General features: G+C 42.8%; 48 protein-coding genes, 4 tRNA genes and 1 pseudogene. 36 read left to right on the forward strand and 17 right to left on the reverse strand.

The window, feature by feature from the left end; translation table 11 throughout:
- Nucleotides 1–45: 45 nt before the first annotated feature.
- Nucleotides 46–486 (reverse strand): GNAT family N-acetyltransferase, encoded by a 441-nt coding sequence (locus tag GKR71_RS19160; protein WP_036951356.1) that lies wholly within the window; start codon nt 484–486, stop codon nt 46–48.
- 304 nt (nt 487–790) lie between these two features.
- On the opposite strand from GKR71_RS19160, the gene GKR71_RS20475 reads away from it, so the two are divergent.
- Complete coding sequence (locus GKR71_RS20475; protein WP_230085121.1) at nt 791–1,153, forward strand: hypothetical protein; 363 nt, start codon at nt 791–793, stop codon at nt 1,151–1,153.
- 74 nt (nt 1,154–1,227) lie between these two features.
- Here the strand turns inward: GKR71_RS20475 and GKR71_RS19170 are convergent, their stop codons facing one another.
- Nucleotides 1,228–3,270 carry a choline transporter gene (locus GKR71_RS19170; protein WP_154634731.1) on the reverse strand — a complete coding sequence of 681 codons (2,043 nt, stop codon included), beginning with the start codon at nt 3,268–3,270 and terminating at the stop codon, nt 1,228–1,230.
- A 209-nt stretch (nt 3,271–3,479) separates the two neighbouring features.
- Between GKR71_RS19170 and betI the strand changes: the two genes are divergently transcribed.
- From betI to betA, 3 genes are read left to right on the forward strand one after another with little or no spacing between them, the layout of a single operon-like run.
- Nucleotides 3,480–4,082, forward strand: a complete 603-nt coding sequence (gene betI / locus GKR71_RS19175; RefSeq protein ID WP_036951954.1) for a transcriptional regulator BetI — start codon at nt 3,480–3,482, stop codon at nt 4,080–4,082.
- Nucleotides 4,083–4,103: 21 nt separating this feature from the next.
- Nucleotides 4,104–5,582, forward strand: coding sequence for a betaine-aldehyde dehydrogenase (gene betB / locus GKR71_RS19180; protein ID WP_154634732.1), 1,479 nt, complete (start codon nt 4,104–4,106; stop codon nt 5,580–5,582).
- 33 nt (nt 5,583–5,615) lie between these two features.
- Nucleotides 5,616–7,283, forward strand: a complete 1,668-nt coding sequence (gene betA / locus GKR71_RS19185; protein ID WP_154600286.1) for a choline dehydrogenase — start codon at nt 5,616–5,618, stop codon at nt 7,281–7,283.
- A 45-nt stretch (nt 7,284–7,328) separates the two neighbouring features.
- Here the strand turns inward: betA and GKR71_RS19190 are convergent, their stop codons facing one another.
- Both GKR71_RS19190 and cutA read right to left on the reverse strand, forming a co-directional pair.
- Entirely contained in the window at nt 7,329–7,676 is a 348-nt protein-coding gene (locus GKR71_RS19190; protein ID WP_036951341.1) for a carboxymuconolactone decarboxylase family protein, read from the reverse strand.
- A 358-nt stretch (nt 7,677–8,034) separates the two neighbouring features.
- Nucleotides 8,035–8,382, reverse strand: a complete 348-nt coding sequence (cutA, locus tag GKR71_RS19195; RefSeq protein WP_036951336.1) for a divalent-cation tolerance protein CutA — start codon at nt 8,380–8,382, stop codon at nt 8,035–8,037.
- Nucleotides 8,383–9,079: 697 nt separating this feature from the next.
- Between cutA and GKR71_RS19200 the strand changes: the two genes are divergently transcribed.
- Complete coding sequence (locus tag GKR71_RS19200; protein WP_036951333.1) at nt 9,080–10,552, forward strand: anion permease; 1,473 nt, start codon at nt 9,080–9,082, stop codon at nt 10,550–10,552.
- A gap of 274 nt (nt 10,553–10,826) precedes the next feature.
- On the forward strand, nt 10,827–11,147 hold the full coding sequence (locus tag GKR71_RS19205; RefSeq protein ID WP_036951331.1) for a lipoprotein: 321 nt from the start codon (nt 10,827–10,829) through the stop codon (nt 11,145–11,147).
- A 90-nt stretch (nt 11,148–11,237) separates the two neighbouring features.
- Here GKR71_RS19205 and GKR71_RS19210 read toward each other — a convergent pair whose 3' ends face one another.
- Nucleotides 11,238–12,329: an NADH:flavin oxidoreductase/NADH oxidase gene (locus tag GKR71_RS19210; protein ID WP_154634733.1), complete on the reverse strand. Its 1,092-nt coding sequence runs from the start codon at nt 12,327–12,329 to the stop codon at nt 11,238–11,240.
- Nucleotides 12,330–12,937: 608 nt separating this feature from the next.
- On the opposite strand from GKR71_RS19210, the gene GKR71_RS19215 reads away from it, so the two are divergent.
- The 4 genes from GKR71_RS19215 (at nt 12,938) to GKR71_RS19230 (ending at nt 17,453) form a co-directional block, all read left to right on the forward strand.
- Complete coding sequence (locus tag GKR71_RS19215) at nt 12,938–14,254, forward strand: CitMHS family transporter (protein ID WP_230085122.1); 1,317 nt, start codon at nt 12,938–12,940, stop codon at nt 14,252–14,254.
- Between the two features lie 316 nt (nt 14,255–14,570).
- Nucleotides 14,571–15,392: a VanW family protein gene (locus tag GKR71_RS19220; protein ID WP_154634734.1), complete on the forward strand. Its 822-nt coding sequence runs from the start codon at nt 14,571–14,573 to the stop codon at nt 15,390–15,392.
- Between the two features lie 220 nt (nt 15,393–15,612).
- Nucleotides 15,613–16,323: an RNA ligase family protein gene (locus tag GKR71_RS19225; protein ID WP_154634735.1), complete on the forward strand. Its 711-nt coding sequence runs from the start codon at nt 15,613–15,615 to the stop codon at nt 16,321–16,323.
- A complete protein-coding gene (locus GKR71_RS19230) occupies nt 16,320–17,453 on the forward strand; it encodes an AAA family ATPase (RefSeq protein WP_036951316.1) in 1,134 nt (377 codons plus the stop codon). Before GKR71_RS19225 ends, GKR71_RS19230 begins: the two co-directional genes overlap by 4 nt.
- Nucleotides 17,454–17,501: 48 nt before the next feature.
- Here the strand turns inward: GKR71_RS19230 and GKR71_RS19235 are convergent, their stop codons facing one another.
- The 8 genes and pseudogenes from GKR71_RS19235 to citC form a co-directional block, all read right to left on the reverse strand.
- A complete protein-coding gene (locus tag GKR71_RS19235; protein ID WP_154634736.1) occupies nt 17,502–18,557 on the reverse strand; it encodes a 4-oxalomesaconate tautomerase in 1,056 nt (351 codons plus the stop codon).
- Nucleotides 18,558–18,640: 83 nt separating this feature from the next.
- Nucleotides 18,641–20,075 (reverse strand): annotated as a pseudogene (locus GKR71_RS19240) (anion permease).
- A gap of 270 nt (nt 20,076–20,345) precedes the next feature.
- Nucleotides 20,346–21,239 carry a triphosphoribosyl-dephospho-CoA synthase CitG gene (citG, locus tag GKR71_RS19245; protein ID WP_154634737.1) on the reverse strand — a complete coding sequence of 298 codons (894 nt, stop codon included), beginning with the start codon at nt 21,237–21,239 and terminating at the stop codon, nt 20,346–20,348.
- Nucleotides 21,220–21,765 carry a citrate lyase holo-[acyl-carrier protein] synthase gene (gene citX, locus GKR71_RS19250; protein WP_036951306.1) on the reverse strand — a complete coding sequence of 182 codons (546 nt, stop codon included), beginning with the start codon at nt 21,763–21,765 and terminating at the stop codon, nt 21,220–21,222. The genes citG and citX overlap by 20 nt, the downstream gene beginning before the upstream one ends.
- Before the next feature lie 3 nt (nt 21,766–21,768).
- Nucleotides 21,769–23,295: a citrate lyase subunit alpha gene (gene citF, locus GKR71_RS19255; protein WP_108479053.1), complete on the reverse strand. Its 1,527-nt coding sequence runs from the start codon at nt 23,293–23,295 to the stop codon at nt 21,769–21,771.
- Nucleotides 23,296–23,306: 11 nt separating this feature from the next.
- Nucleotides 23,307–24,203: a citrate (pro-3S)-lyase subunit beta gene (citE, locus tag GKR71_RS19260; protein ID WP_006657569.1), complete on the reverse strand. Its 897-nt coding sequence runs from the start codon at nt 24,201–24,203 to the stop codon at nt 23,307–23,309.
- A complete protein-coding gene (gene citD, locus GKR71_RS20480) occupies nt 24,203–24,499 on the reverse strand; it encodes a citrate lyase acyl carrier protein (RefSeq protein ID WP_154634738.1) in 297 nt (98 codons plus the stop codon). Before citD ends, citE begins: the two co-directional genes overlap by 1 nt.
- 18 nt (nt 24,500–24,517) lie before the next feature.
- Nucleotides 24,518–25,570 (reverse strand): [citrate (pro-3S)-lyase] ligase, encoded by a 1,053-nt coding sequence (citC, locus tag GKR71_RS19270; RefSeq protein ID WP_195848989.1) that lies wholly within the window; start codon nt 25,568–25,570, stop codon nt 24,518–24,520.
- Between the two features lie 371 nt (nt 25,571–25,941).
- Between citC and dpiB the strand changes: the two genes are divergently transcribed.
- The 7 genes from dpiB (at nt 25,942) to GKR71_RS19305 (ending at nt 33,276) form a co-directional block, all read left to right on the forward strand.
- Nucleotides 25,942–27,579 (forward strand): sensor histidine kinase DpiB, encoded by a 1,638-nt coding sequence (dpiB, locus tag GKR71_RS19275; protein WP_108479051.1) that lies wholly within the window; start codon nt 25,942–25,944, stop codon nt 27,577–27,579.
- Nucleotides 27,572–28,252, forward strand: coding sequence for a two-component response regulator DpiA (gene dpiA, locus GKR71_RS19280; RefSeq protein ID WP_036951294.1), 681 nt, complete (start codon nt 27,572–27,574; stop codon nt 28,250–28,252). The genes dpiB and dpiA overlap by 8 nt, the downstream gene beginning before the upstream one ends.
- A gap of 64 nt (nt 28,253–28,316) precedes the next feature.
- Nucleotides 28,317–29,471, forward strand: coding sequence for an ATP-grasp domain-containing protein (locus GKR71_RS19285; RefSeq protein WP_154634740.1), 1,155 nt, complete (start codon nt 28,317–28,319; stop codon nt 29,469–29,471).
- The gene (locus GKR71_RS19290) at nt 29,468–30,607 is read left to right on the forward strand and encodes a GNAT family N-acetyltransferase (RefSeq protein WP_108479049.1); all 1,140 of its coding nucleotides are present in this window, start codon (nt 29,468–29,470) and stop codon (nt 30,605–30,607) included. Before GKR71_RS19285 ends, GKR71_RS19290 begins: the two co-directional genes overlap by 4 nt.
- Entirely contained in the window at nt 30,604–31,608 is a 1,005-nt protein-coding gene (locus GKR71_RS20245; RefSeq protein WP_195848400.1) for a Rieske 2Fe-2S domain-containing protein, read from the forward strand. The genes GKR71_RS19290 and GKR71_RS20245 overlap by 4 nt, the downstream gene beginning before the upstream one ends.
- 609 nt (nt 31,609–32,217) lie before the next feature.
- Entirely contained in the window at nt 32,218–32,769 is a 552-nt protein-coding gene (locus GKR71_RS19300) for a helix-turn-helix transcriptional regulator (RefSeq protein WP_036951284.1), read from the forward strand.
- 24 nt (nt 32,770–32,793) lie between these two features.
- Nucleotides 32,794–33,276: a glutathione peroxidase gene (locus GKR71_RS19305; RefSeq protein ID WP_154610140.1), complete on the forward strand. Its 483-nt coding sequence runs from the start codon at nt 32,794–32,796 to the stop codon at nt 33,274–33,276.
- Between the two features lie 42 nt (nt 33,277–33,318).
- Here the strand turns inward: GKR71_RS19305 and GKR71_RS19310 are convergent, their stop codons facing one another.
- Nucleotides 33,319–34,380, reverse strand: a complete 1,062-nt coding sequence (locus tag GKR71_RS19310; RefSeq protein ID WP_230085123.1) for a tetratricopeptide repeat protein — start codon at nt 34,378–34,380, stop codon at nt 33,319–33,321.
- A 1,020-nt stretch (nt 34,381–35,400) separates the two neighbouring features.
- Between GKR71_RS19310 and dtpA the strand changes: the two genes are divergently transcribed.
- A complete protein-coding gene (dtpA, locus tag GKR71_RS19315; RefSeq protein ID WP_108479045.1) occupies nt 35,401–36,870 on the forward strand; it encodes a dipeptide/tripeptide permease DtpA in 1,470 nt (489 codons plus the stop codon).
- A gap of 79 nt (nt 36,871–36,949) precedes the next feature.
- Here dtpA and glpX read toward each other — a convergent pair whose 3' ends face one another.
- A complete protein-coding gene (gene glpX, locus GKR71_RS19320; protein ID WP_230085127.1) occupies nt 36,950–37,927 on the reverse strand; it encodes a class II fructose-bisphosphatase in 978 nt (325 codons plus the stop codon).
- Nucleotides 37,928–38,103: 176 nt separating this feature from the next.
- Complete coding sequence (locus GKR71_RS19325; protein ID WP_108479043.1) at nt 38,104–39,027, reverse strand: AEC family transporter; 924 nt, start codon at nt 39,025–39,027, stop codon at nt 38,104–38,106.
- A 508-nt stretch (nt 39,028–39,535) separates the two neighbouring features.
- On the opposite strand from GKR71_RS19325, the gene GKR71_RS19330 reads away from it, so the two are divergent.
- The 16 genes from GKR71_RS19330 to GKR71_RS19405 all read left to right on the forward strand — a co-directional run bounded on the left by GKR71_RS19330 (nt 39,536) and on the right by GKR71_RS19405 (nt 55,000).
- Complete coding sequence (locus GKR71_RS19330; RefSeq protein ID WP_108479042.1) at nt 39,536–42,292, forward strand: DUF2339 domain-containing protein; 2,757 nt, start codon at nt 39,536–39,538, stop codon at nt 42,290–42,292.
- Between the two features lie 23 nt (nt 42,293–42,315).
- On the forward strand, nt 42,316–43,824 hold the full coding sequence (locus tag GKR71_RS19335; protein ID WP_230085124.1) for a DUF3999 family protein: 1,509 nt from the start codon (nt 42,316–42,318) through the stop codon (nt 43,822–43,824).
- A 61-nt stretch (nt 43,825–43,885) separates the two neighbouring features.
- Nucleotides 43,886–44,296, forward strand: coding sequence for a GFA family protein (locus GKR71_RS19340; RefSeq protein WP_154610138.1), 411 nt, complete (start codon nt 43,886–43,888; stop codon nt 44,294–44,296).
- A 223-nt stretch (nt 44,297–44,519) separates the two neighbouring features.
- On the forward strand, nt 44,520–44,927 hold the full coding sequence (gene psiE, locus GKR71_RS19345; RefSeq protein ID WP_195848990.1) for a phosphate-starvation-inducible protein PsiE: 408 nt from the start codon (nt 44,520–44,522) through the stop codon (nt 44,925–44,927).
- 292 nt (nt 44,928–45,219) lie between these two features.
- Nucleotides 45,220–46,773: an AbgT family transporter gene (locus GKR71_RS19350; RefSeq protein WP_036951266.1), complete on the forward strand. Its 1,554-nt coding sequence runs from the start codon at nt 45,220–45,222 to the stop codon at nt 46,771–46,773.
- A gap of 16 nt (nt 46,774–46,789) precedes the next feature.
- Complete coding sequence (gene pepT, locus GKR71_RS19355; protein ID WP_154600274.1) at nt 46,790–48,022, forward strand: peptidase T; 1,233 nt, start codon at nt 46,790–46,792, stop codon at nt 48,020–48,022.
- Between the two features lie 229 nt (nt 48,023–48,251).
- Nucleotides 48,252–48,938, forward strand: coding sequence for a LuxR C-terminal-related transcriptional regulator (locus GKR71_RS19360; RefSeq protein WP_036951262.1), 687 nt, complete (start codon nt 48,252–48,254; stop codon nt 48,936–48,938).
- Nucleotides 48,905–50,737 (forward strand): excinuclease ABC subunit UvrC, encoded by a 1,833-nt coding sequence (gene uvrC, locus GKR71_RS19365; protein ID WP_230085125.1) that lies wholly within the window; start codon nt 48,905–48,907, stop codon nt 50,735–50,737. The genes GKR71_RS19360 and uvrC overlap by 34 nt, the downstream gene beginning before the upstream one ends.
- A gap of 56 nt (nt 50,738–50,793) precedes the next feature.
- Nucleotides 50,794–51,342 carry a CDP-diacylglycerol--glycerol-3-phosphate 3-phosphatidyltransferase gene (gene pgsA / locus GKR71_RS19370; RefSeq protein ID WP_006657588.1) on the forward strand — a complete coding sequence of 183 codons (549 nt, stop codon included), beginning with the start codon at nt 50,794–50,796 and terminating at the stop codon, nt 51,340–51,342.
- A 164-nt stretch (nt 51,343–51,506) separates the two neighbouring features.
- Nucleotides 51,507–51,582 (forward strand) — tRNA-Gly (locus GKR71_RS19375).
- Nucleotides 51,583–51,607: 25 nt separating this feature from the next.
- Nucleotides 51,608–51,681: transfer RNA gene (locus tag GKR71_RS19380), tRNA-Cys, on the forward strand.
- A gap of 7 nt (nt 51,682–51,688) precedes the next feature.
- Nucleotides 51,689–51,775 (forward strand) — tRNA-Leu (locus tag GKR71_RS19385).
- Nucleotides 51,776–51,880: 105 nt separating this feature from the next.
- Nucleotides 51,881–51,967 (forward strand) — tRNA-Leu (locus GKR71_RS19390).
- A 242-nt stretch (nt 51,968–52,209) separates the two neighbouring features.
- Nucleotides 52,210–52,368: a hypothetical protein gene (locus GKR71_RS19395; protein WP_036953708.1), complete on the forward strand. Its 159-nt coding sequence runs from the start codon at nt 52,210–52,212 to the stop codon at nt 52,366–52,368.
- A 98-nt stretch (nt 52,369–52,466) separates the two neighbouring features.
- On the forward strand, nt 52,467–53,666 hold the full coding sequence (fabV, locus tag GKR71_RS19400) for an enoyl-ACP reductase FabV (protein ID WP_036953705.1): 1,200 nt from the start codon (nt 52,467–52,469) through the stop codon (nt 53,664–53,666).
- 131 nt (nt 53,667–53,797) lie between these two features.
- Nucleotides 53,798–55,000: a nicotinamide mononucleotide deamidase-related protein YfaY gene (locus tag GKR71_RS19405; protein ID WP_154634757.1), complete on the forward strand. Its 1,203-nt coding sequence runs from the start codon at nt 53,798–53,800 to the stop codon at nt 54,998–55,000.
- A gap of 68 nt (nt 55,001–55,068) precedes the next feature.
- On the opposite strand, the gene GKR71_RS19410 is transcribed toward GKR71_RS19405, so the two are convergent.
- Complete coding sequence (locus GKR71_RS19410) at nt 55,069–55,488, reverse strand: hypothetical protein (RefSeq protein ID WP_154600273.1); 420 nt, start codon at nt 55,486–55,488, stop codon at nt 55,069–55,071.
- A gap of 300 nt (nt 55,489–55,788) precedes the next feature.
- Between GKR71_RS19410 and map the strand changes: the two genes are divergently transcribed.
- Entirely contained in the window at nt 55,789–56,559 is a 771-nt protein-coding gene (map, locus tag GKR71_RS19415) for a type I methionyl aminopeptidase (protein WP_036953699.1), read from the forward strand.
- Between the two features lie 253 nt (nt 56,560–56,812).
- Entirely contained in the window at nt 56,813–57,619 is an 807-nt protein-coding gene (locus tag GKR71_RS19420; RefSeq protein WP_036953694.1) for a bestrophin-like domain, read from the forward strand.
- Nucleotides 57,620–57,671 lie beyond the last annotated feature (52 nt).

The following is a 57,671-nucleotide window of genomic DNA, read 5'->3' on the forward strand; positions in this document are numbered from 1 at the left end:
CAAAACCAAATCAAAAACAAGGACGAAATTAAGAAAAAATAAAAACTAGCTTTTCATTTTGTCTAGAAAGCTTTTGGCGGAGATATGCCAGGTGTTGGGGCAGGGATTGAAGCCGAGTTTGGGGTAGGTGTTTTGGGAGTCGGGGGTGGAGCGAAAAATTAAATGACACTCAGGGGGAAGCTCCTCGGCGGTGAGGCGCAGCAAATGCTTACCGACACCTTGATGAAGATACTGAGTATCTACCGCAATTTCAGAGATATAGCAGCAAAAACTAAAATCCGTGATCGCGCGAGCGAAACCCACCACCTGCTCATCCACCCAAGCACTAATCAACAAATCCGCATTATTTAACATCGAATCCAGCAATGCGACATCGTCAGTGGGCACAAACGTATCCAGTGGGGATTGCTTCAATAAATTCAAAAAATCATCCACCGAAATCGAATGGTTCACTTTATATGTAATGTGGCTATTCACTGGCTCCATGTCATTCCCTCATAAATAAAAACGCTAATATAGTTTTAGCTCGAAATCATGAAAATTGCCTGTTTTTCTTTGTATTTTTGCGTGATGACATTGCGCTATTTGATGAAGAGTAATGAAAGCAATAGATAAAAATGCAGAAATAATCACTATGGGTATTAATGAGTATTCAAACAATTGATTTTATGATTAATTAATTCCAACTATTTAATAAATAACAATATTTAAAAATCAATAATGGATTTTATACACCAATAGGTTGTAAGTGAATATAATGCCAAATTATGCATTTACAGTAGGTATCCATATGTTCAAAAAGGTTATTATTGTCTTTTTTCTTGTTTTCTGTGCTCCTTTTGGCTTTGCCACCGACTTGTCATTTAAAGAAAAATCACCCGTTGATCGCCTATATCATGAAAACTACCAAGGAGTGGACTCACTGCGGGAAGAGCAGAAGTTCAAATTTGACCCTAAATTAAAAATTGCTCAGCAAGATCGTAGCTACCAATCGCTACTCGAACAACGGGATGAAGATGAAAAGTCCTTGCTCAATCACATCCGCCCTTGTGATATCAACCCAACGGCAGCAGGCTGTCCGGGGCATTTATCGTGGATGAACAACCCGCGCGAGCTTCAATCCATGCTAGAGCAAAAATATCAGAATGAATAATTAGTATTCCCCGTGTTGCAAATAAAAGGCGCTTTTTGAGCGCCTTTTATATTGTTTAAATAATCAGCTCCGTATCAATTTCCTTCGGGAAAGGTCAATGTTGATCCCGGTGCTTCGCGGCTTAAATGAATAAAATTCAAATGCTTCTCATACTGGTCAAGAATATCGCTGATCACCTGCTCTTTGGTGTAGTCCATTAAATCGTTAGCTTGGGTGCCTTCCCACAAGTAAGTTTCAAGGCGGTAATAGTGGGATTTACCGGAACGAGCGCGGTAGGTAAAGCTTGGCACCGTGTAGCGGCGTGGCCAAATTTGATAGATAAAACTTTGCTCTTCTTCTAAATCGACCACTAACTCTAAATGGTTAAGTCGCTCTTCTTCGGCAAGAGGATAGATCGCAAATTCCACCTTCGCGCCACGCAATTCCAATTCTTTAGCTACATCTTGCATCGCAGGAATACAGACTAAATCTAACATCCGTTGGGTATAGGTGGTGCCCGGGAAATTCATCACGCGTCCCAGACGTTGTTTCCACTTAATGGGCTCATTACCATACAGCGGCGCAGGGGCATTGGTATTAATGGCACTGACGCGGCGATAATCTTCAAACCGCAATGACTTATACAGCCCTGCCATAATAAAGAAGATCACAAAACTAAACGGCAACCCCATAATCACGGTGGTGTTTTGCAGGGCGGGCACTCCATCGGTCATTAACATCCCGAGAGTGAGTAAACCAATGGCTACTGACCAAAAAATTCGCAGCCAATTAGGAGAATCGTGATTAATATCGCTCAGTTTTGAGGTGAAATTCCCCAGCACTAATGAGCCAGAATCCGCGGATGTCACGTAAAACAGCAACCCTGTAATGGTGGCAACGGAGGCGGTTAATCCAAACCCCGGATATAACTCGAGTAGGGAATAAAACCCTTTTTCGGGGGCCTCTAATACCGTTTCAGCCAACGCTTTGTTGCCATGAATAATTTCATACAGAGCGCTATTACCAAAGATAGAGAGCCAAAGTAGTGTGAAGACAAAAGGGATGATTAGTGTGCCAATCACAAACTGGCGAATGGTGCGACCACGGGAAATTCGTGCCAAAAACAGCCCAACAAAAGGCGACCATGCTACCCACCATGCCCAGAAAAATAGCGTCCAGCTATTCATCCAGTTAGTCGGTCTATCAAACGCAAAACTGTTCAAGGTCATCCCCATAAAACGGTTCACATAATCCCCGACGTTGAGTACTAGCGCATTGAGCAGAAATTCCGTATCCCCCACAAAGAGGATAAATAGGATCAGTCCTAATGCCAGCAGTACGTTGAGTTCCGAGAGAATACGTATCCCTTTATTGACCCCCGATGTGGCGGAAATGACCGCCATGATTACCGAAAGGAAAATCAGCCCGCCTTGCACCGTTAGCCCTTGGGGAAGGTCAAACAGCACTTTTAGCCCGTAATTGAGCTGAACCACGCCAATACCGAGGGTGGTGGCGATACCGAAAATCGTCCCGAGCACGGCGGCAATATCGACGGTATGACCAATCGGTCCGTTAATTCGATTACCAAAAATCGGATATAGGGCAGAACGGATGGTTAATGGCAAATTATATCGATAACTAAAGTAACCGAGCGCAATGCCCATCAAGGCGTACATTGACCAGCCCGTGAGTCCATAGTGAAACAGTGTCCACACCATCGACTGACGAGCCGCTTCAAGGGTTTCGCCTTCACCTGTTGGCGGTAACATATATTGAGTGACCGGTTCAGCCACCGAGAAAAACATCAAATCAATGCCGATCCCCGCGGCAAACAGCATCGCTGACCAGCTGAGCAAACTAAATTCCGGTTTGGATTGTTCTGGTCCCAGTTTGATGTTCCCAAAGCGCGAGGTGGCGATAAAAATCACAAAAACGATATACAAGGTGGCGGCAAGTAAGTAATACCAGCCGAAGGTTTTTGACACCCAACCCAGTGTTGCAACAATCCATTTATTTGCGGTGTCAGTCATCAGGATGGTGAAAAAAGAAAACGCCAGTATTAAGGCGGCGGAGGTAAAAAAAACAACGTGATTAAGTTGGTCTTTCTGCCCATTTTTTGGACTTTTTGAATTTGTCATTGGCAGTTCCACAGTTTTATCTGGATGAAAATTTAAAATTAGATTATTTACTAACGCATTGAATTATTAGTAAATATTTAAAATTTCACGGGTATCTCCTCGAGTTATTTGTAAATGAATTGTTGTAAACAATAGTTAATATTGATTGAACATTCAATTAAAAAATCGTTTAATGAATGGGTTCAATGGTCTTATTAGGTCTTCATGCCATGCCGAAAATAGGCGTTCAATCGATACGTAAACAGCAGTTAATTCAGGCCACTTTAGCTGTCATCAACGAAGTGGGAATGCAAGAAGCCAGCTTTGTGCTGATCGCCCGTAAAGCGGGAGTCTCTACTGGGATTATTAGCCACTATTTCCGTGATAAGAGTGGTTTATTGGAGGCCACCATGCGCCATATCCAGTATCAACTCGGGTTTGGTATTGCGATGCGACTCAGATTATTGAGTGGTGAAAATCCTAAAGCGCGAATTCAGGCAATTGTGGAAGGGAACTTTGACTCCACCCAAATCAGTGAAGCCGCAATGAAAACGTGGCTAGCATTTTGGGCGAGCAGTATGCATCAGCCAAATCTGAACCGCTTACAGCGGGTGAATGACCGTCGCTTATATTCAAACCTCAGCTATGAGTTTGGACGAGCGCTAAGTAAACCTGCCGCACGCCGTGCTGCTAAAGGTCTGGCTGCTTTGATTGATGGATTATGGTTACGCAGTGCGCTGAGCAATGAGTCTTTTCCTGTGACGGAAGCGCTCAGCATCACTAACGAATATATCGATATGCAATTGGCACGAGCAGGAGACCATTCGACCTAACTATTTTTTAAAGGAGACGTTATGCAACATCCACCGATTCATAAGCTTTACATTCATGGCGGATATGTCGACAGTTCACAACCTGAATGCGGGCAGTTTGAGGCAATAAACCCAGCCAATGGCGACGTGATTGCGCATTTGCAGTCAGCCAGTATCGACGATATTCACTGGGCGGTGGAGAGTGCAAAACAGGGGCAAAAAATTTGGGTGGCAATGACCGCGATGGAACGTTCACGTATTTTGCGCCGTGCTGTAGATATTTTACGTGAACGTAATGATGAACTCGCCTATTTAGAAACCCTCGATACAGGGAAGCCGCTTTCTGAAACGCGTTTTGTGGATATTGTGACGGGCGCGGATGTTCTTGAATACTATGCAGGCTTGATCCCCGCTCTAGAAGGGCAGCAAATTCCGCTACGTGAAACCTCGTTTGTCTATACTCGTCGTGAACCATTGGGGGTTGTTGCGGGGATTGGCGCATGGAACTATCCCATTCAAATTGCGTTATGGAAATCCGCACCGGCACTGGCAGCGGGTAACGCCATGGTATTTAAGCCCAGCGAAGTTACCTCATTAACCGCATTAAAGCTGGCGGAAATCTACACTGAAGCGGGCTTACCTGCGGGGGTGTTTAACGTGGTAACGGGAATGGGCGGTGAAGTGGGTCAATGGCTAACAGAGCATCCTGATATTGCCAAAATCTCATTTACCGGCGGCGTCCCGACGGGGAAAAAAGTAATGTCGAATGCCTCTAGCTCAAGCCTTAAAGAGGTCACCATGGAGCTGGGCGGAAAATCACCGCTGATTATTTTCGATGATGCCGATTTAGACAAAGCCGCGGATATCGCCATGATGGCAAATTTTTACAGCTCTGGGCAAGTGTGCACCAATGGGACGCGGGTGTTTATCCCAGAAAACCTGAAAGCCACCTTTGAAGCCAAAATCGCACAGCGCGTTGCTCGCATTCGTATTGGTTCACCAACCGATGAAAATACCAATTTTGGGCCTTTAGTCAGCTTCAAGCATCTGGACAATGTGCTGCGCTATATCGAGATTGGTAAGGCGCAAGGGGCGACCGTGTTATGTGGTGGTGAGCGTCTGATGACTGAGTCGCTGGCAAACGGCGCGTATGTGGCACCGACGGTGTTTACTGATTGCACAGATGAAATGCAAATCACCCAAGAAGAGATTTTTGGTCCTGTAATGAGCATTCTAAGCTACCTCACAGAAGACGAGGTCATTGAGCGAGCAAATCACTCGATTTATGGTTTAGCCGCAGGAATTGTCACGCAAGATCTCGCCCGTGCTCATCGCGTTATTCACCAATTAGAAGCGGGAATTTGTTGGATCAACACCTGGGGAGAATCCCCTGCGCAAATGCCAGTGGGGGGTTATAAACACTCTGGTGTAGGGCGCGAAAATGGTCTGATGACGCTACAAAATTACACTCAAATCAAATCCATTCAAGTTGAACTCGGAGAGTTTTCATCCATTTTTTAATCACTTAATTTGACTGAAACAGAGGAGATAACAATGGTCTATGACTACATTATTATCGGTGCTGGTTCAGCCGGTAACGTTCTTGCTACCCGCCTGACAGAAGATACTGATGTTACTGTGCTGCTCCTTGAAGCAGGAGGACCGGATCACCGGTTCGATTTTCGCACACAAATGCCAGCGGCATTAGCATACCCACTTCAGGGGCGCCGTTATAACTGGGCGTATGAAACAGAGCCTGAGCCCCATATGAATAACCGCCGTATGGAATGTGGGCGCGGTAAAGGGCTTGGCGGCTCTTCATTGATTAACGGCATGTGCTATATCCGTGGAAATGCCATGGACTTTGATGGCTGGGCGCAAGCACCGGGGCTTGAAGATTGGGCTTATGCCAACTGTTTGCCATATTTTCGTAAAGCAGAAACCCGCGATATTGGTGGAAATGATTACCACGGCGATCAAGGCCCCGTGAGTGTGACGACGCCAAAATCCCACAATAATGTGCTATTCCACGCGATGGTTGAAGCTGGCGTTCAAGCGGGTTATCCGAAAACAGAGGATTTAAACGGTTACCAGCAAGAAGGGTTCGGTCCGATGGATCGTACGGTGACGCCAAAAGGTCGTCGTGCGAGTACCGCCAGAGGGTATCTAGACCAAGCTCGCACCCGTAAAAACTTGACGATAGTTACCCATGCCACTACGGATACCATTGAGTTTGAAGGGAAAAAAGCGGTGTCTGTGAAGTATTATTTAGGAAAGCATCAGCAAGTGCAGGTGGCGAAGGCGCGCAAAGAAGTCTTATTATGTGCTGGGGCTATCGCCTCCCCGCAAATATTGCAGCGCTCCGGTGTCGGCCCTAAAGCGGTATTAGCGCAGTTTGAGATCCCTCCCGTTCATTATCTGGAAGGTGTGGGTGAAAATTTGCAAGACCATTTGGAAATGTACTTGCAATATGAATGTAAGCAACCCGTTTCCCTGTATCCCGCATTGAAATGGTTTAATCAGCCAATGATTGGTGCGCAGTGGCTATTTAAAGGCACGGGCATTGGTGCCAGTAATCAGTTTGAAGCGGGTGGGTTTATTCGTAGCAGTGAAAAATTTGCATGGCCAAATATTCAATTTCACTTTCTGCCGGTGGCGATTAACTACAATGGTAGTAATGCGGTGAATCAACACGGTTTTCAGGCACATGTGGGTTCTATGCGTTCACCTAGCCGAGGTCGAGTGCAGATAAAATCTCGTGACCCGCATCAACACCCTAGCATCTTGTTTAATTACATGTCTTGTGAGCAGGATTGGGAAGAGTTTCGCGCAGCGATTCGTATCACGCGGGAAATTATGGCTCAACCCGCGTTAGACCCGTATCGAGGTGAGGAAATTAGCCCCGGCAAGCATATTGTCACCGATGAGCAACTTGATCAGTTTGTACGAGAACGCGCGGAAACTGCGTTTCATCCTTGTGGAACGTGCAAAATGGGCTCGGATGCTATGGCGGTCGTCGATGGTGAAGGGCGTGTCCATGGGATTGATAACCTACGAGTGATTGATGCATCCATTATGCCGCTGATTATTACAGGCAATTTAAATGCCACAACCATTATGATTGCGGAAAAAATAGCGGACAAAATTCGCGGTCGAGAGCCATTAGCACCCAGCCAGGCTCCCTATTTTAACGCTGGTAGCCAGGTGGTTAGAGCGGGCTAAAACGTGGTTTATGGGTGAGGGGACATCCTCACCCTTTGTACATGCTTATTCGCAATGGTTGGTAAATTCTTTATACGCATTCCATGTCTGAGTTGCATACATAACTGAAGGGCCTCCCCCCATAAAAATGGCAACAGCTAAAGTTTCAGCAAGTTCTTGTTGGGTTACTCCTAAATCGACCAAAGCTTTTGTATGAAAAGCAACGCAGCCATCGCAGCGATTGGCAACCGCAATACCAATCGCAATCAGCTCTTTGGTTTTTTTATCCAGAACTCCCTCTGTCGAGGCAGCTGCAATTAAGTTAGAAAAATGCATCATGACTTCAGGAATAAATTGAGCCAGCTCCGGCATGGTTTGCAGTAGGTTTTGATTGATTTCAGTAAACTTTGACATTGTTTCTCCGTCTTACATTATGCGATTAAATAATATATATTTTAATATAATTTAAGGATAACATTGAGCAAGGAAAATATTCGAAATAAGATATAAAACAGATTTATACTTTTTATTTAATAAAGGATGGTGTATTAAATTGAAAGATTCATATTTAGATGTTTGATCTGAAATTTAACGCTATTAGTGTCAATTTGACAAAAAAATCCTCCAAACGAAGGAGGAAAATAAATATTAAGCGAGACTACTTATATAACACTAATTTTGTATTTACCAAAGCTGACCAGCTAATAAAAATGATCAAAATTTGCTATATGAAAAAGGAATATAAACTAAAAATAATATGGAAGTGTTAATATTAACGAACAGAATTAACTAGCCATTGTAAATAGTTATCCTCAACTTGGTTAGGGTCTAAACGAATTAACTCAGGAATTTCATAGGGATGAATTTCCTTGATTGCATCAAATAGCGCTTGCTGATTACCAATCGTGCTTTTTATCAGTAATAGAATTTCTTTATCTTCTGTCACATTTCCTTTCCACAAATAGACTGATTTCATTTCGGGTAATAATGAAACACAGGCAGCAAGATGGTTATTCAACAGGTGCTGTGCAATTTTTATGGCACTTTCTTGGCTATTAGTCGTGCTTAAAACGATGCAAGGTTGTTGCTGGCTCTTATAATGAGTATCGTCAAATGTCATTTTAATCTCCTTTATTTAAAGGGCTTATTTAAATGAGTAGCCTGATTCATTCTAGTTCAGCTGCCCGTAAGAAAACGTAGTCACATAATGATACAAATAGAGAAGTACGTGATTAATGTGGAGATGATTATTACTGATAACGATTATCTTATTGGGTAATGAATTGGCTGCCCATGAGATAGCAATATATGTACCCTAATAGCTTAAGGCTTGAGCTAAATAATTTCATTAATCAATTAGCCTGGTTGATTTTCATTCGCTCTACTAAACGAAAGTAAATCTATTTACAAGGGGCTTTATTGCTATTCTTGATTAATTATGAGTAATTCGATTCAGCATTAAGTTTTAGATAGGTAAATATCAATAATTATTGAATTTTTGTATATTAATTGAGTTTTGGGAAATATTTTAATATTTAATCGCTTTAATCCGATGGAAGAGTTAGTGACGTTTTTATACATAACTGTTACTCGTTTTTATTTCACCGCCACATTTAACTCATTTTAAGGGTGTGTGACTGTTTGTGAATTTCAATTACATTTTGTTACATAATGGCTTGAAATTCATATGAAACTCAGTAACCAAATGATAACGATCAATATTTTCAGGTGATTATTTGCTAACATCGACTGAGAATAAAAAAATATATATTGCACTTTCTCTGTCATTCCATCTCAAAAACTGTATGGATACCCTTATGAATAAACTGACTCCGTTAAAACCGATACCTACCTTAATCGCGGTCGCGATTACGTTAATTATCTGGTTTGCTATTCCTGTTCCTGAAGGTGTTAATCCGAATGCATGGCATTTATTAGCCCTGTTTGTCGGAACTATCGCTGCGATTATCGGTAAAGCGTTACCGATTGGTGGTGTTTCTATCGTTGCGATTTCCTTGGTGGCCGCGACTGGGGTCACCAATCCTGAATCTACAAAAGGCGCGATTGCAGATGCATTAAGTGGCTTTTCTAATGACCTGATTTGGCTGATTGGTATTTCCATCATGGTCTCCATGAGCTTGAATAAAACGGGGCTGGGAGCGCGTATAGGTTATTACGTTATTTCACTGTTTGGTAAAAAAACCATTGGGATTGCTTATTCGCTGGCCATTGCAGAAACCATTCTTGCGCCTGTGACGCCAAGTAACACTGCGCGAGGCGGGGGAATTATTCACCCGATTATGCGTTCGATTTCAGACAGTTTTGGTTCTAAGGCAGAAGACGGTACTTCCGGGAAAATAGGGCGCTACCTCTCTTTAGTGAACTATAATATCAACCCAATTACCTCCGCGATGTTTATTACAGCAACGGCACCGAACCCGCTGATTGTCAGCTTAATTGTCAGCGAAGCGGGTAAAGGTAATGAGCTAACTTGGGGAATGTGGGCGATTGCGGCATTTGTACCGGCGATTGTTTCTCTGATTTTAATGCCACTGGTTATCTACTTTATGTATAAGCCAGAAATTACCTCTACACCGGATGCTCCTAATTTTGCCAAAGAACGTTTACAGCAATTAGGACCAATTTCATTGCCTGAAATGATCACATTAGGGGTTTTTATCCTGTTATTAATGATGTGGGCAGGGGTTCCTGAAATGTTGTTTGGTCCATCATTCAGCGTGAATGCAACCACGGCAGCCTTTATTGGTCTGAGCGTATTATTGGGCACAGGGGTTATTAACTGGGATGATGTCCTGAAAAATAAAGGGGCATGGGATACCGTTGTCTGGTTCGCCGCACTGGTGATGATGGCTAGCTTCTTAGGTAAATTAGGTCTTATTAAGTGGATGTCTGTCACGGTAGGAAGCTCTATCGATAGCATGGGAATTAGTTGGGTTTGGGGTACCTTAATTTTGGTACTAATCTATGTTTACTCTCACTATTTCTTCGCCAGTACAACTGCGCACATTACCGCAATGTTCGGGGCTTTCTTTGCGGCGGGTCTTGCATTAGGTGCACCGCCAATGCTGTTAGGTTTAACCTTAGCATTCTCCTCATCCTTAATGATGTCATTAACTCACTACGGCACGGGTACGGCACCAATTATCTTCGGTTCGGGCTATGCCACACTGGGCGAATGGTGGAAAGCGGGCTTTGTGATGAGCGTTGTTAACTTAATTATTTGGATCAGTTTAGGAAGTATTTGGTGGAAATTCCTTGGTTACTGGTAATGCCATTGAATATTAATTGAAAATAGGTATTCACTAAAAGCCGGAATTATCTTCCGGCTTTTTTGTCCTCTATTGACTGTGAGTGAAATTATATTTTACTGAGAGAGGAAACATAAAATTTAAACCTTAAATTAGTGAATTTATTGAAATAAATAGGGCAATTAAATATTCAATAGAAACAAGATTTTTTAATTTAAAGCAGCTATGATTAATACTAAGGCATGTTGTAGGGTTTTAATGTAATCCGATATAAACAAAGATAAATAGGTTAAAAATGAAAAAGACAGCATTAGTATTGGGTATGGCGGGTATGATGGCATTGTTGTCAGCGTGTTCAGACGAGAAAAAAGAGATTGCAGAGTATCGTTCTGAGTTCGTAAACAACTGTGTAAAAGCAGCGGGCGAATCTGATACAGAAACAGCACAAGCTATTAGCGCAATCTGTGGCTGTGCTTATGATAAAACTGTTGAAAAATATGGTTTAAAAGAATTTAAGCGTTTAGACAGTGAACTGCAAAAATCACCTGCTGCTGCGCCTGAATTCCAACAAACTATGATTTCATTTGTTCAAGAGTGTGCAACTAACGCGCGTTAATTGAATAACTTTAGTCATTGTTAAATAAAGCCACGGTGATGAAAAATCCCGTGGCTTTGTTGTTTTTAGGATAGGTTTTTAAATCAACGCTTATTTAAATAGCTGTTTAAATTGATGTGGAGCACAGCGTAAATATTGTGGTGCCACATTAATTTGTTCATTGAGCACACTGGCGGCACGCCATGGCCAGCGTGGTTCATATAAAATGCCACGACCAATCGCAATAAAGTCAGCTTGCCCAGTCGCAATAATCGCTTCCGCTTGGTGAGGCTCGGTGATCAGCCCCACAGCAATAACTGGCATATCGGTATGTTCATGAATAGCTTGCGCCAGTGGTACTTGGTAATTTGGGCTGACCGGGATCTGTTGCTTGTCTGATAATCCACCGGAAGAAACGTGGATATAATCGCACCCTAATTCTTCTAGCACTTCAGTGAGTTCGATGGATTGAGCCAGATCCCAGCCCCCTGCAACCCAATCTGTTGCAGAAATACGGATACCGACAGCAATATTTGGATTGACCGCCGCACGTACTTCACGGAACACATCCACTAAAAATCGAGTACGGTTAACAAAACTGCCACCATATTCATCTTGTCGTTGGTTGGAGATAGGAGATAGGAATTCATGCAGTAAATAGCCATGAGCCGCATGGATCTCAATTAAATCAAAACCTGCTTGTTCAGCACGTTTTGCTGAATCAACAAACTGTTGCGTTATTTCGTGGATCTCATTGATGGTGAGAGCCTTTGGTGAATAGCTGTCGCCAAAAGGCAGAGCGGATGGTGCGACGGTTTGCCAACCATGTAGATCGTCTGGCGCTAAGTTTTGCCCGCCTTCCCACGGTAGTGCGCAGGATGCTTTTCTGCCTGCATGGGCAATTTGAATACCTAATTTTGCATTGGCAAAACTCTTGATATTCGTTAATAGGGTTTTGAACGCCTGCATCTGAGCGTCATTCCATAATCCTAAATCTTGGTAAGTAATTCGTCCATCGGGGTTTACAGCACTAGCTTCGACAATCACAAGGGAAGCGCCGGATAAGGCAAGGTTCATATAATGAGCCTGATGCCAAGGGCTGATGAGACCTTCATGTGCGGAGTATTGGCACATAGGTGGCACAATAATACGGTTAGTTAGCTGAACTTGACCTAAGTTAGCAGGTGAAAATAGGTAACTCATTCCTTTTTCCTTATAACGAAACTTAAGATAATTCTGACAGTATACAAAAAAAGTAAGAGCATTCTTGTGATAAAACGGCAAATTTAGGGATTCAAAAAAATTTTTCGTTATAAGCAAGCTGAAAAAGCAATAACGTGAAGATAATTTTGAGGAAAAGAATAAAAAGTATAAATCTCTGCTTGCTATTTTTTATTATAAATAAAAGAACCAGGGATAGAATGTAGATATATTGCAATGTGTCATTTCAAATCATGATAAATACTCGCTTAGTTCCCCATTTCTTTGTTAACCCCATGATAAATCAAGCATGATAAACTTAATTTGGTTTTATGGTTTTTATGGTGCTAATAGATTTTCACACTGGGTTTTTATTTTATTCAATGATTTTCTTTACCTTTAAATGAATATTGTTGCCGCAAAAAAACAATTTTCATCTTGCAACCTAAATAAGGGATTTATATAAGCAACGATAGCCCTACGTAATATTAGTTTTATGTAAAAAGAGTAATGGAGATGAAAATAAAATTACAACTGTAAAAGTGTAGCAGTTTTATTTTCAACAACGTGTATTAGCCTGTGAAAATATAATTCTAAAAAGGAAGGTCAATGTGTTAACAATTATTGGTATTTTAATCATCGTGACAATCGTCACTTTACTGATGATGGGTAAAGCTAGCCCAATTATTGCAATGTCTTGTATTCCTTTTATTGGTGCACTGTTAGCGGGATATTCTATTGGTGAAATCTCGGTCTTTTTCGAAAGCGGCATTAATAAAGTGGCAAAAGTGGCAGCGATGTTTTTGTTTGCCATTTTGTTCTTCAGCATGATGAAGGACTTACATATTTTTGACCCACTGATCCGCATGATGGTCAAAATGACCCGTGGTAATGTGATTATCGTCTGTATCATGACCACGCTAATCGCGGGGGTAGTGCACTTAGATGGCTCTGGCGCCGCAACATTTTTAATTATTATTCCTGCATTATTACCGCTATACCGACAATTAGGTATGAGTCCATACCTAATGTTGCTGCTGATGTGCGCAAGTATGGGGATCATGAATATGGTGCCGTGGGGTGGACCATTAGGTCGTGCGTCAGCGGTAACAGGTATCGATGCCTCTACACTATGGCAAGGTTTAATTCCCGTGCAATTGATTGGTATGGGTGGCGCGGTGGTATTTGCCATTATTATGGGAATGCGTGAAAAGCGTCGCATTGCTGCGGCCGCGTTAAATGGCACTACGCCGTATCAAATGGATTCACTGTTAGGCGAAAGTGAGCAAATCGCAGATGTGGTTGATATTGCCCATAAACCTAAAAAGCCATTAATTAATGGTGGATTAATTGTAGGGGCGATTATCTGTTTAGCATTCGGGCTACTTTCAGCTCCATACGTATTTATGATTGCGCTTTCTTTGGCGTTATTAATTAACTACCCAAATCCCAAAGAGCAGATGAAGGTGCTCTCCCTGCACGCCCCACAGGCGTTAGGTATGGTGGCCATTATTCTTGCAGCGGGCGCGTTTCTCGGCATCTTATCCGATGGTGGAATGTTGAAATCCATCGCAATGGATCTGACATCAATTCTGCCAACGGAATGGGTATCAAAAATTCATATTTTTGTGGGTATCCTCGGCGTACCAATGGATATTTTCACCAGTACTGACGCTTACTATTTTGCATTGCTGCCAATTATTCAGCAAATTGCTGCGACGGCAGGGGTTGATCCTTCAGCGGTGGTGTACGCTATGGCGATAGGGAATAACGCGGGTACGTTTGTGAGCCCGTTCTCACCGGCAGCATGGCTGGCGATGGGGCTGGCGGGAATTGATATGGGGCGTCATTTGCGGTATTCGTTCGGGTGGATTTGGGTGTTCAGTTTCTTTACGCTAGCCGTCGGGGGGGTTTTAGGTCTCTATTGATCTGCTCGTCGTCTTTTGCGCTGTAGCGGTGTTGGCTTCGCTTACTAACCCTAGTCACATACTTATGTATGCTCCTAGGGATTAGCTGCACTTGCCGCCTTGCTACAGCACAAAATCCATAGAGCCAATGTTTGGGGAAGCTAAGGAAAATGCTAAAAGCTAGAATCTGAAATTTGAAGTCTGAAGTCTGAAAAGATAAAAAACAGTGAGATAAAATAGTTGCTAAGTGGAACATCGATTATCAGACAGTGACTATATTGATGATGATGGAATTATGTGAAGATGCCTTTATTATCTGAAACCTATAAGGCTCGACATGCGCAGACCACTTTCTTCCTATCATCCTATCTTGTATTGGCTGCGCGTGAATCAAAAGCGGCTACTTAGGCGCTGGCACTGGGCATTTTCAGGGCGCAAATATACCCGCAATTTAGCGGAGCGACCGCTGGAATACCGTTACCATAAACACACATCGCGCCTTATCCGCAAATTGGGGCAATCAGACCTTCGACTACAACATAACAAAGTGATAAACCTCGGAATTGCGATTGAAACGATGAACGGCATTACCATCTCGCCGGGGGAATACTTCTCATTTTGTCGCCTTGTGGGAAAACCCACGGCTAAACGCGGATTTGTGGAAGGAATGGAACTTTCTTACGGAGAAGCCCGCAGCGGAATTGGCGGAGGAATTTGCCAACTCAGCAATTTAATCCACTGGATGGCGCTGCATTCACCATTACAAGTGGTGGAACGCGCTAACCACAGTTTTGATCCATTTCCCGATGAAGGACGAGTACTGCCATTTGGGTCGGGTGCCGCTATCTTCTATAACTATATCGACCTTGTGTTGTATAACCCCACTCAAGCGATATTTCAGTTAGTGTTTAAAATTGGTGAGCACCAAATTGAAGGGGAGCTACTGTGTTCAGAACCCCGCGAAAATAAATACCATATTTACCAACAAAATCATAAGTTTGTTCGGGAGCACGGCGTGATTTATCGCCATAATGAAATTTGGCAGCAAATCACCACCAAAGGGCAAGAACCGCTCACACTCAGCGACTGCTGTTTATACCGCAATAAAGTGGTGGTGAAATACCCACTGGATGAATCTCAATTGAGTGATGCGGGTTAATACGAGCATAATTAGGAATATGTTACTGGCTTTTACCTAATTAATTCGTTTAGAATCCCCCTCAACTAAGTTATTTCTTGCTGTTTTTCTGATAAAACACCCAAAATGAGGCCGTCTCGCGGACTAGATATGTAATACCAACACTTGATTTCTCAATTATCGCAGAGGCAAATCTTGCACAAGATTTGTTGTGTTTTATTATTTCTGTAGAGAAAGCATAATGAATATGCAATCAAGGAAGTATGGTAGAACGTATCACTATCCGTTCTCACCTGGCACCACCAGCGACGATCGTATTAATAGCGATTGGTGGGCACACATCCAAAATATTGAACAACTGGTTCATACTGAAAAACTCGATGGTGAAAATAATTGCCTGAATCGTCACGGCGTATTTGCCCGTTCTCACGGCGCTCCGACCCAGTCGGCATGGTCGCAGCAAATCCGTCAGCGTTGGCAATTAATTAAAGACGATCTGGGTGATATCGAATTGTTTGGCGAAAATCTGTATGCCGTGCACTCCATCGAATATCAACATATCGAAGATTATTTTTACGTGTTTGCGGTGCGCCAAGGGGATTATTGGCTAAGTTGGGATGAAGTGAAGTTTTACGCATCACTGTTTGATTTCCCAACCGTACCTGAGCTTCATTTGGCTATCGATAAAACCCTCACTGCTCAGCAGTACAGCAGCGGATTAATCGCCGCGGCAGGGGAAGATAGCCAATTTATTGCACGGGATACCCATACCGGAAAACTGTGCAGTATGGAAGGTATAGTGACACGCAATCGCCAAGGTTTTGCCGTGGATGATTTTATCCAGCACGTTTTTAAGTATGTGCGCAAAAACCATGTAAAAACCGATATCCACTGGAAACGAAATTGGCAGCGCGCAAGATTAGCGTTTGAAATGCAAGGAGATGACCAATGAGTTGGCAACTAACAAAACAACGAGAATGGTCACAACTTGCTGAACAGTTTGAATTTGTGCGTGATATGCATGGCGTCCCTCAAGATGCGATACACCATGCGGAAGGGGATGTGGCTATCCATACTCAAATGGTATTAGCTGCGCTGGAAGGCTTACCGGAATATCAGCAATTACCTGAAGCGCAACAGCAGATTGTCTGGACAGCTGCGCTCTTGCACGATGTGGAAAAGCGCAGCACCACTCGAGAAGAAGAGGGGCGTATTCGCTCACCAGGACACGCAAAAAAAGGCGAGTTATCCGCTCGCCATATCCTGTTTCGTGAAGTGGAAACGCCATTTGCTGTCCGCGAGCAGATTGCCACATTAGTACGCTTTCACGGTTTGCCATTATGGTTGATGGATAAGCCTGACCCAGAGCGAGCGTTATACGCCGCCTCATTACGGGTCGAAATGTCTTTGCTGTGTATGTTAGCGAAAGCGGATGCGATTGGTCGTGAATGTGAAGACAAAGCGGACTTATTAGCTCGCATCGAGCTATTTGAACTGTTTTGCCGTGAGCATGATTGCTGGGATCAGCCGAAAGCTTTCGCGTCATTGGCGGGGCGTTTTCACTATTTCCACACTCAGCGTGGGACGCCGGATTATCAACCATTTGATGAAGACGGTAGCGAAGTGATTATGCTGTGTGGCTTGCCGGGAATGGGGAAAGACCATTTTATTCAACAACATTACCCACAAACGCCGATGGTATGCTTGGATGAAATTCGCCGAATTCATAAAATCAGCCCAGCGGATAAAAATGCCCAAGGTTGGGTCGCGCAGCAAGCGAAAGAACAGGCGAAAGTTTATTTGCGTAGTAAACAAGATTTTATCTGGAATGCGACATCGCTAAGTGCCTCACTGCGCGAAAGCATGATTAGCCTATTTGCTCGCTACCAAGCCAAAGTGCATTTGATTTATCTGGAAGTGCCGTACAAGCAGTGGCAGCAGCAAAATCGTCAGCGCAAATATGCGGTTCCGGAAAATGTGATGGAAAGAATGGCGGGGAAACTGGAAATACCGACCCCTGATGAAGCTCATCAAGTTTCCTATTTTATCAATGGTGAATTTTTGAGTGAGCCGGTGAAGTAAGTTTTATCATCCTGCCTCTGTCAAAGAGGCAGGACAATCAGTTCGCCATCATGGCACAAAAACCTTTCCTTCAAATAATTTTCTAGCAGTACGAATAATAGAAGCTTGAATGCCTTCCGGTTTATCCGTCGGGTTACTTAGTGCTACCTCAAATTTGCCACTGAGATGTTCAATGGCAATCTTCTGCATATCCACATCACCTTGCAGATAACGCTCGATAACGGTACCTGAAATCACACAGCCGGTGGCAATAGCAATTGCGCCCGTTACCGCTAATGCGCCATGGCATTTATGGGGCATAAAGTAGCGCACATTAATGGTGCCGCCGTGAATCGCAGGGGAGACCAAAATCGGTTTGGGGATCACTTTTTTGCTCACATCCCCTAACCCCATCATGGCGCCAGCTTGCAGACGAAGATGCTCCAGTTTTTGCATAAACTCGCTATCGCCTTCAAGTTGATCCGCCGTTTCATATCCCGTTTTATTAAGTTGTGGGGCATCGATAAGTACCACGGGCGTTGCCATATCGAGGCAAGAAACTTCAACACCATCAATGATATCGACCACATTTCCGGTAGGGAATAGTTTCCCTGTTTTGGTGCCACTGGCATTAAGAAAGGTTAAACCAACAGGGGCAGCCTGACCGGGAACACCGGCAATAGTTGCCTTACCGTTATATTCCACTTGCCCATTGGGGGTTTGAATGGTGGCGTTGATAAAGGTATTGGTGTTGACGTTACGCACCCTGACGGTGGTCACATCTCCAGTGATAGGTACTAACCCTTTTTCTAACGAGAATGACCCGACCGCACACAGAATATTGCCACAGTTAGGGGCGGTATCGACAATACGCTCAGTAATGGCGACTTGCGCAAAAAGGTAGTCAACATCTGCATCTGGGTGCGTTGATGGGCTAATGATGGCGACTTTACTGGTTTGCGGGCTACCGCCACCAATACCATCGATTTGTAAAGGATGACCGGATCCCATAATGGCTAAAATGAGTTCATCACGTTGTTGAATGTCGGTCGGGAGAGAGTCAGCGAGGAGAAAGACACCTTTTGATGTGCCTCCGCGCATTAATGTACAAGGAATTTGTTTCATCACGCGTCCTTTTTGAACGCCTTACCGTAAGAAAAATGGAGTGCGTTATATTGCACTCCATCTTTTTTATGGGGTAAGGGCGATTAGATTAAGCCCATGTTGATAAGAATTTCCCACCAACCTAAACCAATAGTCATGTGAACTAATAGGCTGAGGAACGCGATAATCCCACCAATGATCCACCAAGAACGAATATCGTTATAGCCTGCACCGAAGACGATTGGAGCTGCCGCGCCTCCGTAATGGGTTAAGCTGCCGCCGTAAGCGTTAGAGAACAGCAGACCCAGCGCTAACAGCATCGGCGGTGCGCCTGCAACCATACCAACGGTGGCGAAAACAGGGACCATCGCCGCCACATAGGCACCACCAGAGGCGAACAGGTAACGAATCGCGACGCTGATAAACATGATGACAAAGAACGCTAACATCGCTTGGTCACCGAAGGAGAGGTGTTCGCTCATCACATCAGCTAACCATTTGAAGAAGCCTGCTTTGGTGAGCACGCCGGACATCCCGATAATACCACCGTACCAAATCAGGGTGTTCCAGCCGCCTTTGTTCTTCAACACATCATCCCAAGTCACGACACCGAGGATCAGCGTTAATGCCATCACGGCAATGGCGACACTTGAGGCGCTCACACCGATTTTATCTGCAAATATCCAGCCGGATAACGCCAGCACAAAGATAATGCTTAGCAGTTTTTCACGCACGGTCATTGGACCTAAATCCGCTAAGCCTTTCGCTGCGATTTCTTTGTTATTCACCTTTTTCAATTCAGGTGGATACAGTTTGTAGATAATTAACGGAGTGAGGATCAACATGATTAAGCCCGGCACGGCAGCGGCTAATGCCCAGCCCCCCCCAACTTAAATGGATACCCATAATGTCGGTCATCATCGCTAATGCCAGTGCGTTTGGTGCCATAGCCGTTAAGAACATATAGCTGGTGGTTTTGGTCACCATATATACGTTTACCAGTAAATAGTGACCTGCTTTACGGGGGCTTTTTTCAGGATCAGACCCTAATGCAACCGCCACACTGTTGATGATAGGGAAGACAATCCCACCGGCACGCGCGGTGTTAGACGGCGTTGCTGGGGCGATAATCAAGTCAAGAATAGCAGTGACATATCCCAGTCCAAGAGTGGTGCCACCTAATTTTCCAATAAGAATATAGGAGAGGCGCTTACCTAAGCCTGTTATGACGAACGCGGCACTCAAGGTGAACGCGGCGAAAACTAACCACGTTGTACCAGATGAGTAACCACTCAATACTTCGCCAACTTTGACGTCTTTAGTGCCGGTTACACCGATGATCACCGCACTGGCAGCAATCGTGGCTAACAAGATCACAGGCTCGGAATAAGGTTTTAATACCAGTCCCACAATGGCGGCAAGGTACAAACCAAATAACAGCCATGCAATACTCGGTAGCCCTGCGGGCGTCGGTATTAAGGCAATGATTATTGGAATGGCTATTAAAACTAATAGCTTCCATATTTTATCTTTTTGCATAGGCTAATCCTTCAAGAATATAAAACTTTAAATTTCTTAAATCACATAAAACGAATATCTAAAATGTGTGGAAACCTATTTCTGGATATAGCGGTATCTTGAATAGTGTTATTTTTTAAATAAAACTATTGGTTAACGCTTATTGACAGAAATGTTATTAATGATTGAAAAGCAAAATCAGTTTTTATTTAAAAATTATTTTCTCTGGTTTTAATTAATCAATTTTGTGATGTTTGTTCCTTTGTTAATGAATATTTAAGTTGTTTTTATTTATGAAGCTAAATAAGTATTCGTAGGCAATCGCGCAAAAAACCACGTTAGAATTAATAAATCTGCGCTGCCTCCGGGACTTAGATTTTTTTCAATACACTGCAAGTCAAATTGTTGGACTTTGCTTAAATCCTGTTCGTCTTGAATTCCTTGATGTAACAAGCTGGTTGCTTGCTGTTTTATCCACAGAAGCCCTGCCATTCCACCGCGATTGGCGATGTTGGTATCGTCATTGAGACTCATCAGTAAAATCAGTGTATCGAGTAGGGCGATATCAGCCTGTTTACCATCTGCCAGTTGTTTCAGATAATGGGGCAGTGCGTGGGCTATCACCAGTTGATAACCTTGCTCTGCTTCCCCTCTAGCGCCAGTGAATCCATACTCTTGGAATAAACGTTGCCCTGCTGTTGGGTGCTCTGCGGGCTGTTGCAGCTCAGCGGTTAATCCTTGGCACATGTCAGAAACAACTTGGCTGATTGCGTTAGGCGTAACTCGTTTCTGTAACCCGAATAAACGTCCCACTGCAGTGAGCACTAAACCTAATGAAAAAATTGAGCCTTTGTGGGTGTTCACGCCTTGAGTGGCACAAAACATCGCTTTTTCACAATTGATACCGATACCGCGAATTTGGCGAAGTAGCTGATTAATCGGTAATTGATAGTGTTCATAACCTGCACGCAAAAACTGCGGAAAGAATTTTGCAATTGCATTGGCACTTAAATGAAAATCGGTCAGTGCCATATCTTTATGGGCGCCAGTGTTGCATTTATCTACTAAACCCGGTTTAGGGGTTAAATTGACTTCAGCAAGCATTGCTTGCCAAGCCAGTTGACTGTAGTGATTCACTACGTCATCATTTAACGTACGTTCTCGGTTAATTTTTTGCTGGAGCATGGGCTAACTCCTCGATACGACGCAAAATCTCTTCAAGGGAATGGCTGCGTTGGCGCGCACATACCTTGGCTTCATTGTCACAAATCAAGCAGCGCCTAGTCGGTAAATTGAATTGGCTGCGAGAATATAAAATGCCATTTGCATCAAAAACATCAAAGTCCCAAAGTCGGCCGACGGGGGATAATTCTTCCGCTTCCATTAAGGCTTTTTTGACCTCAAGGGCATCGGCATTGACGGCGACTAAACATTCCGGTCCGGTAACGAAAGGGAATGATTGTTGTGATAAAAGTACCCACTGCCTGCATGAAGCAACTTGCTTAAGCGCATTTAAGCCTTGATTAAAAATGTCTCTGACCAGTTGATTGTCTTTAACCGGTCCCGGAAAAACGACAGTAAATGAAATCAAGGTTACCTGATGGAGACCAATCCACTCTTGCTGACGAGCCTGACGGGCATCACGGCTCGCCAGCAAGTCAGGTAAGGAAATGTCAAATTGCTCTTGGGTATCAGGCAGTGGGTAAAACATGTTCTACTCCTTCACTTGATGGACAACATCAATCACAGAACCGTCACGATAACGCACCACGGCCACCACTTTATCGGTAAATTCGATAGGGTTTGGTGTGCCCGTTAATAATTGGGCGCGTTCACGTAACCATTGAATAGAAACGGTTTTGATGCCTTGGCTTTCTAGCTGTTGCTTCAGCTCAGGGCGTGCTGGGTTAACGGCAATACCATGGTCAGTCACCAAAATATCGACGCTAGAACCCGGCGTCACGCAAGTCAGCACATCGTCTACCAAGGTTGGGATACGACCGCGTACTAACGGCGCGACGATGATAGACAGTTTCGCCGCCACCGCCGTGTCGCTGTGTCCACCAGATGCACCGCGAATAACTCCATCTGAGCCTGTTAACACATTGACATTAAAGCGAGTATCAATCTCTAGAGCACTGAGTACTACCACATCGAGCATGTCCACTGAGGCGCCTTTAGAATCAAAGCATGCATATTGGTTGGCACTGATTTCAATGTGATTTGGGTTACGCGCGAGAGACTCGGCAGCAGCGCGGTCAAAGCTTTGCACGTCGAGTAACTTCTTAATTAAGCCTTTTTCATGGAGATCAACGATGGTGGAGGTGATCCCACCTAACGCGAAGCCTGCATGGATATGATGACGGCGCATTTTATCTTCGAGGAAGCGAGTAACCGCCAGTGAAGCCCCGCCAGTACCGGTTTGCAGTGAAAATCCTTCTTTGAAGAAGCCTGATTTTTCAATCACATCAGCGGCGGTACGCGCTATCAATAACTCACGCGGGTTGGAGGTCATGCGAGTGGCATCGGCACCGATTTTGTCGGCATCCCCCACACGTTTGACTTTGACAATGTAGTCCACTTCATCTTGCTTAATGCTGGATGGATTATGTGGATAAGGCAGAAACTCTTCGGTCAGCATGACCACTTTTTTGGCATTTTCCGCGTCGATTTTGGCATAACCCAGTGAGCCACAGCTTGCGTTGCCCGTATATCCGTTAGCATTTCCATATTCGTCACAAGACGGAACGCCGATAAATGCCACGTCGATTTTTAATTCACCGCTATGAACAAGGTTGGCACGTCCACCATGGGAGTGAACTTGCACGGGCTCCGCTAATTCGCCACGAGAAATGGCTTCAGCTAATGGGCCACGTAACCCGGAGGTGTAAATCTTGGTGACGACGCCATGGCGTATATGTTCAACCAGTGGCGAGTGGCACGCGCTGAGTGAACTTGATGCCAAGGTTAGGTTGCGAAAGCCCATTTCGGCAATCACTTGCATCACCATGTTGATGGTTAAATCACCGCCACGGAAAGCGTGGTGGAAAGAGATGGTCATGCCATCTTTTAATCCTGAGCGGCGGATAGCCACTTGCAGGTCATCACACAGTTTGCGGTTGCGTGGTTTTTGAACTTGCTGCTGAACTTTGCCGATATCTTTGAATTCACGCAGTAATTCATCGTCTTTAGGTGCTAAGTAGGCTGATACGCGAGCCTGACGCAATGTATTGGTTGTCATAATGTTCTGCCTCACTCTTCCCGAATGCCTGATAATGCCGCGCGCGATAACACTAAGCGGGCTCTTTCAATTACAGGGCTGTCTACCATTTTACCGTTGAGGGATACGACGCCTTTGCCTTCTCGTTCTGCGGCATCAGCGGCATCTACCACACGCTGTGCATGGTCGACTTCTTTTTGGGTTGGGGCATACAAGTTATGCAGTAACTCAATTTGTCTTGGGTTAATTAATGATTTGCCATCAAAACCAAGCTGTTTAATGAGAGCGGCCTCTTTGAGGAAGCCTTCTTCATTGTTGGCGTCAGAATAAACGGTATCAAAGGCTTGAATACCGGCCGAACGCGCAGCTTGTAAAATGGCGCACCGAGCATAGAGGAGTTCAATGCCGTCTGGAGACCGCTCGGTGCGCAAATTGCGGACATAGTCCTCGGCACCTAATGCGATGCCTATTAATCTTGGAGAAGCGTGAGCAATATTCACTACTTGAGTGATCCCCATCGGGGATTCGATAGCCGCGAGTAACCCGGTGCTACCTTCTTCACGCCCACAGCTTTTTTCAATACGTAAAATTTCGTTTTCAATATCAATAATATCTTGTGCGGTATCGGTTTTCGGTAAGCGCACAATATCGGCACCACCGCGAACAACGGCTTCGAGGTCAGCAACCCCATAAGCGGAGTCGAGGGCGTTAACGCGCACAATGGTTTCAATATCTTGATATAACGGGTGTTGCAGTGTGTGATACACCAAACGACGCGCTGTGTCTTTTTCTCGGATGGTGACGGAGTCTTCGAGGTCAAACATCAGGGCATCGGCTTTATAAATAAAGGAGTTACTGAGCATCGCGGCATTGGAACCTGGGACGAACAGCATACTTCTGCGAGTGCGGCTTTTTCTTTCCGGTGTCATTATTTATCCTCCCATGGCAGAGCATCGAGATCACAGGCGCGAGCCAGTAAGGCTTCGAGGCGAGCGCGTAGAACGCACTCCAATGCACCTTTGTCATCCACCACAATTTCAGCGCCTTGAATATCGTATTTTTCAATCATTTCAAGCACGATGGCATTGATGGCATCACCAAATTGTTTTTCAACACTGCTGGTGATCTGCAATGAGGCCTCAAGAGTGTCTTCAAGAGGCTCTATTCGTACCATGACATCACTGGATTCGAGTGTGCCGGCAACCGCTGCGTGTAGTATTTTCATATTTCACCTATAACTAATTCAAGCTTGTAGTGCGGGGGTAGGCGACGGTGTCTGCGCTGCGAGCATCTCTTGTAAATAGTGATACGTGGCAGGGGGCACAATCGGCTTGATCGCCGCAAGATCTTTTTTAGCGAGCAGTTTTCGAACTTGCGAGGCGGAAACCGCCGTGCCGTCGACCACTGTCCGCGGGAATTCGACCAGTTCAATGGGTGGGAATGGCATTTCGTCGGTTTCCAGCCAGTAGCGCATGTCTTGGTTATATTGGTTAGTGACTTGGCAAAATGGTTCTGAGCCGACGAAACGATGGGTAATTCCCAGCGCCGGAGCAATATATTGGCGAAAAATCTTAATATCGATTTCTGTATAACAGTTGTTGGCTACAGTAATGTCTTTAATAAAATAACAAGGGAATGTAGCCCGTGAAATAATGTATTCTGAACCTTTATGAATGGTGAGGTTATTAATTCCTTTTGTGCCTTCTTCAATTAATTTCAGGCGAACTTTATACGGAAAACGGGAAGTATCTTCTTTGACGACAAATAAATGTAGCCAATCACAGTTCTTTGAGGCTTGTTCAATTAAGTAACGATGCCCCAATGTGAATGGGTTGGCATTCATCACGATAGCGCCAATTTTTTTTCCTGCTTTATATTGGGCTTTTAAACTTTTAATATAGCGATTTAAATAACAACAGCTATTTTCCATTAAAACCATTACATTGGGCACAGTAGCAATGGTATGAAACCCGCATTGATGAAATAGCTCTTCATTTTGGTATTTGGTATAGATAAATAGGTGAGTAGTATTATTCTCGTAAGCGAGATTCACCAATTCAGTCGCTAATTTTAAGGCTAAACCTTCACCACGAACTTCATCGCTAATAGCAACGCATTTAATGACATTCTTAGCGAGACCACCACAGGCAATTAACCTTTCGTTACGTGTGATCGTAATAAAGACGTCAACGCTGGCATCAATGTCTAAATCATTCTCTTTTAAAAACTGAGTGATATCATTGAGTTTTCTGTTCTCATGACGTTTTACTTGGTTAAACGTTATGCTGTCGAACATAATGGTATCCTGCATCTCATTTAGAGATGTATTAAAAATGTTGCTAATGTTAAAGTTAATTAAATAAATATTTTTGGGTTGCCGTTAATTACCTAAGTTCTCAATTTTTATTTAATTATCCTTTTCAATATTCATATTAAATACCCTGCATATAATATATTTGACCTATTTCATGTTTCTAAAATGAGTTTGTATTTGTTTAATGGTTTTAATGTTTTTAATTACGAGTTATGAACTTTACTCAGTGGTTTTAATGTGTTTAATTAATATTATGTGCATTACTAAGCGGACTACGTTATCTTTTATCTTCATTATTGGTATTTTTGCGTGTAACAATAATTTTACTTTTTAGCGAGTTATAGAGAGACGAGATGAAAACAGAGTTTTCACAGATCCCATTTAAAAAAGGGAATATTTTTTCATTCTCAGGAAGAGTCTTTCTTCTATTGTTACTAGCTTCAGTGTTATTGACGCTTGGATTAGGCAAATATTTTACGGATACCACAGAAAACCGCATGATGGCGAACATTCGCGTACTCGCCATGAGCCAAGCCAAAATGATCGCTTCATTGGATGGCATCGTCAGTACTGTAAAAGATAAAGATATTCCTAAGCTAAAAGTTATTGCCGATAAGCTCAATCAAGATTCCAGTTATGACTATGTCGTTATTGGTGATGAACATTCCGTTCGTTTATATCATCCAAATAGCGAAAAGATTGGCTACCCAATGCAATGGAATAAACCGGGGGCGCTAGAAAATGGTGAAAGCTATTTTATTAAAGGCGAAGGCTCCATGGGGAATGCAGTACGTGCAAAAACACCTATCTTTGATGAAAACGGTAAAGTCATTGGCGTTGTTTCCATTGGTTATCTCACCACCAAAATAGATACCTCATTAGCTGAAGTGTTTGTGCAAACGTCAGCAACATTTTTAGGGGTGTTGGTAATTTTGCTATTTCTATCTTGGGCATTCGCCCGATTAATTCAGCGGCAAATGCTTGGCATGGAACCTGAAGAAATAACCCAATTAGTGTTGGTGCAAAAGGGGATTTTTGATGCGGTGTTTGAAGGCATTATTGCCGTCGACCGTTATGGGAAAATTATCAATATCAACCATAATGCTAGAAAAATGTTGGCGCTGAGTGAGTCAGCTAAACAGTTAATCGGTAAACCGGTTTCTGAGTATGTTTCTCCCGCAGGCTTTTTCACGAAAGAAATCGCGAAAAACCATCATGATATAGTTTGCGAGTTCAATGGGTTGAATGTGATAGCCAGCCGAGTTGCCATTATGGATGGTGAGTTGCTGGCGGGAGCGGTGATCAGCTTCCGTAGCCAAAATGATATTGAATCCTTAAATGCGCAGCTTTCTCAAGTTCGCCAATATGTGGATAATTTGCGTACATTGCGCCACGAACATTTAAATTGGATTTCTACTTTAAGTGGTTTGCTGCAAATGAAAGAGTACGACCAAGCCTTGGCGTTAATTAAGGGGGAATCGGAATCTCGGCAACAATTAATAGATTCACTGCGAGAGCAATTTGCAGATAAACAAGTGGCTGGGTTGTTATTTGGTAAATATCACCGTGCGCGAGAATTAGGATTACAGCTTATTTTTGTGCCGGGTTGCCAACTCCGTGAATTACCTAACTCATTAAATAGCACGGAACTCTGTGCTGTATTAGGAAATTTATTAGATAATGCCTTTGAGGCAAGTTTAAAGAACGAAGCGGGTAATAAGCAGGTAGAACTGTATATCTCAGATGAAAATAATGAGATTGTGATTGAAGTTGCTGATCAAGGATGTGGTTTTCCCCTTGAGCTGCAAGATAAATGGTTTGAACGCGGAACAACAACAAAAACGGATGCTGTCGATGGACATGGCATAGGGCTATTTTTGGTGGCCTCCTATGTCAATCGATGTAATGGGGCGGTGATCATTGAAGATAATCAACCGTATGGTACTGTATTCTCTATTTTTATACCGAAAGTGAAGACGCAAAATGGCTAAGATAAAAATCCTCATTGTCGAAGATGAACTGCTCCTTGCGGAGATGCACGCGGAGTACATTAAAGCTTATCCTGCTTGTGATAAAGTCTGGCTTGCGGGCAATCTTGCGGAAGCAAGAAAAATGATTGAGTACATGAAGCCTGACTTGATTCTGTTGGATAACTATTTACCTGACGGGAAAGGAATTGATTTAGTTCATGAACTACTTCAGGAGCGCAATAGTGCGGATATTGTATTCACCACCGCCGCTAGTGATATGGAGACAGTCTCTGAGGCGATTCGTCTAGGAGTATTTGATTATTTGGTTAAGCCGATAGCTTATGAGCGTTTAGGGCAAACGTTAGATCGCTATATTCAGCGTAAATCGGTTTTGCAGGGCGCCAATAAAACCAATCAAAGCCAGATTGATGACATGTTTAATACCTATGCCCGTGGTGAGAGCAAAGAAGAGCTACCGACCGGGATTGATGCTATTACGCTTGATAAAGTGCTCGCGTTATTTGCAGTACCCGATGCGGAATATACGGCAGAGTCGATTGCAGAAACCATAAAATTAAGCCGCACTACCGCCCGCCGTTATTTAGAGTATTGTTTAGCCCAACGTAAGATTGAAGCGGAAATTGAATACGGCAAAGTAGGGCGCCCCCAGCGGATATATCGGGGTAGTCATTAGTTGCCGTAGGTAGACGATTGAAGTCTGCGTGAAGGTGTTTGCGTCAATTTCCCAAAAGGTTGTTATGAACGTACTGATCCTTGGCGCTCGTGCGCCGGCCTGTCTAGAATGGGCGCGAGCGTTTAATGAGGCAGGATGGACTGTCAGCGTCGGTGATTCGCTCAGCCAGCCGCTGAGCTGTTTTAGTTGCTCCGTGCAACATTATATCCGCTTACCTGAACCTCGACAGAACCCGATAGTTTGGGTTGAAGCCCTTGCGGCGGCGATCGAAAATCAACATATCGACCTACTGCTACCCACTTGCGAAGAAGTGTTTTATTTGGCCTACGGTCTTGAACGCTTGCAGCCGTTGTGTCGGGTGTTAACCAGTGACTTTCCACTGTTGCATCGTTTGCATCATAAAGGGGATTTTGCAGCCATGACGAACGGCTGGTCTTTAGCCGCTCCTGAAACCCATTTACTGACAGACAGCCAAGCATTACTCGCCTTCGCGGGCGATGCTGCAAGCTGGGTATTCAAACCTGCGTATTCGCGCTTTGCCTCACAAACCTTGATCCGTCCATCAGCCCAACAGCTAAATAAAATACAGCCCACTCAGACTGAGCCTTGGGTAGCGCAGCGATTTATCAAAGGACGGGAGTTTTGCAGTTTTAGTGTCTTGGTTGATGGTGATCTACGCGCCCACAGCTGTTATCACCCACGCTATCGAGTGGGCCGTGGCTCAGGGATCTATTTCCAACCGAGTGCACCAGAACAGGTACGACAATTTATTGAGTATTTTGGACGAGAGACCGGCTATAACGGACAGGTAGGGTTCGATTTTATTCAAGACAAAAATGGTTGTTTCCATGTGCTGGAGTGCAACCCAAGAGCGACCAGTGGTGTGCACTTGTTCGACAACCAGCGACGGTTACTAGTGAATAGCTTGAGTCACCCATCCGAGCAGATCCTTGAACCGACATTAGAGCCTCGAATGATCGCATTGGCGATGCTGTTATTTGCCGCACCACGACGAGCCCTTAGCCCGACGCTCTGGCGTGATTATGCCGCCGCTCGCGATGTTATCGTGCAAAAAGGTGACTGGTGGCCGTTGATAACACAAGTCGGAAGCCTCACGGAAATTGTTGCTCGGGCGGTATCTCGACGCTGTGGATTATTAACGGCATCTACGGCAGATATTGAATGGAATGGTCAGCCACTAGATGAGCGTACGCCATGAGATTATTGTTCGAAGATCAAATCGTTAGTGAGAACGCTAGCTCGAATGATAGCTTGGCTCGGTGCTATGTGCGTGCTTGTGCCAGCGAGTGCTTGATAGGTAATGTCAGCACGAAAATGGTGTTGCTCGATACGAGGACGCAGCAATTTCCGGTCAGTATCACGGACGGCAATGAACCCGACGACAACTGCTATGTGGTGTCCCCCCAAACAGCCTACAGTGGTTATGCCCGCGAGGAAATCAAACGCCTTGGTCACCCCTATCTGACTTGGCCGTTGAAGCTGCTGACTCAAGCTGTCGAACGCTTACTAAATGCGGGTAAGGTCAACAAATTGGTGCAGGTAAACAACTGGTTACTATCGACCAATCTTTATCCAGATGATTGGGATGTTACTGAATTACCGGCAATCACGGCACTGCTGAGGCAAAACTTTCCTGAGCATGGAATTGGTTTTCGTTCGCTTAATGATTTCAGTAATCGTGCATTGCGCCAAAGCCTACAAAATCACGGATACTTGTGTATACCTAGCCGACAAGTTTACTTATTTGATGGTCGGGCAGGGGAGCAAGCGCCGTTTCTCAAACACCACAATACTCGGCTGGATGCCACTTTATTGCGGCGCAGCCCATATACCGTCGTACCTGGTAACGAATTGAATGATGACGATTTCAAAAGAATAGAGCATCTTTATAACCTGCTTTATTTGGATAAATATTGCACACTGAATCCCCATTATAGTGCGCAATGGATGCAGCAGGGACAGCGTGAGGGTTGGCTAGAAATCCGCGCTTTACGTAACGCAGAAGGGCGTATTGACGGCGCATTGGGTTGGTTTTCATCTTCCACTGTGATCAGCACGCCAATAGTGGGTTATGACACCGCGTTACCCCAACGGCTTGGGCTGTATCGACAATTGACTCGTTTGTGCTTGCAAGAAGCGGCTGAGCGTCGTCAGGTGCTGAACTTTAGCTCTGGCGCGGCTGAGTTCAAGCGCTTGCGGGGTGGTGAGCCGCAGATCGAATACAGCCTAGTCTACGTCGCCCATTTATCTTGGGGACGACGCCTTGTATGGAAGGTGCTGAGTGCTCTGTTACATGGTATCGGTGTGCCGATGATGAGGAAGCTAAAACTGTGAAACCGTTTGAACATCAATGGTGGCCTGTGGCTATCAGCGACAAATTGCGAAACCAACCGGTGGCTTGCCAGCTACATGACACTCCGGTGGTGCTGTTTCGCGACAATGACGGGCATGCTGCTGCGCTACCCGATCGTTGTCCGCATCGTTTTGCACCATTGAGCGCGGGAAAAGTTTGTGATGGGCTGATTGAATGTCCTTATCATGGCTGGCAGTTTTCTGCCGATGGGCGTTGTACGCGAGTGCCTGGTACTGAACTTGCGGCGGGAAGTAAGCCGCTGCTTGAGAGTTTTCCTTGTTGCGAAGCTCACGGGCTAGTTTGGATTAGCCTGAGCATGGAGCGTCCGCAGATCCCGCCAGTTGCTCCTTCCGATAACTCGCAGAGAGTCGATACATTTTGGATCACCGATGAAGTGCAGTGTTCGCTGCAAGACGCCGCAGAGAATTTTCTCGATGGTTTTCACACCCATTTTGTTCACTCTGGCTGGATCCGTCACGACCGGCAACGGCAACAAATCAGCGTCCGAGTTCGCCCTCTGGCTGATGGCGTCGAAGCCGTGTATAGCGAAGAGGGCAAACAGTCAGGATTTATTTCTCGATTGTTTGAACGTGACCGCGGTGTCAGTATGGGGCGTTTTCGTCTGCCGTGTCTGGCAGAAATTGAGTACCGTGACCGTAGTGACGAGCTCAATCTGCTGGTTAGCGCTTGGTTAGTACCTTGTGGAAATGAGCAGTTACGCCTATTTGCACGAATAGCGACTCGGCAGGGCAAGCTTCCGGCAGTCATTAAACGTTATGTATTGAGCAAGTTATTCCGCGTGATCCTCCGTCAAGACCGCCAAATATTGGAAAAAGTCAGCGCCAATAAATTGCGTTTTCAAGGAACCTTACCGACACCGCTCGATGGTGAGCAAGATCTACTAGGGCCAAGTATTCGCCAATTACTTGAAGATGGTGAGCCGCTGATGTTTGAGGAGCGGAAGTTTTGTTTTCGGCTTTAAGTCACAGCGAGGAATATTGTATATGCTTTCCAGACATATTTGGAGCCTATAAAAAGGCTCTTTTCATAGGTTCAGTGCCATCAACCCCATCTCATCATTTTTCTCAAGTATAAGCCTTCAATTGTATTACTCAGCACTACTCATTGGTTTCAAAAGAAATAATTGCAGAAGTTTTTAATGAGAATAAGTCTCATTATGATATTTTCGTACCAGTACAGTGTGATAGTAAATACGCGGTATGGGAATGTTCATACGTCAACACTATTCATGGCGTTGACGTGTGTCAACGATTTGTATATTATTAGCGCACCAGGAGGCTGATGAGCAAAAAGCACCCTAACAAAGAAGTACGTGAGGCTCTCCGTTATGCAGAGGAAAAGGGCTGGATCGTTGAAGACGCGACGGGGCATCCTTTCTGTACTGTTAAATGTGGAAATGCTGATCATGGACGAACTCACGCGATGAGCGTAAACAGCACACCCAAAAATCCGGAAGTGCACGCAAAGCAAATCCGTAGAATGGTTGACCGCTGTACCCCGAGGAAACCTAAGGGTTGATCCGGTTGTTTAAGGCAAGGCGGGTAACCGCCTTTTTGATGAGGAGAGCGGAATGGAACTCTACAATTTCACCCTAACGTTATCAGGTGTTCAAATGGAGACAGAGGGACTTGCGGGTGCTCTGTATACCAACGGTTGTGATGATGCGCTAATTTGCTACTACGGTAGTTCAGTGTATTTAGAATTTGACAGAGAAGCGAAAAGTTTAGATTTAGCAATCAAATCAGCGATTAATGACATTGAAACGGCAGGTATTGGGGCTGTCGTTGAGTCGGTGGACTCGGCTCTAGTTGGTTTGAGTGATATTGCCCAACTTTCCGGTTTAACTCGCCAAGCCATTGCTTTACTAAAAGACGGCTCACGAGGTAAAGGTGATTTCCCTTGTCCTATCCAACGTATTAGTGGTCAATCACCACTTTGGGATTGGTCAGACGTTGCTAAATGGTTGAATGATAGCGGCCGCCTCGACAGTAAAGGCGTTCAGGCTCGAGAACAGTTGGTGTGTAATGCACATATATTGAGTAAGTGGAACCTTGCGTTAAGAATGCGGTCATTTGGAAACATTAAAGAAGTAGAATCAATCGCATATTCACTTATTTCATAATATTTGATCTTTGAGGACGTTACGATGACCCACTTTTATCAACTAACAGCAACGAGCCTTGGTGGGCAGCGCATTTCTATGGCGGACTACGCGGGTAAGGTGGTTTTAGTTGTAAATACAGCTAGCCATTGTGGTTTTACACCGCAATACGAAGGTCTTGAAGCACTCTACAAAAAATATTCAGATCAGGGTTTGGTGGTGCTTGGCTTTCCTTGCAACCAATTCGGGAAACAGGAACCTGGCGGCGCAGAGGAAATCGAGCAAACCTGTTACATTAATTACGGTGTGAGCTTTCCGATGTTCGAGAAAATAGACGTCAATGGAAGTGCAGCGCACCCAGTATTTCGTTATCTAAAAAGTGAGTTGCCGGGGCTGTTGGGTGGCCGGATTATGTGGAATTTCACCAAATTCCTGATTGGACGCGATGGTAAACCGCTAAAGCGTTTCGCTCCGTTTACGACCCCTGAAAAAATGGAAGCGGCGATAGTTGCCGCACTTGGAATTTGAGCGTTCGGACATTCTAGCTATTTCATGCAGATAATCTTAGGGCTATTTCCCTGTCCCCGAATTCTGTAACTCATTTTCCATAATCATCACTTTCTTTTGGGCGCGCTCGTCGCCTTGTTTCGCGGCGAGCCGATACCAATATAAGGCTTTCGTATCATCTTGCGATACGCTCATTCCATATTGATAGCACGCTCCGCTGGCATACTGTGCATCGCGGCTGCGTTGGTTGGCGGCCTTGATAAACCACTGGCAGGCTTTAGCTTGGTCAGCGGTGATGCCATCACCTCGAGCATAAATTAACGCTAAATTAAATTGGGCGGACACTTCCCCTTGCTGAGCGGCTTGGGTTAACCACTTAATGGCGGAAGCGGTATCGCGTTTGGTGCCTTGCCCTGCTAAGTAGAGCATACCTAAGCTATTTTGTGCGGGAGAGAAACCTAATTCCGCAGAGCGCGTAAAATACTGAAACGCAGCGGGGTAATTGACTTTGTCATACATCCCCGTTGCTGCTTGATAACCTAATAAATAGAGCGCTTGTGGCTGATTTTTCTCAGCCAGTGCGAGGTAGATTTGATTGGCTTTTTGGGGATCTTTATCTCCGATTACGCCTTTTTCATACCAATAAGCTAAAGTTAGCTGCGCTGCGGGTAACTGTTGTGCTGCGGCTTTTTCTAGCCAGCTTAATGCTTGTTGTGGATTTTTCTCTAACAGGTTTGGAATACCTTCTAGAGTATATTCCGCCATATTCATTTGACCAATAGGGTCGCCTGCGTTGGCTGCCGCTTCCATCCAAAGCAACATCTCTTTGGGATTTTTACCGATGCCAGCCCCTTGCTGGTACATCAGGGCGAGGTTGATTTGTGCCTTGGTAAAATTTTGACTGGCAGAAAGTTTATACCAATAGGCGGCTTTATCTAACTGACCATGAGATTGATAAAACATCGCTAAATTAAACTGAGCTTCAGCTTGCCCGCTATCGGCTAATTGCGTGAGTGTTTTTTCATCCACAATTGAAGAAGGTGCAACAGGGGCGACAGTTTTAGCATGGCTCATGTTAATAAAAAGCGAGCAAAAGATAATGAAGGGGAAGATAAACTGTTTCACTGAGCTTCCTTGGGATGAATTTTAGCCATTTATTCCTAGTGGATAGGTTAACGGGTTGCTGTTAGCGGTGCAATTGCCATTCTTGCTATTCTGAAAATTATTTTTACGCATTAAACGAAGATAAATCATGATGTTATAAAAAAGATTAAAAATAATTAAAAAAAAGATGAACCTTTTAAGTCTATCAAGGGTCTTAATTACATATATATCACTGTTTGCTTGTGTAAACATTCATATATTTACCCTCAACATTCATTTCTTTACATGAAGTAATGCAATAATGCATCTATATCGTGTAGTTTGAATTAGTAGTACGATCCTTAATAGAATGCATTATGCCCAGTTTTAGTCGCTGGGCTTTTTTTTTGCATAAAATATGACTCTTCTTGCAAATACCGCTTTATTTTTATTTCACTCCGCTATTTCGTTCGATAAATAAACACGTAATAGTGACATCAATAAATAATCACCTATCTAAATTCATTTTCTATTCAGTTTTTATTATCACGAAGGCGAAATATCCGCAGGGTGCCGCGCGGTATGTTTGTAGTGTGTATAGGGTGTTACTCTGCGAGTAAAATGATTAAAGATAGAACAATATGCTTAACATATAGTGAACAAGTGATTATTTAATGGGCGATAATAATTTCATGATTTTTTAAAAAATTGAAGTTAATCACGATAACGATCCATAGATGTAGTAATTAACACTAGCTAATTCTTTAGTTTTGGTGCATAAATAGCATATATTGCTTAATTGATTATTCTGTTTGGATTGGCATATATTCGCTGTAATGCTGAATAAATAATCAAATATGCTTTAACTCATTGAATTTTATGTTCGCGATTCATAAACAATATTTACACACAGTTTTGTTTGTTTTGAGGTCAGGGATTGATACTCCTCCTACCAAAAGTGAATCTTCTAAAGCTTGAATTCTTGAGACCATAACAATGCGAGGGTGCAGACAGCGTCCCGTGGTTTTTTTGCATACGTACAGGTTGTATTAGAGGTAACTTGTGTCCACAACAAATAACAAAGAGGAAGTCAGTCTTAACGCGTTTAAGCAACCTCGTTCATTCTATCTCATCTTTTCTATCGAACTCTGGGAACGTTTTGGTTACTACGGTCTTCAGGGGATCCTCCCAATTTATCTCAGCCAAGTGCTTGGCATGTCGGAAGCGGAATCTATCACGCTGTTCGCGGCATTCTCTGCACTGGTTTATGGCTTCGTTGCTATCGGTGGTTGGTTAGGGGATAAAGTTTTAGGGACTAAGCGCGCGATTGTCCTTGGGACGGTAGTGTTGATTGTCGGTTATGCCTTCGTTGCCTACTCTGGGCATGATGTGTCGATGGTTTACCTCGGTCTAGCTACCATCGCGGTAGGTAACGGTCTGTTTAAAGCGAACCCATCATCATTATTATCTACCTGTTATGACAAAAATGACCCACGTTTGGACGGTGCATTCACCATGTACTATATGTCCGTTAACATTGGTTCATTCTTCTCAATGCTGGCAACGCCATGGTTAGCCAAACATTACGGTTGGGATGTCGCATTCTCCCTCAGCGTAGTGGGTCTGATCATCACCTTAATTAACTTCTACATGTGCAAAAAATGGGTCGCAGACCACGGTTCAAAACCGGACTTTGCACCTGTTGTTATCTCCAAATTACTGATGACTATCGTCGGTGTGGTTGCACTGATTGCGATTTCAAACTGGTTACTGCACAACTTAGGTATTGCACGTGCGGCACTGGCGGTGATTTCTCTGGGTATTTTAGTTATCTTTATCAAAGAGATGATGGCACTTAAAGGTATTGCTCGTCGCCGTATGGTGGTCGCATTGATCCTGATGCTCGAAGCAATTGTTTTCTTCGTACTGTATAGCCAAATGCCAACCTCACTGAACTTCTTCGCACTGCATAACGTAGAGCACGAAGTTTTCGGTTTTGCGATTGAGCCTGCTCAGTATCAAGCCTTAAACCCATTATGGATTATGATTGGTAGCCCAATTTTGGCGGCAATCTATAACAAAATGGGCGATAACTTACCGATGCCACATAAATTCGCTATCGGGATGTTACTGTGTTCAGCGGCGTTCTTAGTACTGCCATTAGGGGCAAAATTTGCGAACGAAGCGGGTATTGTTTCTGTTCAATGGTTGGTTATCTGCTACGGTTTCCAAAGTATCGGTGAGCTGATGATTTCAGGTTTGGGTCTGGCGATGGTGGCACAGTTAGTTCCACAACGTCTGATGGGCTTTATCATGGGCGCATGGTTCTTAACTAACTCTGCAGCGGCATTTATCGCGGGTTATGTTGCTTCTATGGCAGCAGCGCCTCAAGGTGAGATCACCAGCAAAGTTGAATCACTGGCTGTCTACAGTGATGTCTTTATGAAGATTGGTCTGGTAACGGGTGCAATTGCTATTGTGATGGTATTTACCGCGCCGTTATTAAACCGTATGACGCAAGAACAGCATTAATTTGTTCTATCAGTGATAAAATTGAAAAGGGCGATAAAAATATCGCCCTTTTTTAATGCATGATTATTCAAAGCATCCGCTATTTAAAATAGCGATTACTAATTAACTTCATGGAGCGGTTATTGCCGTTGACTAAAATGGTGCTCGCGCTGCGGCTATGCAGATCATTCGAGATACCATTCATCAGTACTGTTGGGGTGATAGCAGTTGCCGAGAAAATTACATCGGACGTATTCACCATCATATCCAACGTTAAAATTTCCCCAATTTCGATGCCCATCTGTTGGCAACGAATGGCTTCTTGCGCCGCTAACAGTTTATTTTGTTCGGTGTCTTCTTTGGTTTTGTTACGTGGAACAAGGCGTGCTTGCATGTCGCCACCTAATGCGCGGGCAATGGCTGCACTAATAATGCCTTCTGGTGCACCGCCGATACCATACATCATATCAATAGGGTGCTCAGGTAAGATTGTCAGTAGTGATGCCAGAACATCGCCATCAGGGATAGTGATGACATTAGCGCCAAAATTACGGATGGTTTTAATAATGTGCTGGTGGCGAGGTTTATCGAGAATGGCAATGTTGAGCATGGAAATGGGTTTATCCAATGCGGCAGAGAGAAATTCGAGGTTCTTCTCTAATGGATTTTTTAGGTGAACGGCATCTTTTGCTGCTGCGCCGACGACCATTTTCTCCATATACATATCGGGGGCTTGCAGTAATGTTCCTGTTGGGGCTGCCGCCAAAACGGCAATCGCATTGTGCTCATTACATGCCACCATACGGGTGCCATCAATGGGGTCGACTGCGATATCTAAATGATGTTCGCTAGATTGCTTGCCGACTTGTTCACCAATATACAGCATTGGGGCTTCGTCAATTTCCCCTTCGCCAATTACGATTTTTCCATGAAAATCAATCTCATTAAGTCGATTTCGCATGGCTTCAACTGCAGCGTTATCCGCTGCATTCTTATCTTGTTTCCCTACCCATTCAAACGCGGCAATGGCGGCAACTTCCGTCACTGATGCGATAGCAGACGCGAGTTCATCGCTAATTTTCATTTTGGTGTGATTCCTAGGACTAAAAAATTATCGCGCCTATGATACGTTTTTTGCGATCAACTTGGTAATTTTTTGGCGAATAAAACGGCGTTTTATTGAGTTTGGAGAGGGGGAGTTAAGCTGATGGAAAGGGCGGAGCGAACCCCGCCATGTGATATATCAAAGATGCATTACAGCATTTCGACGATGGTGATCCCGCCAATAATTGAAATCAATGCCGCAATGGTACTGAGTAATACGGTTCCCGCAGAGGTTTCAGTATAGGCTTTATTACTGATAGCTAACGCTGGTACAGCTGTTGCCGTCGGTAACACACCGATAATAAATGCCGCTTTTAATAAATCACTTTGTAATCCTAATGCGAGGCCGGTTCCAAGAATAAGCGCCGCCTGTACAAAGTTTTTCACAAAAACGTTAAAGATAATTTCTTTATTGATTGTGAGTTTAATACCTGAAAGCAATAAACCGAGGAAGAAGAGAGCCACACCACCTGCCGTTTTCCCGAGTTCATTGACTGAGTTTTGTAGAATTTCAGGTAATTTTACGCCACAAATTGCCAGAATTGCCCCTAAAACAGGCAGGAAAACTAATGGTTGAATAACGGCTTTACCGACAGATTTCAGAATACCGTTACCATTCGCTGATCCACTGATCATCAATAAGGTAAATGGAATTATGATGACGGTATAAATTAAGTTACCGAGAACCATGGCAATTAAGCCGGATGAACCGACAGTTGCCAGTAAAACAGGTGGTCCACAGTACGCCATATCCGGGAATGAAACAGACAATGCTTGCATCGCAGCATCGGTTTTATTGTGGCGGAAAAATACTTTACCGACTACAAAACCAATGACATAGGATGCAATTAACCCGACTGCGAGCGCTATCAAGTAATCAACATTCAGTAAAACTGAAGGTGGGGCTTGAACGGCAGCAAGGAATAATGCGAATGGTAAGGCGATTTTGACAACAAAGTCAGCAAACGCTTGCGAATATTCCCGTTTCACGAAGCCATATTTACCCGATAACCACCCTACGGCAAGACCGAGTATGATGGGGCTTAGGGCTTCAAGTATTATATGTAATAACATAGGTATTCCTTTGCGTTATTTAGGACAATACATATTTTTTAAATATATCGATAAAAGACAGTCGTTATTTGTTAAATAACTTATTGGTGATTTTGTCTATAAATTAATAACATAATCACACGAAAAAACACCTATTATCTGCATATTTTCTCTAATAAATAGAAAGTATCAAAAATGGATTATTGAAATTAATAAGTTATTAATAAAGTAATAGGGGATTCAGTAGCGAGAAAAAAATCATTTGAAAATGTGCTCTTAGAGACTAAAAAATATTAAAAATGTACTATCATTTTATGATAGTTAAATAATAAGATGATATAATAGATTAATCCGTGAATACTCTTAAAAAGAGTTATTTTGTAACAGTTTGTTACCCACTGTTGGCAATTTAGTTATTCGTCTCTAAACTAGGATGATTATTGAATAATGTCGATTGATACTGTGTATTCTAAGATCCTGTTAACTAATCTTGGGTTACTGGCATTGGATTAAAGAAGGAAACCTATTTGTGGATACATGGATACTCCTCGGGCTCATTTTAATTGCGTTTGTGATAATTGCCCCTGTACTGGCTATCATTGCGATTAATCGTACTGGTCGAATGCAATATCAAATTAACCAGTTAAACCAAAAGGTTGCCTCGCTAGAAGCAGAAATGACTCGTGATAATGGTCATCAGTCTACACATGCTATTAATGAAGAAAATCCAGTATCCCATCAAGTTGATATCCAACATAATGAGAATCAAGTGGATGCACTTAAAATTGCAGCCCAAGATCCTCTACCCCAAGCACCTCAAATTATGCCGCAACCGATGGCAGTTTCCAGCGACAAACAAGCTAATGCAGTTAACCCGATAGCAATTAATCCAAACCGTTTTGATAAACCAAAGCCAAGCCAGCCTGCATCATCTCAGAATAAAGCAGAAGATAAATCCATTTTTGCACATTTCTTCACGTGGTTAGTGACAGGTAATCCACTAGCGAAGATAGGAATTTTATTATTATTTTTAGGTGTTGCTTACTTACTGAATTACAGCGTACAAAATGAGATTATTTCACCTGAACTAAGGCTCGTCTTCAGTGCTGCAGGTTGTTTAGTTTTATTGGGTATAGGTTGGTGGTTACGCACGAAAAAAGCATTATTTGGCCTGATATTACAAGGTGGCGCTATCGGTTGCTTATACATTACCGTTTTTGCCGCTTTCAAGTTATACACCATGATCCCTTATGGGTTCGCATTTGTGGCGATGCTAATCATCTGTTGTGCAAGTATCGGGTTGGCATTATTACAGCGTACGATTAGCTTAGCAATTTTAGCGTCTTTAGGTGGTTATTTAGCGCCAATATTACTGTCCACTGGGGGCGGTAGCCATATCGTTTTATTCTCCTATTACTTAATGTTGTCGATAGGTATTTTAGTTATTAGCTTCTGGCAAGCATGGCGTCCGTTAAATTTAGTTGGCATGTTTATGACCTATGGCGTGGCAATATTATGGGGAATGGACAATTATCATTATGATTATTATCTATCATGCCAGCTATTTATTATTGCTAACTTGATTGTATTCAACGTATTAACTCAGCTATTCGCCTTACGTTTCGAACATAATAAACAGCTCGTTGTCGATAATACGCTATTATTTTTCCCACCATTAATGAGCATTACCTTGCAATTTGCTATTTCGGATGGCATCGGATTATTGCCAGCATTTATTTCTCTACTTATTGGCTTACTGTATCTCATTGCCAGCTTACAGCTTCATAAACGCTTTAATGCCGCTGGCAAGAATATGGCTCTAGGCAATATCATTATTGGGGCTAGCTTCGTCACATTGGCGGTACCACTCGCCTTATCATTTGAATGGACAACGATTGTTTGGTCATTGCAAGGCTTTGCTATGTTGTGGTTTGCCCTCAATCAAGGGCATAAAAAATTAGCGTTGGTCTCGTCATTGCTCATTGCTGTTAGTGCTTTAATAATATTAAGCGATTATCCATATTATTATTGGAACGATAATGTTATTTACATGCTACCAAGCTTGATAGCCGCTTGCTTCTTTGCGGGCGGGTTATTTCATGTGCACCAGAAAGAGGCGAGCTATTTTACCGCGCTTAGTTATGCTTTTTTGATCCTCGGGTTATTAGTCTGGTTAGCCTGGGTGCCTGAATTTACTGGTATGCTGTCATGGAACAGCGAAACGGAAAGCTTAATTATTTTGGCGGTAGTGCTGATCTCCGCGTGGTGCTGGCGTCTTGGCGGTCAAAAAATCAATTGGATACCATTAGTTTTATGCCAGTTCTCATTATGGGCAGTGGCTTATTATTATTTAACATTAGATTTTATTTATGCAGAAAATCCGATGGGGCGTGGTGAGGGTTCGCTGATTTGGCCTGTGATCTTGGGCAGTTCAGTTCTGTATGTGATGCACGCTTATCGTACCCAAAACCTGTATATTCGACGTGGAATGCACGTTGCCAATCTATGGTTAATTATTGGGTTTGGTGCGACGCAAGTTAACTGGTTTGTGGCTAACCTTCCGTGGGGAATGCACGAACTGGGTTACTTCATTTACATTATGTCGATAACCTTAGTGGTATTAATCCTTTACTGGTTACAACATAACAAATTTGTACCAATGCGCCGTAAAGGCTTGCTGTATTGGTATAGTTTATTACCACTTATGGCTGTAATGGTGGTGCTTTCATGTTGGTCAAACTTTGAAGATGGCAAACTCACGTTTTGGAGTTATGTTCCATTAGTTAACCCGTTAGATGAAGCAGGGCTGTTTAGCATTGCAGCACTGTTATTGATGCGTAAAGGTTTTATCGCGAAGCTAAGAAAAATAACGCCTATTGAAATTGGGGTAGTGAAAGGTCTGATGATGGTGATCATTGGATTAGCTATCTTCTGGTATAACGGCATCATTCTTCGTGCGACGGCTGATTTTGCGAATATTCCTTGGAATGAGAATATCTTATTTGATTCGCGTCTCGTTCAAACGGTTCTTTCCATTAGCTGGGCAATAGCCGCGCTATTTTGCATGGTGATTGCAGCTGTGAAGAAAAGTCGAACATGGTGGTTTGGTGGTGCAGCGATTTTCGCTTGTGTGATTGCAAAACTATTTCTTATTGATGTGTATGGGCAGGATGGCATTTCCCGTGCGGTCTCCTTTATTGCCGTGGCGGTGTTGATCTTGGTTGTGGGGTATTTCTCCCCATTACCACCAAAGCATAAAACGGACATTGAGGTACAGGATAAATAGTGATGAACTGCATGAAAATAGCCGTGAAAAAGATAACAACATTATGTGCATGGGGCGCTCTCTTTTCCTTAATATGCTTATTATCATTTGGAAGCTATGCTAGCGATTCTAAAGCCAATGACTCTAAAGCTAATGATTCTAAGCAAGCAAGTCCTTACGATTTTTATCAAGGAAAAGAACTGACCACACCGGATAGGAACAGTCCGTTCTATTGGTTAGAGCTGCCCGCAGCTGCTTATATGGGATCTGCGTATCCAGATACTCTGCAAGATATTCGTGTTTTTAATGGTACAGGAAATGAAATTCCAACAGCGTTATTTTTTGATACTAATAAATCTATTGCAACGACCAATGTTAAATTTAATTTTCAACGTTTAGTCACTCGTGCAGATAATGTGAATCCTAACGACGATGATCAATTTGATAGCCAATATATTCTGGTCGAAGCTGAGCCAGGAAAAACAACCCGTATTGAATTGCCGAATTTACAACGAAAAGATAAAACCAACTATCAAGCCTATTTACTGACGCGTGATCAATTCAAGGACAACGGTGTTTTATCGACTTTAAATTTAGGTTGGGATCAGAACAATCAGGACTGGCAAGCCAAAGTTTTTGTTTATTACAGTACGGATAAGAAAAATTGGGTAAATATTGCATCGAATCAGCCTGTGATGAGCCTGAGATTAGACTCTGGCGTTGTGGCGAGTAATACGATTGAATTATTAAAAGGGGAAAGTACTGGGCCTATTGCACCATACCTAATGTTAGTGACGGTCAGCGCTCAAGAACATGAAATTCCACTTCTTAAATCTGTGACGGGATTGCAGTATGTGATGAACTCTTTCCATCGTCAGGAATCTTTTCTCTTTGAAGTGACAAACGATGGAATCACTCGAGAACAAGTGATTTATCGCTTGCCAACGCCGCAGCCATTGAATGAAATCAGCATTAAACTACAACAATCAAATCGCGTAGTACCGCTGAAAGTAGAATATATTGCCAATAGTGATGAGGAATGGAAATTGTTGGCGAATGTGATGGTTTTCAACCAAATCAATGATGGTGATAAAGCGAGCAATCCGAATTTAATGATCCACGATAAGCAAATTAAGGGACTCAGAATAACTGCATTAAAAGGTAGCTGGGATGAACTGCCACCTACGATTTATGGGTTGCGTGATGCGGTAAATCTAATTGTGAATATACAAGGTGCTTCGCCTTATTTGCTTGTGTGGGGAAATAAACAAGCCACCTTAGATAATGTTAACTACACTCAACTTATTGGTAAAAATGAAAGCGTTGAAAACGTGATGGATGATTTCCCTGAAATCACAACGACAGGTAAGATATTGGAATTAGGTGGTTTGGAAAAAAGAACCCAAGATAAGCCAGTGGAAGAAGGTTTACATTGGATGACTATCGCACTATGGATGTTACTTGTTGTCGGTATTTTCGCGCTGCTTTATTTCTGTTGGTATCTTTTCAAAGAGGTTGGGTCATCAAATAAATCCAATCCAGACGATCTTTAATTAAAAAGGGAACCTAAGGTTCCCTTTTTTGAATCTAACAGCATCAATAGAGGACAGGATCATGCCTAAAGGACAGTGTTTATGTGGGTCAGTCAAACTGACTATCAATCAGCCTATCGATACCGTTCATGTTTGCCACTGTGGCATGTGCCTAAAATGGAATGGTGGTCCTGGAATGACCATCGGCTATGAAGGCGAACCTGAAATTGAAGGTAGAGAGTTTATTACTCGTTTCGCTTCATCGGAATGGGCCGAAAGGGCTTTCTGTAAGCAGTGTGGTTCGCATCTATTTTATCATTTGCATTCACCGTCAACGTATTACCTCTCAGCCCCACTATTTGAAGAAAGCAAAAGTGCTAAAATGGGAACACAGATTTATATTGATTGTAAGCCGGATTATTATAATTTTGTTGAAAAAACGCCAATGCTAACTGAGCAAGATATATTAAACCTGTTTACCAACAAATCCTAAACTCCAATCTTATAGCAGGTATTATTGCCTGCTATTTATCTTAAGGTAATCTAAACATTCATTTGTAATGTCAGCGTCAGAAATTTCAATTATAATTAAGCCATTCTATTTTGTTTTTTTACATAATGTTGAAAGGTTATGCTTAATCTAAGGTAAATAGAAAAGGATAAATTATCTATTTTAAACGTAGAAAGAGTAACCTGAGGGATGATTAATGAATAATATGAAAGGAATGCGCCATGCTAGTAATATCGCTTGGGTATTACAATGGGTTCTTAACGCAGGTTTAATTGTACTTGCTGCGGTGTTAGTTTTCTTTTTAGCAAAAGAAACATTTACGATGGCATCATTAATGTTTGGAGGTAACCAAGAGGCTAAAGCGTATGAACTTTTAGAAGGAATTGTCATTTACTTTCTATACTTTGAGTTTATTGCTTTGATTATAAAGTACTTTATGTCAGGTTATCATTTCCCATTACGCTATTTTATCTATATTGGTATCACGGCAATTATCTGCCTAATTATCGTCGACCATAGTGATCCAATGACTACGTTGCTGCATGCTGGCGCTATCTTAGTTTTAGTTGTTGCACTTTATATTGCTAATACAGAAAAACTTAAACGAGAATAATCTTTAGATTAATTTATCAATCACGCTAAAGGGAATAATAATCATTTCTTTTAGCGTGAGCTTAAATAAATAAAAAAATGACTTAAACAATATAAAACGAGATTAAACATAAGATAAAATAAAATTTCAGGCAATTGGGTTTGGAATAAAACTAATAATATAAGCATTATTAACTAGAAGGATTACTTGATTTTTATTCTGTTAAAATAAAGTAAGAAAGTGTTTTACTTTTCTAAATGGGTTATTTACTGTGATAAAGTTTCTATTCTAATAACATAAGTAACTTGCAACTATGACAACTAAAACACTACCCCAGAAAAAGGGTTTTTTAAATCGCGTTGAGCGCATCGGTAACGTTATGCCAGATGTGACAATGCTATTTGTTTACGCCCTAGTAATATGTTGGTTTTTATCCTATCTACTCTCATTTGTAGATTTCAGTTATCACCATCCTATTTCTAAAGAAAAAATTTCCGTTATTAATATGTTTCAGTATGAAGAAATCATATTATTTGTGACATCAGCGGTTAAAAATTTTATTAATTTCCCTCCTCTCGGAATAACAATTGTTGCAACCTTAGGTATTGGGATTGCAGAAAGCAGCGGCTTTATTAATACCGCGCTGAAAAAAATGCTTTCTTTTATTTCACCTAAAATGTTGACTCCAACAGTTGTTTTCGTCGGGATTGTCTCTCACGTTGCTTCTGATTCAGCCTACGTTATTTTGATGCCAGTCGCAGCAATGATGTTCTATGCCAGTGGTCGCCATCCTTTAGCGGGAATTGCAGCGGCATTCGCTGGTTTAGCAGGGGGATTCACGGCAAGTTATACGCCATCGATTATTGACCCGATTATGCAGAGCTTTACGCAAGATGCCGCGCAAATGTTAGCGCCAGGCTACAGTGTAAATGTACTGTGTAACTATTTCTTTAGCTTGGGCGGAACCTTCGGCGTTATTTTTACTTGCTGGTTTATCACCGAAAAGATCGTAGAGCCGTGGTTAAATAAAAACGCTCCAATCACCAAATCTGACGTTGATACTGATGCTGAGCAAGATTTAGGTAAAATCACACCGCAAGAGCACCGCGCATTCCGTGTTGCGGGATTAATGGTGATTGCATTAGGCGTGGGGTTATTTGCGCTGTTATGGCCTGAAAATTCACCATTAAGAGGCCCAGATGGCAGCTTAACCAGCCCGAAAGCACCAATTATGCAGATTGTTGTACCATTATTGTTCATCTTCTTTGCATTGCCAGGCATAGTGTATGGCTATATGACTAAATCTTTCACCTCGACCAAAGATGTGGTTAAGGCGATGGAAAATATTACCAAGTCACTGATCCCATTTATTGTGTTTGCTTTCTTTGCAGCGCAATTCCTGTATTCATTCCAACATTCTAACTTAGGTACATTATTAGCCTTATCGGGGGCGGAATTACTGCGAACTTTAGATATGCCATCTGGGATGACGGTATTCGGGGTGATTTTATTAACTGCCGTGTTAAATATCATGATCACGTCAGCGACCTCAAAATGGGCGATTATGGCACCAGTTTTAGTACCAATGTTAATGGCAGTCGGAATTTCGCCAGAATTAACCCAAGCCGCCTTCCGTGTGAGTGATTCTGCGATGAACGTGAGTACGCCAATGTTTCCGTTCTATCCGCTGATTTTAATGTATTGCCAGAAATATTATAAAAATGCAGGTATCGGAACTTTATGTTCTATGATGATCCCATTCACTATCGGTTTATTAATTACCTTAACAGCGACACTGTATCTGTTCTGGGCATTTGATATTCCAATTGGTTTTGACAGTGGTTATACATGGCAGCCTGCGCAATAAGTAAAAGGTATCTGAAATGAAAGAATTAGGTAAGAAATTAGAAGAACGTTTTTATCGCTATGTGGCTATTGAAAGCCAAAGTGATGCGGCAAGCTCTGTTGTACCAAGCACAGAAGGCCAGCGTGAACTGGCAAATCTTCTAGCGAAAGAATTAGAGAGCTACGGCTTGAAAGATGTGTATGTTGATGAACATGCCATTTTATATGGAATGCGCCCAGGTAATAAACCCAATGCCCCTAAAATTGGTTTTGTGGCTCACTTAGATACTGTTGATGTCGGTTTATCTCCGGTGATCAAGCCGCAAACCTTGAAGTATGAAGGTGCGGATTTATGCCTGAATGTGCAGGAAGATGTGTGGTTTAAAACCGCGGAACACCCGGAAGCCGCCGCTTATGTGGGCGATGAAATTATTTTCAGTGACGGCACCAGTGTTCTGGGCGCGGATGATAAAGCGGCCATTACCGTTGTCATGGAGCTGATGGATAAACTGCAAAACGCAGATTTTGATTGCGGCGATATCTATGTGGCGTTTGTGCCAGATGAAGAAATTGGTCTTCGTGGCTCCAAAATCATGGATCTTTCTCGCTTCAAAGTGGATTTTGCTTACACCATCGATTGCTGTGCGCTCGGAGAGGTGGTTTTTGAAACCTTTAATGCGGCTTCTATTGAAGTGGAAATTAAAGGGATCACCGCTCATCCAATGTCAGCGAAAAACGTATTGTTAAACCCAATTCGTGTGGCACATGATTTTATTGGTTGTTTCGATCGTTTCGATACGCCGGAACACACTGAGCACCGTGAAGGTTACTTCTATATCACAGATTTAGCGGCAAACCCGAATGAAGCAAAAATCAAAATGGCGATCCGTGATTTTGACCGCCCAAGTTTTGAAGCTCGTAAGCGTTTCATTGCTGAAAGTATTGAACTGATTCGTACTCGTCATCCACGAGCGAAAGTGGAATTCAAAATTGATGATGTGTATAGCAATATAAGCGATTCAATCGGTGAAGATCGTACAGCGGTAGATATTATTCTCGAAGCGTTAAAAATTCATAATATCGAGCCAAATATCATTCCAATGCGTGGAGGCACTGACGGTTCAGCGCTGTCTGCTCGCGGAATTGTGACACCAAACTATTTTACGGGTGCGCATAACTTCCATTCTCGCTTTGAATTTTTACCAATAACTTCATTCGAGAAGAGCTATTTAGTGTCTGAAACTATTTGCCGCCTTGTTGGGCAAAAGTAGTTCATACTGGATTTAGCTTTAGCTCGTTAAAAGTCAGAGTATTAAAACCGATAGCTGCTAATTATTTAGCGGCTATTTTTTTGAAAGAAACTCATTCAAGTTTTAAATGTTAATTAATGAATTATAACTAGAATAATAGTTTTAAATATTGATTTAAAAAGAAGATATGACTTATTAATTTTTTCATTTATTATCCTCCCATTATGGCTGCAAGTAATAGGAGAGGTATTTGATTAATATAATAATTATTGATGATAGTAATATTTCGATTCGAGGTATTGAAGCGATACTCACTCGAAATACTCGCTATAAAGTTGTCGCAACGTTTCCTTCTTTAGATCCGGTGATCACGTGGAACCGGCAAAATAAAGCAAATATTATTTTGATTAATCGAGAACATTGCCATTTCGATTCATTGAAAACCTTCACGACAATCCGTCGTACTCAACCTGATGTAGGGCTCATTATCTTCAATGTGCGTCATAATGATATGTTTGTTGTGAAAGCGTTGGATATTGGCATTTTTGGCATACTGAGCGCTAGTATTGCAGAAGAAGAGCTAATTGAAGCCTTGCAAATCGTGAATGCGCGTCAACGAATTATCTCTCCTGATATTGCTCAACAACTGGCTTTACAAAGATTAAATCAACGTGAACAGCTAGATATATATGAATTGCTTTCCGCAAGAGAGCTGGAAATTATGCTCATGATCACCAGAGGGCTTCCGGTTAAGCATATTGCGGAGTCATTATCTTTAAGCCCTAAAACGGTAAATACCTATCGATATCGAATGTTTGGTAAACTTAATATCAGTAGTGATGTAGAATTAACACATATAGCAATCGGTTATGGTTTAATCACCGCAAAACAGGGTTCATCAGGGTGGAACAACAGTTTGATCCAAAAGTTTTCTTAAAAACAGTCACAAACCAACCCGGCGTTTATCGCATGTATGACGCTGGGGGAGCCGTGATTTATGTTGGGAAAGCGAAAGATCTGAAAAAAAGGTTATCGAGCTATTTCCGTGAGAATGTCGGTAGCCGTAAAACAGAGCAACTCGTCAAGCATATCGCCTCTATTGATGTGACGGTAACCCATACCGAAACCGAGGCGCTACTGCTGGAACATAACTATATAAAGCTGTATCAGCCTCGTTATAACGTCTTGCTACGAGATGATAAATCTTATCCTTATATTTTTCTGAGTAGCGAAACACATCCTAGAATTTCAAGCCACCGAGGTGCGAAACATGGGAAAGGTGAATATTTCGGCCCATTCCCAAGTTCTTATGCGGTACGTGAAACCTTAGCGGTTATGCAAAAGCTGTTTCCCATTCGCCAGTGTGAAGATAGCGTTTATAGAAACCGTTCAAGACCTTGTTTACAGTATCAAATTGGTCGTTGTTTAGGACCTTGCGTGAAAGGTTTAGTGACGGATGAAGAGTATGATCAGCAAGTCAACTATGTCCGTCTGTTCTTAACGGGGAAGGACAAGCAAGTCTTAACTGGGTTAGTCGAGCGCATGGAAAAAGCTAGCCAAGAGCTACGTTTTGAGGATGCTGCACGTTTTCGTGACCAAATTCAAGCCGTGCGTGCGGTAACAGAAGAGCAATATGTGTCAGGCGGTGATGATGACCTCGACGTTATCGGAGTCGCATTCGATTCTGGATTAGCTTGTGTTCATGTTCTATTTATTCGCCAAGGAAAGGTTTTGGGGAGTCGCAGCTACTATCCAAAAATTCCGGCGGGGACTTTATTAGAAGAAGTAGTGCAAACCTTCTTAGGGCAGTTCTATTTACAAGGCAGTGAAAACCGCACATTACCAGGGGAAATATTAATTGATTTCCCATTGACGGAAAAAGAGTTACTGGCGGAATCGTTGTCTGGCATTGCCGGTCGTAAAATTAATATTCAAAGTCAGCCACGAGGCACCCGTGCTCGTTATTTAAAACTGGCTCGAACCAATGCATCCATCGCGTTATCTACCAAACTGGCGCAGCAGTCGACGATTCAACAACGCATGGCTGCGCTGTCAAAAGTCGTGAATATAGAAAATATTTCGCGCATGGAGTGTTTCGATATTTCCCACACGATGGGCGAGCAAACCGTGGCTTCCTGCGTGGTGTTTGATAAAACGGGTCCTGTGAAATCAGAGTATCGTCGATACAATATTACGGGGATCACGCCTGGGGATGATTATGCGGCGATGCACCAAGTGCTGACTCGCCGTTATGGTAAACATCTGGATGAGAGCAAAGTTCCCGATATTATCTTTATTGATGGTGGTAAAGGGCAGCTGAGTCAAGCGCGGGATGTCTTTGATTCACTTGAAGTAGATTGGGATAAAAACCATCCTTTATTAATTGGGGTTGCTAAAGGTAGCGATCGTAAAGCTGGGTTGGAAACGTTGTTTTTAAAACCCGAAGGTGAAGGTTTTGCGCTTCCGCCTGATTCGCCAGCATTACATGTGATCCAGCATATTCGTGATGAGTCGCATAACCATGCGATTACGGGGCATCGCCAGCGCCGCGCGAAAGTGAAAAATACCAGTGCGCTTGAATCTATCGAAGGCGTAGGGCCAAAACGTCGCCAAATGTTATTGAAGTACATGGGAGGATTACAACCTTTGCGTAATGCGAGCATAGAAGAGATCGCAAAAGTGCCCTCGATCTCATACGCGCTGGCAGAAAAGATTTATAATGCATTGAAACAGTAGATATCTTAGGGCAACATACTAAGGTATCCGTCTTGGACAAAGAGTTAGTGAGCGCGATGAAATTAAATATACCAACGTGGTTGACCTTATTCCGTGTCATCCTGATACCGTTTTTTGTATTAGCGTTTTATCTTCCTGTCAGTTGGGGACCTTTTGCTTGTGCGCTGATTTTTGTGATCGCCGCTGTGACGGATTGGTTCGACGGATTTTTAGCGCGTCTATGGAAGCAAACGACCAAGTTTGGTGCTTTCCTCGATCCTGTTGCAGACAAGGTTATGGTTGCGACAGCATTAGTCTTAGTGACTGAAAGTTACGATGTTTGGTATGTAACGTTACCCGCAGCAACCATGATTGCCCGTGAAATCATTATCTCTTCACTCAGAGAGTGGATGGCAGAAATTGGTAAGCGCAGCAGTGTGGCTGTTTCTTGGATTGGTAAGTTCAAAACTACCGCGCAAATGATGTCGCTGGTGGGCTTATTATGGCGTCCAAATCCGCTGATCGAACATCTGTCTATTGCACTTTTATATGTGGCTGCAATTCTGACTTTCTGGTCAATGTTCCAATATTTAAAGGCTGCGTGGGGCGATTTGAGCGAAGCGTGATCGAAATGATTGAAAAAACAGCGAACGATCCAATTATTTCAATAATTGTATTGACTCGATAGGTGAAATCAGTAGAATGCAACGCATCGAACGGCAACGTGGTTTACGAAAATAAATAAGTAAATCAGCCAGTTTGAGAGCAGAAACTGAAAAGTGAAGCTTAAGCGGGAATAGCTCAGTTGGTAGAGCACGACCTTGCCAAGGTCGGGGTCGCGAGTTCGAGTCTCGTTTCCCGCTCCAAATCTTGAAAAAGACTAGGGTGTAAGGCGCGTTAGCAAAGCGGTTATGCACCGGATTGCAAATCCGTGTAGCTCGGTTCGACTCCGGGACGCGCCTCCAAATTCTAGCCCAGGTGGTGAAATCGGTAGACACAAGGGATTTAAAATCCCTCGGCTGTAAGGCTGTGCGGGTTCAAGTCCCGCCCTGGGCACCATATTTAGTGAATGGACCAATAGGTCCATTTTACTTTAAAGATTTAAACTAGTTAGTTAATAAAACTTAGCTACTAGATAAGCAGTAAAGCAGTATTAAAAATTTGGCCCAGGTGGTGAAATCGGTAGACACAAGGGATTTAAAATCCCTCGGCTGTAAGGCTGTGCGGGTTCAAGTCCCGCCCTGGGCACCATACAAAACTTAACTGAATTTAATCAGTAAGTTAGAAAAAGAAGAAGCCACCCATTGGGTGGCTTTTTTGCGTTTGAATATAAAAATAATTATTGGCTCTTCAATGGATTTTACGAATCCAATTTTTTGTCATTTTTCTCCCATTTTTATCAAGATCCCGAAAGACTAAGTAAAAATAAGTAAGTCAGACCTATCCCACCCTGAACTGTGCCAATATCTGCGTTTTAGAAAAAGGAGAGGGTGATGTCTAATATGAAAACTGAAATTGTGGTTGTCCGCTTAACCAAGCATGAGCGTGCGATGTTAGATGCGATAAAGACCACGCCATTACTTGCTGATTGGTTGAAATCGCTCGCTTTTTCTCAAGTGGAACAGCACGAAAAGAGTCAAAATCCTAAATAAACTGGTCTGTTCACTATGTTTCTTGCCTATACATCTTAAGTATAAGATGAATATCAGGTATATTAGTGTTCGATTGTAAGCTACCAAGAAAAATTACTATGATTATCAAACCTAAAATTCGTGGTTTTATCTGCACTACAGCTCACCCAGCAGGCTGCGAAGCCCATGTTCGTGAGCAAATTGCCTATGTGAAATCTCGTGGTGAACTGAAAAATGGACCGAAAAAGGTTCTGGTAATTGGTGCATCCACTGGTTATGGTCTGGCTTCACGCATCAATGCGGCTTTTGGCAGCGGTGCAGCGACCATCGGTGTTTTCTTTGAAAAGCCGGGCAGTGAGAGCAAAACAGGTTCCGCAGGCTGGTACAACGCCGCTGGTTTTGACAAAGCAGCGAAAGAAGCGGGTCTGTATGCGAAAAGCATCAACGGTGATGCATTCTCCAATGAATGCCGTCAAACCGTAATCGACTTGATTAAACAAGATTTAGGTCAAATCGATTTAGTGGTTTATTCACTGGCTTCTCCAGTGCGTAAAATGCCTGAAACGGGTGAAGTTGTACGTTCAGCATTAAAACCAATTGGTGAACCGTACAAATCTGTTGCGCTGGATACCAACAAAGATGTGCTGATCGAAGCCGTTGTTGAACCTGCCAACGAGCAAGAAATCGAAGACACCGTGAAAGTGATGGGCGGTCAAGATTGGGAATTGTGGATGAACGCATTAGCGGATGCTGGTGTTCTGGCTGACAATGCTCAATCCGTTGCTTACTCCTATATCGGTACTGATTTAACGTGGCCAATCTACTGGCACGGTACATTAGGTAAAGCGAAAGAAGATTTAGATCGCGCAGCCCATGCTATCAATGAAAAAATGGCGAAGAAAGGCGGTTCCGCACATGTTGCTGTACTGAAATCTGTGGTCACTCAAGCATCTTCAGCAATTCCTGTAATGCCTCTTTATATCTCAATCGTGTTCAAAATCATGAAAGAGCAGGGCATTCATGAAGGTTGTATCGAGCAAATTCAACGTCTGTTCGCAACTAAATTATTCAGCGGTGAAACACCAGAAACTGACGAGAAAAACCGTCTGCGCCTGGATGACTGGGAACTGCGTGATGATGTGCAAGAAACTTGTCGTCAAATCTGGAAACAGCTTAACGACGACAACATCAATGCACTGACTGATTATCAAGGCTACAAAGCTGAATTCTTACGTTTATTCGGATTTGGCTTAGATGGCGTTGATTACGAAGCAGACTTAAGCGGCGAAGCTAATTTTGAAGTGAAAGAATTAGTTTAATAGATAGCTATCTATTTCGCTGAAAACCCCGAGCACTGGTAAACCGGTTCTCGGGGTTTTATTTTTTTCGCTCTAGGATAATAATGACCAAATTGGCTTTTCATGGTGAGCCTCAAAAAGGGAGAGCAGGGATGTTGATTGTAGAAATGTTAAGTACCGGTGATGAAGTGCTGCATGGGCAAATTATTGACACCAATGCGGCGTGGCTAGCGGATTGTTTGTTCCAGCAAGGATTACCGCTGCATAGCCGTACAACGGTCGGTGACTCTCTTGATAGCTTAGTGGAAACATTTATTGAGCGTAGCCATCATGCCGATGTGGTTATTGTTAATGGTGGATTAGGCCCTACGAGTGATGATCTCAGTGCGTTAGCGGCTGCAACGGCTGCGGGTGTACCGCTTGTTGAGCATCCTGAATGGATTGCGGTAATGGAGAGCTATTTCACTGCTCGAGGGCGCGAAATGCCGGCAACTAATCGTAAGCAGGCCATGTTACCCGCCAATGCCGAACTTATTGATAATCCAGTGGGAACTGCTTGTGGTTTTACGCTGTATCTTAATGATTGTTGGTTCTTTTTTACACCGGGCGTCCCTTCTGAGTTTAAAGTTATGATCAATGAACAGATCATTCCTCGTTTACGTCAAAAACTTACGTTACCAGAGCCACCTATTTGTTTACGTCTAACCAGTTTTGGTCGCAGTGAAAGCAGTCTTGCAAGGCAGTTTGACCCAATTGAGCTACCAAAAGAGTGTGTGTTGGGTTACCGTTCTTCAATGCCAATCATTGAATTAAAATTGACCGGACCTGCAAATCAACGCGATGCGATGGAGCAAATCTGGCAAGTCGTGAAAGCGGGTGTTGGTGACAATAAAGTATTTGAAGGTACCGAAGGTATTGGCGCGTTAGTGCGAGAATCACTTGAACAACAACAGCTTTCAGTTGTGACACACGAACAGTTCAGTGCCGGCTTACTCTATTGGACATTGAATGCAGCAAAAGTGCCTGTCACTCAAGGAAATATTGAAAAATCAGCAACGCATTCAGATTTGGCAGCCTTAGTCCAAACTGCAAAGAATAATCGGTCGCTAAATCAGCGTGAGATTGGTTTAGTCATTGGCGAATATTATGATGGAACTTTATCTTTAGCATTATCCACCCCAACAGGCAGTTATGCTCAGTGTGTAAATTATTTACCTCGCAATCACTCAGAACTGGAAAAACAGCAGGTTAGCGTGATGTTGATGTTGGATATGTTATCTCGTTGGCTAGATGGTCGCCCAATCATTGGGGATTATGAATGGTTAGAGCAAATTCAAGTGATGGAAGTTAACTAAAGTAATTAATGTACCGCTAGGATTATTTGCAAAACCACCCTCAATGAAAAGAGGGTGGCTAATATCTATTATTCAGTGGGTGAGATAGTTTCAATCATAAAATTAAGCCCAGAGATCCCTTTTTCACAGGCTTTATCTTGAAAAACAGAAGGGGCATTTTCAATTTTACGTTTTAATGCGGTAATTTGATTGGCATAAATATCTGCGCCTGCAATGTCTGGGTTATCTTTCAAATATTCGATAAACACATCCACATTCTGATAAAAATAGTCGCAAGGTTTATCTGTGACATCAATCTTAGACAGATTTTTTAAAGAATCAGGTAAAATATTATCTTTGGCCAACTCAATATATTCACCATCTTTTACTTGTTGAATTGCGTTATCCACCTTCGCTTTTAAATTAAATAGCATCACAGCGACAGAGATCAGCACAACGAGTAAAACAGCATTTGCGGCTAAACTAATACTCAGTAAATATTTTTTCATTTGCTCCCTCAAATTAGTCTCAATAACTGATGAATAATGTAAGAAATTTAAATTTTCTACTTAGTAATTTAGCAGCAATGATTCTAGCTGTAACTAAGACAATCCTTGAAGCTTAGCAAGTCATCACGTATTTATTTTATGCCGTTTTGTGCCTTTCAATAGTGGAGTGCTTTAATGGGAGCAATTGATACGTTATGATCATACCAATTTATAGTCATAACCAATTTATGTTAAGTCAGATTTTTAGCACATTATTTAACGAAAAGCTGAATACGTGAACGGCAGTTTAAAGGAAATTCAATGGACAATATCACGATTAAAAATGTTGAAGAGATAGAATTAATGCGAGAATCTGGTCGATTGCTTGCTAGCGTTTTTAAAATGTTGGATGAGTTTATTGTTCCCGGAATATCCACAATGGAAATTAACGACAAAGTCGAAAGCTATATTGTGAATGAACTTCAAGCACGTCCTGCCAGTAAAGGCCAATATGGTTATCAATATGTTCTAAATACATCAATTAACGAAGTCGTGTGCCATGGTGTGCCAAAAGTCGATGAAATCTTAAAGCCAAAAGATATTATTAATGTGGATATTACCCTTGAGAAAAATGGCTTTATTGCTGACTCAAGTAAAATGTACGTGATGCCAGAGGCTTCCCCACTTGCCCGAAAATTAGTGAAAGATACCTATAATGCAATGTGGGAAGGGATCAAGCAGGTAAAACCAGGTGCTACGTTAGGTGATATTGGATCAGCTATCCAACATCATGCGGAATCAAACGGTTATAGCGTTGTTCGTGAATATTGTGGGCATGGTATTGGTCGAAAAATGCATGAGGATCCGCAAGTATTACATTATGGAACCCGTGGACGCGGTTTGGTTCTAAAAGAAGGTATGACATTCACCATAGAGCCAATGATCAACCAAGGTGGCATGAAAATAAAAACAAAAAAAGATGGTTGGACGGTCGTGACGCGAGATAAAAAGCTTTCTGCGCAGTCGGAACACACCATCTTGGTCACTAAAGATGGTTATGAAGTACTGACTTTGCGTGACGAAGAGCGCTAATTCGATTTAGTTCTAATACAGTTTTGCAAATCGCCATATTCACCATAAATGGAATATGGCGATTTTTTTCATTAAATTTAATACTTAAATTCTGAAAATATTCATTTATTGATGTCATTTCAACTTGGGTTATCGTTATTGGGTAACAGATCTGAAGCTTATTACTAAAATACCCACCAAAAAGGTAATTTACATAGATATTCCGCATTTGATCGTGTTATATATCGGCAAATAAACTTTTTTGGTGCCACGCATGTTTAACCTCTCTGAGTTAATTAACGATACGCCCATTGATTCTATTCTTTTATTTATTGTCACCTTCGTTTTATTAATTATTTCTGCGTATATTGGAAAATATATTTTTAAACGCCGCAGTGCTCATGAAGAGCTAGCGGATGATGAGGCAAAAATTATTTTAGGCGCGATTTTGTCGTTATTGGGTCTGTTGATTGGCTTTGTATTATCGATTTCCATCAATGGTTATAACAACCGCCAGCAAACAGAAGAAAACGAAGCAATTGCGATTGGAAATGCTTATCAACGAGCACAATTACTCAGCGGTGATGAACGAGCAGAAGCCTCATTGCTTATTCAACAATATCTTGAAGCGCGCATCGAGTTTTTTAAATCGGGAGTGAGTGATGAAAACAGCCAATGGCGGATGACATCTCTGACTAAACAAGGGCAACTCTGGGAAATCGGTGTGAAACAGGCTCAAGAATCGCCGAACCCTGTGGTCTCTTCAGTTTTATCGGCGTTTGGTGATTTATATGTTTCTCAACAAAAAACTATGGCTAGCTGGCGACACCAAATCCCGAATGCTGCTTGGTTCTTACTGATATTTTTCGCTGTCTGCTCGAATGTCTTGATAGGTTATAACATTCGAGGAACAAAAGGTAAAAACTGGCTTATTGTTATTCTGCCATCTTTGACAACATTGGCGCTGTTTATGATTGCAGAAATTGATATCCCAGGAGAAGGGGTGATCCATGTTACGCCGGATGATTTACTTTTATTGCAGGACTTCTTATTTAAGGATGGTGCTTGGCTGGGAAAGTAAGTTAGGCAGTGCAGGAATGATGGAAAACCCTCTGAGTATAAACTCAGAGGGT

The sequence above is a fragment of the Providencia sp. wls1922 genome (assembly GCF_009706505.1).
GTDB lineage: Bacteria > Pseudomonadota > Gammaproteobacteria > Enterobacterales > Enterobacteriaceae > Providencia > Providencia lanzhouensis.

What these genes read in the sequence shown, in the direction of transcription:
- GKR71_RS19220 (WP_154634734.1), top strand. Translation starts at nt 14,571, where the DNA reads ATGCGCAGACCACTTTCTTCCTATCATCCTATCTTGTATTGGCTGCGC.
- betA (WP_154600286.1), top strand. Translation starts at nt 5,616, where the DNA reads ATGGTCTATGACTACATTATTATCGGTGCTGGTTCAGCCGGTAACGTT.
- dpiA (WP_036951294.1), top strand. Translation starts at nt 27,572, where the DNA reads ATGGCTAAGATAAAAATCCTCATTGTCGAAGATGAACTGCTCCTTGCG.
- citE (WP_006657569.1), bottom strand. Translation starts at nt 24,203, where the DNA reads ATGACACCGGAAAGAAAAAGCCGCACTCGCAGAAGTATGCTGTTCGTC.
- cutA (WP_036951336.1), bottom strand. Translation starts at nt 8,382, where the DNA reads ATGACATTTGACGATACTCATTATAAGAGCCAGCAACAACCTTGCATC.
- GKR71_RS19340 (WP_154610138.1), top strand. Translation starts at nt 43,886, where the DNA reads ATGCCTAAAGGACAGTGTTTATGTGGGTCAGTCAAACTGACTATCAAT.
- GKR71_RS19200 (WP_036951333.1), top strand. Translation starts at nt 9,080, where the DNA reads ATGAATAAACTGACTCCGTTAAAACCGATACCTACCTTAATCGCGGTC.
- fabV (WP_036953705.1), top strand. Translation starts at nt 52,467, where the DNA reads ATGATTATCAAACCTAAAATTCGTGGTTTTATCTGCACTACAGCTCAC.
- GKR71_RS19420 (WP_036953694.1), top strand. Translation starts at nt 56,813, where the DNA reads ATGTTTAACCTCTCTGAGTTAATTAACGATACGCCCATTGATTCTATT.
- GKR71_RS19300 (WP_036951284.1), top strand. Translation starts at nt 32,218, where the DNA reads ATGGAACTCTACAATTTCACCCTAACGTTATCAGGTGTTCAAATGGAG.
- pgsA (WP_006657588.1), top strand. Translation starts at nt 50,794, where the DNA reads ATGAAATTAAATATACCAACGTGGTTGACCTTATTCCGTGTCATCCTG.
- GKR71_RS19205 (WP_036951331.1), top strand. Translation starts at nt 10,827, where the DNA reads ATGAAAAAGACAGCATTAGTATTGGGTATGGCGGGTATGATGGCATTG.
- GKR71_RS19235 (WP_154634736.1), bottom strand. Translation starts at nt 18,557, where the DNA reads ATGAAACAAATTCCTTGTACATTAATGCGCGGAGGCACATCAAAAGGT.
- map (WP_036953699.1), top strand. Translation starts at nt 55,789, where the DNA reads ATGGACAATATCACGATTAAAAATGTTGAAGAGATAGAATTAATGCGA.
- citG (WP_154634737.1), bottom strand. Translation starts at nt 21,239, where the DNA reads ATGCTCCAGCAAAAAATTAACCGAGAACGTACGTTAAATGATGACGTA.
- GKR71_RS20475 (WP_230085121.1), top strand. Translation starts at nt 791, where the DNA reads ATGTTCAAAAAGGTTATTATTGTCTTTTTTCTTGTTTTCTGTGCTCCT.
- GKR71_RS19190 (WP_036951341.1), bottom strand. Translation starts at nt 7,676, where the DNA reads ATGTCAAAGTTTACTGAAATCAATCAAAACCTACTGCAAACCATGCCG.
- betB (WP_154634732.1), top strand. Translation starts at nt 4,104, where the DNA reads ATGCAACATCCACCGATTCATAAGCTTTACATTCATGGCGGATATGTC.
- citC (WP_195848989.1), bottom strand. Translation starts at nt 25,570, where the DNA reads ATGTTCGACAGCATAACGTTTAACCAAGTAAAACGTCATGAGAACAGA.
- psiE (WP_195848990.1), top strand. Translation starts at nt 44,520, where the DNA reads ATGAAAGGAATGCGCCATGCTAGTAATATCGCTTGGGTATTACAATGG.
- GKR71_RS19325 (WP_108479043.1), bottom strand. Translation starts at nt 39,027, where the DNA reads ATGTTATTACATATAATACTTGAAGCCCTAAGCCCCATCATACTCGGT.
- GKR71_RS19210 (WP_154634733.1), bottom strand. Translation starts at nt 12,329, where the DNA reads ATGAGTTACCTATTTTCACCTGCTAACTTAGGTCAAGTTCAGCTAACT.
- GKR71_RS19350 (WP_036951266.1), top strand. Translation starts at nt 45,220, where the DNA reads ATGACAACTAAAACACTACCCCAGAAAAAGGGTTTTTTAAATCGCGTT.
- citX (WP_036951306.1), bottom strand. Translation starts at nt 21,765, where the DNA reads ATGTTTTACCCACTGCCTGATACCCAAGAGCAATTTGACATTTCCTTA.
- GKR71_RS19160 (WP_036951356.1), bottom strand. Translation starts at nt 486, where the DNA reads ATGGAGCCAGTGAATAGCCACATTACATATAAAGTGAACCATTCGATT.
- GKR71_RS19225 (WP_154634735.1), top strand. Translation starts at nt 15,613, where the DNA reads ATGAATATGCAATCAAGGAAGTATGGTAGAACGTATCACTATCCGTTC.
- GKR71_RS19410 (WP_154600273.1), bottom strand. Translation starts at nt 55,488, where the DNA reads ATGAAAAAATATTTACTGAGTATTAGTTTAGCCGCAAATGCTGTTTTA.
- GKR71_RS19170 (WP_154634731.1), bottom strand. Translation starts at nt 3,270, where the DNA reads ATGACAAATTCAAAAAGTCCAAAAAATGGGCAGAAAGACCAACTTAAT.
- dpiB (WP_108479051.1), top strand. Translation starts at nt 25,942, where the DNA reads ATGAAAACAGAGTTTTCACAGATCCCATTTAAAAAAGGGAATATTTTT.
- betI (WP_036951954.1), top strand. Translation starts at nt 3,480, where the DNA reads ATGCCGAAAATAGGCGTTCAATCGATACGTAAACAGCAGTTAATTCAG.
- GKR71_RS19285 (WP_154634740.1), top strand. Translation starts at nt 28,317, where the DNA reads ATGAACGTACTGATCCTTGGCGCTCGTGCGCCGGCCTGTCTAGAATGG.
- GKR71_RS19405 (WP_154634757.1), top strand. Translation starts at nt 53,798, where the DNA reads ATGTTGATTGTAGAAATGTTAAGTACCGGTGATGAAGTGCTGCATGGG.
- GKR71_RS19230 (WP_036951316.1), top strand. Translation starts at nt 16,320, where the DNA reads ATGAGTTGGCAACTAACAAAACAACGAGAATGGTCACAACTTGCTGAA.
- GKR71_RS19305 (WP_154610140.1), top strand. Translation starts at nt 32,794, where the DNA reads ATGACCCACTTTTATCAACTAACAGCAACGAGCCTTGGTGGGCAGCGC.
- pepT (WP_154600274.1), top strand. Translation starts at nt 46,790, where the DNA reads ATGAAAGAATTAGGTAAGAAATTAGAAGAACGTTTTTATCGCTATGTG.
- GKR71_RS19290 (WP_108479049.1), top strand. Translation starts at nt 29,468, where the DNA reads ATGAGATTATTGTTCGAAGATCAAATCGTTAGTGAGAACGCTAGCTCG.
- citF (WP_108479053.1), bottom strand. Translation starts at nt 23,295, where the DNA reads ATGACAACCAATACATTGCGTCAGGCTCGCGTATCAGCCTACTTAGCA.
- citD (WP_154634738.1), bottom strand. Translation starts at nt 24,499, where the DNA reads ATGAAAATACTACACGCAGCGGTTGCCGGCACACTCGAATCCAGTGAT.
- GKR71_RS19395 (WP_036953708.1), top strand. Translation starts at nt 52,210, where the DNA reads ATGTCTAATATGAAAACTGAAATTGTGGTTGTCCGCTTAACCAAGCAT.